Below are 56,423 nucleotides of genomic sequence, written 5' to 3'. Positions count from 1 at the left end.
CGCATTCGCCCACGCCGTCGTCATGCTGCCGCCGACTCGCCAGTGCCCGGTGTACGCGTCGGCGGTGGTCACCGTCGGCTTCGATCCGATCTGCACGCCGTCGACGTACAGTGTCTGCCCGGCGGAGCTCACGGAGGCGACGACGTGGTGCCACGTGTCGTCGTTGAACCCGGGAGTGCTCGTGATCGTCTGCTGCGATCCCTTCCACACCCCGAACGTGACCCGTCCGGTGTTGTCGAGGTAGACGTCCCGATCATGGGTGCCCGCCTTGCCGTTCTGGGCGGCGTTGAAGCCGACGATCGCGCCTCCGGTCTTGCTCGCGGTCTTGAACCACGCCTCGATCGTGAAGACCTGCGGCGCCGAGAGGGAGTTCTTGCTGCCGCCGCCCGAGGTGTCGGCACCGGTGAACGCTGTCGACTTCGACGTCGGAGTCGACAGAAGCGGGCCGGTGGTCCCCAGAGACGCGTTGCTCAACGCGAGGTCGTTGGCGCTCACCCAGTTGAGTCCGGCTGCGGCGCCGCCCTCGTTGAGCGGCCAGTACGCGGTCGGGTTGCCTGCGAGCACGGCCTTGTCATAGGAGTTCGACGCCGCGACGTTCGCGGTCGTGACGACGGGCGTCCAGTCCGTCTGCGTGGAGTTGCCGAACCCGTCGATGGCCTTGATGCGGTAGTTGTGGGTCGCGCCCGGGGTCGCGGTCGTGTCGATGAACGACATCGCCGGGCGGGTCCAGAAGTTGGAGATCGCGGTCGTCTCGGTGAGGGGAGTCGTCATCCCCTTGTCCTGACGGAACACCTGATAGATCAGCTTCTGGCTGTCGCGGTCGTAGTTCGCGCTCCACGTCAGCTTGTTCCCCGCGCGCACAGCGGAGGCGTTGAGCTTCCATGCGCTGCCCTGCTCCTGCGGTCCCTGCTTGTTCGGCGCGACGTTCTTCGAGGCGAAGCGCACGATGCCCTGCTGGGCCACGCCGTTCACCTTGAGGAACTCCCCGCCGATCAGCACGTAGTCGCCGGCGGCGGTCACCTGCCACGGGCCCTGGGACTGGCCGGTGTACGTGCCGGGGGTCCAACTCGGGTACCACTGCAGCAGCGTCGGTGCCTGATTGCCCTCGAAGTTCCCGTAGGGTCCTCCGACCTTGTCCTTCGTGATGACCGGGCCGGTCGGCGCCTGCGAGAAGGCCAGCGAGTTCTTGAACCGCAGTTCGGACGACTCCGGGAAGCCGCCGATGTTCGAGCAGTTGTGCGGGTGTCCGACGACGTAGACGGTCGACGGCGTGGGAGCGATGTCGTAGCTGTCGCCGTGGCAGTCCTCCATCCAGACCAGACTGCCGTCGCTCCAGTTCGCACGGAACGCACCCTCGAAGGCGCCGCCGTCGGCCTGGAAGTTGTGCGCGGCGCCGGTCCCGTAGACGCTCTCGCCGTCCGATGAGAGCGAGTACATGATGCCGTAGCCGCTCGCGCTCGCGCCGCCGTTGCGGAGCACGCTGTTCATGGCCCACGGCATGATCGCACCCGTGCTCGCGTTCAGGGCGGTGATGCCTCGGCCCGGGTTCGTCGATCCGTTCACCGAGGTGAACGATCCCGAGACGACGACCTTGGAGCGGTCGGGGGACACCACGACGGCCTTGGCTCCGTAGCCTCCCTGCACGTTCGCGGTGAAACCCGTCACCGCACCCGTCGTCGTCGACACGGCGGCGACCTTGGTGCGCTGCGTGCCGTTGATCGTGGTGAACTCGCCCGCCAGATACACGGCGGACTCGGTGACGGCGAGGCCGTCGATGCGTCCGTTGGCCTCGGGGGCCCAGCCCGTGACGAGCGCTCCGGTCACGGTGTCGAAGGCTGCGACCCGGTACCGCCACGCTCCGCCGGCCTTCGAGAACATGCCGGCGACGTAGATGCGCGTCCCGTCGGCGGACTTCTTGATGTCGAGCACGGTGTTGTTCGCGCCCGGGTCCCACGACGAGATGAGCTCGCCGGTCGTGAGGTCGTACGCCAGCAGGTTCGCGCGAGGCGTCTCGTTCGTGCCGGGGGCGGCGCCGGCCGGTCGGGCCTTCGTGAAGCTGCCGCCGACGTACACGGTGTTGCCGACGACCTCCTGTGCGTAGACGACCCCGTCGATCTGCACGGTCGGCAGCCCGTCGGCGGCGACCGTCTCCGGCGTGCCCGGCGCCGGAGAGGTGTCGGCCGTCGACGCGGCGGGAACGGACAGGCCCCCGAACGTGAGCCCCAGTGTCAGGGCGACGGCTCCCCAGAGCGTCGTCCTTCGCGCGCGGCGAGCGCCGCCGTTCCCGGCCGCGCCGAAGCGGCCATCCCCAGTGGTGTGCACGTCGTTCTCCCCAGAATTCAGCACAGAGCACGCCCCAGCGTGCGGATCGATGTGTGGTCGCCGCCGCCCACGGGTGGACGGCGGCGGGTATGGGAACGAGGGTAGAGGAGGGGTGTTCACACTATGCCGTCGGTGCTGTGTACACGCGGCGGCGCCGCGCAGGCGAGGGGTGGGACCGCGTCGAGACGCGGCCCCACCCCTCGGGATGGTCGTGATCGGTCAGGGGATCGCCCGGCGGAACGCGAGGAACGATACCCCCGCGAGGACCGCGACCACGACGAGTCCCCACAGCGCCAGGCCGAGGGCTCCGAGATCACCGATTCCGCGTCCGACGTGACCCCACAGCTCGAGGCGCGTCACGAGGAACACGAGCCCGACGAGCACGAGCGCCAGCGCGATGCTCACGATCGTGAGCACGAGCGGACCCCAGCTCTTGTAGATCGTCGCGCCTGTGAATCCCACGACGAAGAAGAACAGTGCGAGCGTGAAGTAGACGATGAACGCCCCGACCGGACCGGCCTCCCACAGCCACGGCAGGTAGAAGACCCACCCGTTCACGCCGTATCCGTTCGTGAGGGTCTCGACGGCTCCTCCGAGGAGGAACAGCACGCCCATGAACGCGCTGCCCAGCACGGCCGTCAGCACGGTGCCGAGGAAGAAGTCGCGTCGAGTGATGCTCATCGCCTGGGAGAACGGGAAGGTGAGCGTCATGGCAGACATCCCGATCGCGAAGAAGTACCAGAGGGGCGCCTGCCCGCCGCCGCCGTACTTGGGCTCGTCGCCCGGGATCATGGCGTAGATCAGCACCGAGATCAGGGTCGCGGCGCCGAGCACGATCAACGGGACCCAGACGAAGGTCTGCCGGTTGATCAGCTGCAGGCGGACGACGTTGAGCGTGCGTCGCATCAGCGGACTCCTTCCTTCGTGGGGTCGCCCGTCGGGGTCGACTCCGCCTTCTGCGTGAGCCGGACGATCAGCTGCTGCAGCGAGACCGGCGCGAGGTCCAGGCCGGATGCCGTGATATCGGCGCGCTCCTCGGCGCTGAGCCGCCCCAGCACGGTGACGGACGCCACCCGGCCGAGCGCCTCGCGGTGCAGGACCTCGCGGCCGGAGGCCCAGGCATCCACCTTCGCGGCATCGCCGACGACGGTCACAGCGCGGTCACGCACGGCATCCGTGTCCTCGTTCAGCAGGATCCGCCCGTTGTCGATCACGATCACCTTCTCGATGAGGTTCGAGACCTCGTCGATCAGGTGCGACGAGAGGATGATCGTGCGCGGGTGCTCGGCGTAGTCCTCGATCAGCCGGTCGTAGAAGATCTGCCGCGCCACGGCATCCAGGCCCAGGTATGGCTCGTCGAAGAACGTGAGGTCGGCCCGCGAGGCGAGCCCGATGATCACCCCGACCGCCGACAGCTGGCCGCGGGAGAGCTTCTTGATGGTCTGCTTCATGGGCAGCTGGAACTGCTCGATCAGCTCGTCCGCGAGCGCCTGGTCCCAGTTCTCGAAGAACAGGCTCGCGGCCTTGAAGGCGTGGCGTGGATAGGCGTCGTCCGGGTACTTCTGGCTCTCGCGCACGAAGCAGACCCGGTTGAGCACGTGCGTGTTCTCGTAGGGGTGCTCTCCGAAGACCTTCACGGTGCCGGACGACTCGAAGTTCTGCGCGGTGAGGATCGACATGAGTGTCGTCTTGCCGGCGCCGTTGCGTCCGAGGAGGCCGTAGATCGAGCCCCCCTCGAGGCTGAGCGACACGTTGTCGAGTGCGCGCTTGTCCTTGTAGCGCTTCGTGAGGTTCTGCACCTCGATGACGGCGGTCATGCGGGGTTCTTCCCTTCTGTCTGTGCTGCGTCGGTTTGTGCGGCCCGCTCGGTGAGCAGGGTCGCGAGGTCGGTGGCGCTGAGTCCGAGCGTGCGGGCTTCGGCGAGGAGCGGGTCGATGTAGCGGTCGGCGAACGCCGAGCGACGCTCTCCGAGCACGATGTCGCGGGCGCCGGCGGCGACGAACATGCCGATGCCGCGGCGCTTGTACAGCACTCCCTTGTCGGTGAGCATGGCGACTCCCTTCGCTGCCGTCGCAGGGTTGATCCGGTAGAAGCCGGCGAGCTCGTTCGTCGAAGGCGCCTGCGTCTCCTCCTCGAGCGAGCCGTCGATGATCGAATCCTCGATCTGCTCGGCGATCTGGAGGAAGAGGGGCTTTCCTTCTTCGATCACGAGTCCTCCGCGTTGGTTGGTGGGTTAGTTACTCGACTAGGTAACCACCTAACCGCACGCGTGTCAACAGCGCGTCGGGCACGGTTTCGGAGCGGATGGCGTGACGCGCCGTCTCGGTAGGTCTCGGCGCGGCGTGTCGGACGCCACTTCCGAATCTGCGCCCGGGGGCGAGGGCGGTCTCGACACCGGGACCGTCGGTGCGCCTCAGGCGCGCGGGCGGCCCACGTACATCGACCCGTGCAGCTCGGCGACGTGGTCGAAGGCGAGACGGCTCGCAGCACCGGCATCCCCGGCGCGCAGCGCGTCGACGAGGCGGGCGTGCTCCTCGTTCGACTCCCGCAGATACTCGATGCGGTAGGGGATGAAGTACGCGTAGAGCTCGTGCGAGACCCGGTGGTGCAGGTCGACGGCTCCCGCAGCACCGCCCATCGCGGCGAGCTCCTCGTGGAACGCCGCGTCAGCGGTGCGGAACCCCGTCCAGTCCGGCACCGTGCGCATCTCCTCGACCAGGGCGTCGAGCCGCGCGAGCCGGGCAGCGTCGGGCGCGGCGCCCGCCACCGCGGCGAGGCCTGCCTCCAGGACGGCTCGCTGGTCGATCAGGGCGTGCACGTGCGCGGCGTCCGCCCGGTACGCGTCGATCTCGCCGACGGTCCCGACGGCCGGCGAGTCGGCGATGAACGTGCCGCCCGCGTGGCCCTTGCGTCGCACGACCACGCCCTCCTCGCTCAGCGCGCGGTAGGCGCGGCGCACGGTCATCTCGCTGACCTCGAACGCGCGGGCCGTGTCGTCCGTGCCGGGCAGGCGCTGGCCGGGCACCAGCATCCCGAGCTCGAGGGCCAGCGAGATGCGGGCCCGCACGGTGTCGACGGCCGTGGTGCGGCGGATCGCGCCGAGCGCCGGGGAGGCCAGGTCCATCGTGCGTCCTCGTCTCGGGTAGGCACCGGCCGGGCCTGCTCGGCCTAGCTCGTCGCGCGTTCCTCCGCGCGACCCGGTGCGGCGTCGTCCTCGGCGGGTTCGGCGTCGAGGCGGAAGCGCCTGCCCCACACGATACCGACCACCATGGCCGCGACGGGGATGAGCGCGAGCACGGTGCTCACCACGACGCTGCCGCCGGTGACGAGCGTGAAGTTCGACAGCACGAGCCACAGCGCGAGCACGAGGCCGATCACCGCGAGCACCGGGAAGACCCGGGCCTTCACGGAGCGCCCGGAGGCCAGCTCGGGGCGTCGTGCGAAGAACACGAGCACCGCGATCGAGGTCGTCAGCATCAGCAGCACCATGCCGACCGTCGCCACGCCGGCCATCGAGCCGAAGACCCCGACGAGCGGGTCGAGGCCCAGCACGGCCAGCACCGCGAGCACGATGGCCGCCGTGATCGTCTGCACGACGGAGGAGAACGCCGGGGAGTGGTGCGAGGCGTGCCGACGGCCGAGGCGCGCGGGCAGCACGGACTTCTGCGCGAGCGTGAACTGGTAGCGGGCGATCACGTTGTGGAACGACAGCACGCACGCGAACAGGCTCGTGATGAGCAGGACCTGCACGACATCGCGCACGATCGGCCCGAGGTACTTCGTCGTCGTGTCGAGCAGCAGGTTGCCCTCGCCCGCGAGCGTCTGCTGCGCGACAGCGACCGCGTTCGCCGCACCGACGCCGGTGACGAGAGCCCAGCACGAGATCGCATAGAACACCCCGATGATGATCACCGCGAGGTAGGTCGCCCGCGGGATCGTGCGCTCGGGGGTGCGCGCCTCGTCGCGGAACACCGCCGTCGCCTCGAAGCCGATGAAGCCGGTCAGGGCGAACAGCACGGCGACGCCGATTCCTCCGGTGAACACGTTCGCGGGGTCGAAGGTCTCCATCGCGATGCCGTCGGCGCCGCCCGTCGCGAAGATCACGACGTCGAGCACGACCACCACGAGGATCTCGAGAGCCAGGGCGATGCCGAGCACCTTGGCGCTCAGGTCGATGTGTCGATAGCCGAGAACCGCGACGATCGCCATGGTCGCGAACGAGTAGAGCCACCAGGGGAGACTCGGCCCGCCGAAGAACGTCACGAGGTCGTCGACCGCCCAGCCCATGTAGCCGTACACGCCGACCTGGATGGCGGTGTAGGCGACCAGCGCCGTGAAGGCGGTGCCGAGACCGAGGCGTGAGCCGAGGCCTGCCGTGACGTAGGAGAAGAAGGCTCCGGCCTCCTTCACGAACGGGGTCATGGTCACGAAGCCGACCGAGAACACCAGGAGGATCACGGCGGCGAGCGCGAAGCCGATCGGCGCACCGGGGCCGTTGCCCGAGCCGATCGCGATGGGCACGTTGCCGCCGATCACGGTGAGGGGTGCGGCGGCGGCGATCACCATGAAGACGATCGCGCCGGTGCCGAGCTGGCCGTCGAGGCGCTGGCGCGGCTCGGCGAGGGGGGAGACGGTCATGAGGGTCACTTTCGGCTGAGCATCCACGGGCGGATGCGGGAGGAGGGGGTCGGACAGCGAGAGTGGTGCGGGTCGTGCGGGTGGTGCCGTCGGCGCGGTCGTGCCGGATCAGTACAGGTCGGTGCGGCGGTCGTGGAGGTACGGGTTCTCCTGGCGAGCGCTGCGGGTGGTCTCGGGATCGATCGTGGCGATCAGGAGACCGGTGTCGTGCGGGCCGAGGGCGGCGAGCGTCGTGCCGTCCGGGGCGGCGATGCTGCTGCGGCCGACATAGGCGAGGTCGCCCTCGACGCCCACGCGGTTCACGTAGACGACGTGGATCTGGCTCTCCCAGGCGCGCACCGGGATGAGCCGTTCGGCGATGTGCGCGTAGGGCTCCATCTGCGCGGTCGGCACGATCACGGCATCCGCTCCGTCGAGGGCTGCGGCGCGCACGGTCTCGGGGAACTCGACGTCGTAGCAGATGAGCACCGAGAGCCGGACGCCGTGCAGCTCGACCGTGCCGGGGAGGGCGTCGCCCGGCTCGAACAGGCTGCGGTCGAGGTCGCCGAACAGGTGGGTCTTGCGGTAGCGGAGCAGTTCGCGCCCGTCGCGGTCGATCAGGACGAGAGAGTTCGCGATCCCGCCTCCGGGCATCGGTTCGGGGAGTCCGGCGACGATCGCGATGCCCTCGGCGGAGGCGATCGTCGCGACGCGGTCGCCGAGGTCGGGGGTCGCGAGCGGGGCGAGGCGCTCGCCGATGTTGTACCCCGTCACGAACATCTCGGGGGTCACGAGCATCTGCGCGCCCTGCGCGACGGCATCCCGCGCGGCGGCGGCGACGATCGCCAGGTTGGCGTCGACGTCTCCCGGGACGCCCTCATGCTGCAGGCCGGCGATGGTCAAGGTCATCGGATGCTCCTCGTGGTGCGACGATGCACCCATCAAACAGATCATTGTGATCTATTAGATGACCATTGTGTTCCGATCGTGTTACCTGCGCAAGAGGAAGACCCTCAGCCGCGGAGATCGCGGGAGCGCAGTGCGAGAGCCGACGCGGCCGCGAACACGACCGCGAGACCCCACGTGAGCGCCAAGCCCCCGGCATCCACTCCTTCGGCCAGAGGCGACTGCCGGTACACCCAGGCGTACGGCGACAGCGCGTTCATCCACTCCAGATCGCTCGACTGCTTCGCGAGCGCCTGCAGGATGTACCCGAGCACCGCGATGCCTGCGCCGACGCCGGTCGCCCAGATCCGGCGACCCGTCGCGGCCCCCGCGAGCAGTGCGGCGGATGCCGTGAGGAACGCGAGCCCCGTGAGGGCGGCGCTCGCACCCACGATGCGCCAGCCGTCGAGCCCGAGGTCGGACGGGCCGTTCAGCGCCGCCACCATCAGGCCCGAGAACCCGCCGAGCCACAGCAGCCGCACGAGCACACCCAGCGCGGACTCGAGCGCGTACTGCCCGCGGCCGATGCCGTGCGCGAGGTCGAGCTCGGCGCGGCCGCTCTCCTCCGCACCGGCCAGCGCGGCAGACCCCCACACGACCGCGGCGATCGTCAACAGGAGGAAGCCCATCAGCCCGTAGAACGTGCTCTGCGTGTAACCGGCGCCGCTCGAGATCTGGTCGTAGCCGATGGTCTCGACGAGCTGCTTCGGGAGGGCGGCGATGAGGTCCTGCAGCTGTGCGCTGCCGCCGAGGCTCGGGTACAGGGGCAGGTAGAGGCCCAGGACCGCCGCGAGGCCGAGGGTCCACCCCAGCAGGCTGCGCCACGACTCGCGCAGACCGCGCCGGAACACGGGCAGGATGCCGTTCATCGCCGCTCCTCCCGCCGTGCGCGCCGTGTTCGTGGGGCGGTGCCCGCTCCCTCGACGCCCCTGCCCGGCGCCGAGGCCCCTGCGGAATCGCGTGATGCGGAGGGGGTGTCGGCGACGGAGCGGGGCGTCGGCGTCACCGCGGCCGGAGAACCGGATTCGCCGTAGAGCCGCAGCACAGACTCCTCCAGGTCGGGCTCCTCGACCGTGAGATCCCGCACCTCCCACGCCGCGAGCGTCTTCACGAACGGATCGATCGCGCCCTCGACGGTGACGGCGACGTGCAGGATGCCGTCAGCATCGCGCACCTCCAAGCCGGAGATTCCGGGCAGGGCCTGGAAGGCGGATCGTACGGCCACGGCATCCGTCGCTCTGACCGCGGCGCGGATGCGGCGGACCGACCCCAGACGCAGCGAGGCGACGTCGCCGTCGGCCACGACCCGCCCGTCGGCGAGCACCGCCACCTCGTCGGCGGTCTGCTGGATCTCACTGAGCACGTGCGAGCTGAGCAGGACGGTCTGCCCGGCATCCCGCGCCTCGCGCACCATCTGCAGGAACTCGCGCTGCACGAGCGGATCGAGGCCGCTGGTCGGCTCGTCGAGGATCAGCAGCTCCGGGCGGTGCATGAACGCCTGGATCAGGCCGACCTTCTGCTTGTTGCCCTTCGACAGCGTGCGCACGGGGCGGTTCAGGTCGACGCCGAGACGGTCGGCGAGCTCTCGCGCGGTGCGCAGTGTCGCGGCGGTGTCGTGGGCACCGGACACCTGCGCGTAGAACGACAGCATCCGGTGCCCGCTCGATCGTCCGTCGAGACGCAGCTCGCCCGGCACATAGCCGAGCCGGCGACGCAGCGCCGCCCCACCGTGCCGGGGGTCCTCGCCGAGCACGCGCACGCTCCCCGAGGAGGGGCGGATCACGTCGACCAGCGTGCGCAGGGTCGTGGTCTTGCCCGCGCCGTTCGGGCCGATCAGCCCGAACACGGTGCCGGGGCGCACGTGCAGGTCGAGCTCGTGCAGGGCGACCCGGTGGCCGTATCGCTTGTGCAGCCTCTGGATCTCGATCGCGTCGGTCATGACGTCTCTCCTTCCGTCGCAGCCTCGTCGTCGGCGAGGGCCTGCCGCGTGCCGTCGAGCAGCGCGGTCGTCGAGTACACCCCGTGGGTCAGCAGCTCCATGGTGGGGAGAGTCAGACGCCGGAGGCCGGCCGGGCTGAGCTGGTCGGAGCCGAGCACCCGGCTGAGCTGCGCCCGCATGACGAGCGGTCCGAGCCCGATCAGCGTCACGAGCAGCGTCGTCATCTCGGGGTCGCTCATCGGCTCGAGCATTCCGGCGTCGCGCTGTCCGTCGAGCACGGCGCGGGTTCCATCGAGGATGCTGTCGAACAGCCGGTCGGCCGCGGGCGAGCCGTCGACGAGCATGCGCGCGAGGTAGTCGATGTAGGGCCCGTAGCGTTCGATGTCGTGCATGGCGGCGCGGATGCGGTCCTGCGTCGGGGCGTCGATCACCCCGTGGTCCTCGTCGATGAAGACGCTCACGACGTAGGCGTCGCACTCGTCGCGCAGCGTGTTCTTGTCGCCGAAGTGGTGCACGATGAGCGCCGCGCTGACGCCGGCCTCCCGGGCGATGCTGCGCAGGCTGGCGGCGTCGAAGCCGTCACGGGCGAAGGCGACGATCGCCGCGTCGCGAATCCGCGCGCGGGCGGTGAGGTCATCGGGTGCTGAACGCATGTACAGAATGATAAACACACGTTCAGTCGGTGTCAACAGGTCGCGCTCGTACGCTGGTGGAGTGGACTTCCCTTACTCGCGCCTGCGCCGTCGCCCCGACGTGGAGGCGGAGAACCTGCAGGCGCACGACGCGACCGACCTGCTGCTCGTCGACCGCGCACTCTCCCTCGGCGTGGAGGGACCCGAGATCGTCGTGATCGGCGACGAGTACGGCGCGATCACGTTGCCACTGACGGCATCCGGGCTCCGCGGCATCCGCGTCCACCAGGACCTCGCGACCGGGCGCCGTGCGCTCGCGCTCAACGCCGCAGACCTCGGCCTCGAGGGATTCGAGCCGCACGACCTCGGGGCGGCGCTGCTGTCCGGGGCGAGGGTCGTGCTGCTGCAGCTGCCCAAGGCGCTCGCCGAGCTCGAGGAGATCGCGGATGCCGTCGCGCGGTGGTCCCCTCCCGACGTCGTGCTCGTCGCGGGAGGCCGGGTCAAGCACATGACTCTCGCGCAGAACGAGGTGCTCGCGCGAAGCTTCGGCCGTGTGCAGGCCGAGCGCGCCGAGCGCAAATCCCGCCTCGTCGTCGCCGCCGAACCGCGGCAGGTCCCGGTCGAGCCGCCGTTCCCGGTGGAGCAGCGGCATGGCGACCTCGTCCTCGCGGCCCACGGTGGGGCGTTCGCCGGCGCGAAGCTCGACATCGGCACGCGGGTTCTCCTCGACGTGCTCGGGCTCGCCGATCCGCAACTCCGGAGAAGCGCGCCCGAATCCGGGGAGACCGAGGTCCAGCGGCCATCAGCCGGCCGATTCTCCGGAGTTGTGAACGAGGAATCACCGGCAGCCGCGCCGGTCGTGGTCGACCTCGGCTGCGGCACGGGCGCGCTCGCCGTCTCGTACGCCCTGGCCCACCCGGATGCCCGGGTCATCGCGACCGACCGCTCCGCCGCGGCAGTCGCCTCCGCCCGCGCCACCGCGGCGGGCAACGGCGTCGCCGACCGGGTCGCCGTCATGCACGACGACGCGGCCTCGGAGCTGGCCGATGCGAGTGTCGACCTGGTGCTGCTCAACCCTCCGTTCCACCTCGGCACGAGCGTGCACACGGGGGCCGCGACGCGGCTGTTCGGGGCCGCCGCACGCATCCTCCGCCCGGGCGGGGAGCTCGTCACGGTGTTCAACTCCTCGCTCGGCTACCGCGCTGAGCTGGGCCGCATCGTCGGTCCGACCGAGCAGCTGCACCGAACCCCGAAGTTCACCGTCACGCGCAGCATCCGGCGCTGACGAAACGCCCGGGCGACACCTGGGCAATCCCCCGGTCAGGCGGAGAAAGTCAGACAGGCTAGCAAATGCGGATTTGCCCCTGACCGGCCATTTCGTTACGTTGGAAGTCGGGCCTGACGGTCCGTAGACCAGTCCGCGGTCACGTCCTTCTTTCGATGAGCTGTGCTGCGAAGAGGCGTGGGCGTACGGTCGATGCTCTATCGCGGTGGATCCGAAATCCGCCGTCCGCGCCGCCACAGCAGCATGTCGAAACGGCCGGGAGCGTCACCCGGGCGTAACCGAAGCAGGCTCAGCCACCCGAAGGCGAGCCGCAGGGGAAACGTGTCCGAAATCGCTCTTGAAGCGCGCAATCTGTACAAGGTGTTCGGGAAGAACCCGAACCAGGCGGTCCGCCGCCTGAAGTCGGGGGAGAGCCGCACCGACGTCGCCGAGAACGGAACGGCTGCCGTCATCGACGCCAGCTTCACCGTGAACCGCGGCGAGATCTTCGTCATCATGGGGCTCTCGGGCTCCGGCAAGTCCACCATCATCCGCATGCTCAACGGCCTGCACGAGGCGACCGACGGCTCCGTCCTCGTGGAGGGCGACGCCATCACCGGCATCCCCGGTGCGCGTCTGCGCGAGATCCGCCGCGACCGCGTCTCCATGGTGTTCCAGCACTTCGCCCTGCTGCCGCACCGCACGGTCGCTGCGAACGTCGCCTACCCGCTCGAGCTCAAGGGCGTCGGCAAGGCCGAGCGCCTCGCGAAGGCCGAGGAGATCCTCTCGCTCGTGGGCCTCGAAGGCCAGGCCGACAAGCTGCCCTCCGAACTGTCCGGCGGGATGCAGCAGCGGGTGGGCATCGCCCGCGCGCTCGCCGCCGACTCCGACATCCTGCTCATGGACGAGGCGTTCAGCGCCCTCGACCCGCTCATCCGACGGGAGATGCAGGAGCAGCTGCTCGAACTGCAGGAGAAGCTGCAGAAGACCATCGTGTTCATCACGCACGATCTCAATGAGGCCATGTTCCTCGGCGACCGCATCGCCGTGATGCGCGACGGCCGCATCGTGCAGATCGGCACGCCCGAGGACATCCTCACCGACCCGGCCAACGACTACGTCGAGCAGTTCGTGCAGGACGTCGATCGTGCTCGCGTGCTCACCGCCGCGAACGTCATGGAGCGTCCGCGTCCGGTCGTCGCCGACACCGCCGGCCCCCGTACGGCCCTGCGCCACATGCGCGATGCCTTCATGTCGGCCACGTACGTCACGGGACGCGACCGCAAGCTGCTCGGCATCGTCACCGACCGCGACGCCGTCAAGCTCGTGCGCCAGGGCGTCACCACGCTCGACTCGATCCTCAAGCCCGCGCCGCAGAGCGTGAGTCAGGACGAGGTGCTGATGAACCTCTTCATCCCCTCGGTCGAGTCGCCGCTGCCGCTCGCGGTCGTCGACGCCCAGGGTCGCCTGGTCGGCGTCATCCCCCGCATCACCCTCCTCGCCGCTCTCGGCCCCGGGCCCGGCGCGACCGGCGAGCTCACGCTTCCGCTCCTGCCCATGCCGCAGGCGGAGATCGATGCCGTGCTCGACGACGGCTGGACCGCTGATCCTTCCGCCGCGCCGCCGCGAGACGAGACCCCGACCCCGGAGGAGGTGCGCTGATGGACTTCCGCATTCCCCTCGGTTCGTGGGTCGCCGCCGGTGTCGACTGGATCAAGACCAACCTCGACGGCCTGCTCGACGTGATCTCCTTCGTCGTGAGCTTCCTCGTCGACGGGCTCACTCGCGCGCTGCTCAGCCCGCACTTCGTCGTGATCATCGTGGTCGCGGCGCTGCTCGCCTGGTTGGTGCGCTCGTGGCAGCTCGCGATCGGCACCGTCGTGTCGTTCACGCTCATCGTCGCGATGAACCTGTGGGTTCCTGCGATGCAGACGCTCGCGCTCGTGCTCGTCGCGGCCGTGATCGCGGTCATCATCGCGGTCCCGTTGGGCATCTGGTCGGCCCGCAACGCGACGGTGCGCACGATCCTGAAGCCGGTCCTCGACTTCATGCAGACGATGCCCGCGTTCGTCTACCTGATCCCCGCGATCGTGTTCTTCAGCATCGGCGTGGTCCCCGGACTCGTCGCGACCGTGATCTTCGCGCTGCCCCCGGGCGTGCGACTCACCGAGCTCGGCATCCGCGGCGTCGACTCCGAGACCGTCGAGGCCGGACAGGCGTTCGGCGCCAAGCCCGGTCAGATCCTCCGCGGCATCCAGCTCCCGCTCGCGATGCCGACGATCCTCGCCGGCGTCAACCAGGTCATCATGCTCGCCCTGTCGATGGCCGTGATCGCCGGTATGGCGGGTGCCGACGGACTCGGCAAGATCGTCGTCGAGGCGATCTCGACGATCAACATCGCCAAGGGCGTCGAGGCGGGACTCGGCGTCGTGCTCATCGCGGTCTTCCTCGACCGCGTGACCGCCGCGCTCGGATCGCCGTCGGAGAACCGCTCCTCGCTGCTCGGCATCCTGTCGCGTCGTCGTGACCGCCGCCGTCTCGACGACACCGCTCGGGACATGGCCCGCGAGAACGCGGCATCCGACACGAAGGATGCGGCGGACGAGGCCGAGCGCATCAAGGCGTCGCCGCGTCGCGCACCCGGCGGCGGCATCGGCTGACTCGACTCATCCCTTCCCATCACACAGCACCCATACGTAACGAGAGTGAGACACACATGAAGAAGAAGCTCCTGACCATCACCGCACTCGGCGCCGCCGCGACCCTGGCCCTCGCGGGCTGCAGCGGCGACGGCATGGGCGGAACCGGAGGCGGTTCCGGCAGCGGCAGCGAAGGCGGCGGCGACAAGGGCACCATCACGCTGGGGTTCCTGCCCTCGTGGACCGACGGCCTGAGCACCGCCTACCTGCTGCAGGACCAGCTCGAGAAGATCGGCTACACGGTCGAGATGAAGACGCTCACCGAGGCGGGCCCGCTGTACACGGGTCTGGCCCAGGGCGACGTCGACATCTACCCCTCGGCATGGCCCGAGCTGACCCACAAGTCCTACATGGACGAGTACGGCGACGACATCGAGGATCTCGGCGCGTACTACGACAACGCCAAGCTCACGATCGCGGTGCCCGAGTACTCCGAGCTGAACTCGATCGAGGACCTCGCAGGCAAGGGCGCGGAGTTCGACGGCAAGATCATCGGCATCGAGCCGGGCGCAGGCCTCACGGCGCAGACGCAGAAGATGATGCCCGAGTACGGTCTCGACGGCGAGTACGAGCTCGTCACCTCGTCGACCGCCGCGATGCTCACCGAGCTGAAGTCGGCCACCGACGCCGAGCAGGACATCGTCGTGACGCTGTGGCGTCCGTTCTGGGCCAACGACGCCTTCCCGCTGAAGGACCTCGAGGATCCCAAGGGCGCCATGGGCGAGGCCGAGGCCCTGCACTTCCTCGGCACGAAGGGCTTCGCGGAGGAGTTCCCTGAGGCCGCAGAGCTGATCGAGAAGATCAAGCTCGACGACGAGCAGTACGGCTCGCTCGAGGATCTCGTCGTCAACGAGTTCGGCGAGGGCAAGGAAGCGGATGCCGTCGACGCGTGGCTCGAGGAGCACGGCTCGGACTTCGACTGGGTGGTCAGCTGACCTGACGCCGGGGCACGCCCCCGGTCGTTGAGCGAGCGCGGCGAGACGAAACGCGGTGAGGTTCAGATCGCCTCACCGCGTTTCGTCTCGTCGCTTCGGGCGGAGTTCTCACCGCTGGGCGGAGGATCCACGCCGGATTCTCCGCCCATCGCGGTGTCCGCCGCCGGAGAGAGTCAGCGGGAATCCTGCGCCTTCCTCAGCGGCCCCTTCTCGATGTCGTCGATGAGCCATTCGCCGTCGATCTTCGTCAGCCGGTACTGACGTGGCTGGACTACCTCGACGCCGGCCTCCGCCTCCAGCTCGTGGAGGAACCCCTCGGAGGCGCTCACTATCCGGAAGATCGACTCGAAGCCGACCGTCGCATGCGTGCGGTCCTCGTCCACCGTCGATGGCGTCCATGCCACCCCGGTCTGCTCGATGGTCAGATCGTTGTCGACGTACATCGCGACGACAGCATCAGCGTACCCCTCGGTCGCGAGCCTTTCGCGGAACAACGGGGCGAACGACTCCGCCTCTGTCGCCACCGACGCGCGGACCGAGTCGGGAGACCGGTTGTCGGACACCCCGGAGTGCAATGCCACGGCCTTCTGCAGCTCCTGCACATCGTGGTCGTCGAGAGGCAGTTCTTCGTGGGTTGACCTGATGCTCCACAAGGTGTCGGTGGGGTCGAACCCGGGCGTCGGAGTCGTGCTCGTGCTCTCCGAGCGTGGGTTTTCGGTGGTCACCGTGCATGCGGTCAGTGCGATGACCGAGATCACTGCGACAGCGGATGCCGCGACGAGGCGGTGAAAGCGAGACGTCATGGTGCTCCTCTCGGAGGGGAGGATGCGGTGGAGCACCCTCCCCTCCGACGGGTCGGTCAGTTGGCAGGGGCCGGGTTCAGCTTCCAGTGCGAGGACCACCATGTGGTCGGCGTGACCCCGAACTCGACTTTCCCTGTGCCGTTCTCGACGTGCAGGGATCCGGACCCGTTCTGAATGCGGATGAATCCACTGCCGGCCGACGGGGTGGACCACTCGGCAGCGGTCCCTGCGGTTGCTGCACTCCCGTGCTTCACGGCGCTGCCGCTCACATAGAGGTACTGGTTCGTCCATCGATTGCGATACTTCGTGGCCCCTGACGAGGTGGTCTCCGGCACCCACTGGGCGCTCCAGTACGTGCTGGGAACGTCGCCGAAACGCACGAAGCCGTCGTTCGGCTCCACGTTCATCGCCCCGGTGCGGTGGCGGTTGTTGATGAGCTTCCAGGTGGGAGAGACGGCTTCGCTGTATCCCGCGTTGTCCTTGTAGACGCGCAGGTAGTCGACCTCCCACTGCTTCGGCCACACGCTGTTGGGTTGTCCGGAGCCTGCACCCGTGTAGATGTTCATGATGATGCCCATCGCCGTGTTCGGGGCGTCGTTGATGGTCTTCACGAGCTGGCCGTCGTAGTAGAACTTCAGCTCGGTCGGCGTCCAGTTCATCGCGTACACGTGGAACTCGGTCGTCGGCGATCCCGACACCGGCACCGTGTCGAGGGTCCAGGAGGAGAGGAAGTTGGGGTCTCCCCAGCCGTAGGCGGCGATGCGCCAACTGTTCGGCGTGGAGAAGAAGGTCTCGATCATGTCGATCTCGGACTGTCCGCCGGTCGTATTGGTGCCCACGAGCCAGAGCGCCTGGTGGCCGCCGCCTCCGGCGTTGGAGTTCTTCGCTCGGACTTCGACGTACCCGTACTTGGTGGAGTAGCCGTTGAATGTGGGGAGGCTGTTGCGGTTGACGGCGCTGCTGTTGAACGGGTGCCAGTTGTTCTGATTGAAGGTCTGGATCGCCGACGATACGACGGTTCCGTCCTGGTCCGGGTTCCACGGCGGCTGATCCTGCTCCACGCGGAGTTTGATCGTTCCGTTCGAGACGGTGTATCGCGCGGCCGTGTCGCTGATGTCCTCAGCGGGCACCCAGTGCGGGAGGTAGTTCGGGAGCCACTTCGAGGTGTCGAGCGCGGTGCCGTTGAACTCTTCGCTGAAGTCCAGGGTGTACCCGGGCTTGTCGAGCGGGTTGGGTGGTGTATCTGCGGCATGAGCAGCGGATGTGCTCAGCGCCACAGCGGTGACAGCGAGAGCCGTGGCTGTGATGGCGGCGAGACCGCGGGGCAGTTGTCTGCGTGACATGGGGTTCTCCTCGAGATCGACAGTGATCGAATCCGGGTCGACGCAGTGCGATCATCCCGGCGAGGCAATTAACCCGAACTCTTTCGTAATTGTCAATACTCGCGAGAGAAGAGGTGCTCGCGGGCCGCGGAGGAGCTCACGGCGAGCGCTCCGATGCACGGTGCCGTCGGGCCTAAGGGAGAGGTGCGCACGTCAGGCAGGAACAGCGCGCGACGGGAGAGCTCGACGTGGAGCGCTTCCGCCAACCGCAGGGATGTGTCAGGGTGGCTAGTGCTCACGACGACGACGTGCGGGTCCACTGCGAGCACGAGGGCTCCGAGCCCGTCGGCGATGTCGCCCGCGAATGCCGCGACGGCTGCTCCGTCGGCGTCGCCGCCCCGGAAGGATTCCGCGAAGCGCTGCCGCGCCTCGGGCCAGGCCACCCGGCCGAGAGCCCCGATCTCGCCCGCCGCCCCGTGTGCGCCCCGCGCGACACGTCCGTCGATGATCGAGGCGGCCGAGATGCGGTTCCCGACGCGCAGCAGGACGGCAGTCTCATCGTCGCCCACCGTGCCGCGCTGCGTCTCGGCGAGCGCGGCGAGCTTCGTGTCGTTGTCGAACGTGATTCGGGAGCCGGGGAAGGCCTGACGCAGGTGAGCGTCGATGTCGGTCGTGAGCCAGTCGGGCACCACCGTCGTCTTCGCGGGCTTCCCGTCCGCGTCGACGATGCCGGGGATGCCGACAGAGAGGGCTGCGAGGTCGTCGGAGGGGGTCGCCGATTCTGTCAGCAGATCCTTCACCATGTCGACGACCGCAGTGGCGGCCTGCTCCCCTCCGGACAGGTCGCCCTCGACCCGGCGGTATGGAGCGCTCGTCGCACCGCGCAAGTCGCCGGCGATGCCCGAGATGCCGTGGGGTCCCACATCGACGCCGATCGTGACGCCGCGGTCTGCGGCGAAGCTGTACCCGCGAGCAGGTCGGCCGGCCTTCGTGGGTCGCAGCAGCTCGGCGTCGACGAGGTCGACCTCGACGAGTCCGGTGAGCACTGTCTCGACGGTCGTGCGAGACAGGCCTGTGGCTGCGGCGAGTTGCGCGGCGGTCACCGGGGAGTCGGCGTCCCAGAGCGTGGTGAGCACGGCGTTGTCATTCAGTCGTCGCATGGCTGCGAGATCGGTTCCGAGCGCCTGTGTGGTCACCAGTCCTGACTACCACAATCGCGCGGCACATCGCTCCTCGCGGGAGATCGGCTTGACAGGGTGGGGGTGCTCACCTATCTTGATCAATTACACCAGAGAGTTGCAAAATACCTTAAGCCCAGAAAGAGACCACCATGCACCGTCGCACTCGACTCCTCCTGCCGCTCGCGGCGACCACCCTCCTCGGACTGACTCTCGTCGCGTGCGCTCCCGGCGCAGCGAACACCGGCACCGGCGCCGGCGTCGAGGCCAGCACCGACCTCACTGACGAGGCCGTCACGCTCACCCTCATGTCCACGCCGGAGTCCGGCGCCGCCACCGAGGCGACGATCGCGGCCTTCGAGAAGAAGCATCCGAACATCACCGTCGAGTACTCGCAGACGAACTACGACGACTACAACCAGAGCGTGAACCTGAACCTGTCCGGCGACAGGTCGCCCGACATCGTGCTGTTGAACGCCGTCGCCAACACCGTCAAGAACAAGCTCGTGCTCCCGCTGGACGACTACGCGGATCTGTACGGATGGACCGACTTCTTCCCGTCGAACCAGCTGGATCAGTGGCGTGTCGCCGCGGACGGCGCAACGCTCGGTGCGGGTGGGGAGCTCTACGCCGCCCCCGCTGGCTTCTCGCTCGTCGGCGCGTACTACAACAAAGCCATCGCCGCAGAGCTCGGGATCGAGGCTCCGACCACAGCCGACGAGTTCGTCACCGCGCTGAAGACCGCATCGGAGGCCGGTACGTTGCCGATCCAACTCGGCAACGCCGAAGGGCATGCGGCGTTCATCGTGCAGCTGCTCGGCCAGGGGGCCGGCGGGGCGGATGCTGCGAACGCCTGGGCTTTCGGGCACAAGGGGGAGAGCTTCGACACCGACGCGAACCGCATGGCAGCACAGACTCTCGTGGAGTGGCAGAAGGCCGGGTATCTCGGCGACGCCACGACCGTCAACGGCACCGACCTGCAGGGCGCGGTCGACAACTTCACCGAAGGCAAGGGGCTCTTCCTCGTCGACGGGATCTGGGACGCCGGCAAGATCGGCGACGCCCTCGGCGAGGATGCGGGCTTCGTCTCGTTCCCCGGCGACGACGTGACTGGCATCGGCACGTCAGTGGCGTACGCGATCTCCACGCAGAGCAAGCACCCGAACGAGGCTGCCGCGTTCCTCGACTTCCTGCGCTCGCCGGAGGCCAGCGAGCAGCAGTTCGCTCAGGGATTCATGCCCGACGACCCCACGGTGGCTGTGGCGGAGGACGGCACGCTCCAGGGGGACATCGTCGCCGCCTGGGCAGAGGTCGCCGCGGCGAACGGCCTCGTGGCCTTCAACAACAACGCCACAGCGACGATGAACGACACTCTCAAGGCCGGCACACAGCAGCTGATCGCGGGGCAGACCACGGTCGACGCCTTCATCGCCTCCGTCCAGGACGACTGGGTCGCCGCCCACGGCGACTGATCGACGATCGTGACGTCATCTGCTTCCCGGGAGGGGTCCGGTCGCCGCACCGGCCCCTCTCGTCGCCTCCACCGTCGTGCGTGGGGATCGCTGCTCTACCTCCTGCCTGCGTTGGTGTTCTACGGCACCTTCACCATCGCGCCGTGGGTGCAGAGCATCTGGCTCTCGTTCTGGAACTGGGACGGGATCGGTGCGGCCACGTGGGCAGGGCTCGAGAACTACGCGAAGGTCTTCACGGACGAGCGCCTTCTCGTCGCACTCCGCAACGGGTTGGGCTTCATCGTCTTCTACACCGCCTTCCCGGTCGCGCTCGGCCTGATCATCGCCGCCGTGATCGCCGCGCGACCGCGCCGAGGCTCGGGGTTCGTGCGCACGGTGCTGTTCCTCCCACAGATCCTTCCGCTCGTCGCGGTGGGCGTGGTGTGGCGCTATCTCTATGCTGCCGATGGACCGGTCAACCAGCTCCTCACGGCGGTCGGACTCGGAGGGATCGCCCGTGCCTGGCTCGGAGACTTCACCTGGGCCTACCCCTCCGTGGGCGTCATCGGCACGTGGGTCACGACGGGGCTCTGCATGATGCTGCTGCTCGCCGGTATCCAGAAGATCGATCCATCGCTGTACGAGGCCGCCCGGCTCGACCGGTGCGGACCCGTCCGGCAGTTCTGGCATGTCACGGTGCCGGGCGTGCGGGCGGAGATCGTCGTGGCGGTCACGGTGACGCTGATCAGCGCGCTGGCGAGCTTCGACATCGTCTACGTCACGACCGGCGGCGGCCCTGGTTACCAGACCATCGTTCCCGGTGTGCTCATCTACAAGCTCGTCTTCACGTCGAACGAGGTGGGGCTGGCGTGCGCGCTGGCGACCGTGCTGAGCGCGATCATCCTCGTCTTCGTCACCATGATCGGCCGCATCGGAAGGGCCCGCGCATGAAAGCCACGGCATCCAGAGTCCTGTCGACGGTGTTCCTGCTCGTCGCCGTCCTCAGCGTCATCGTCCCGTTCCTCGCCCTGCTCTCCGCGGCTCTGCAGCCCGCCGACACCCTTGCTCCGCGGCTCACATGGCCGACGGATCCGCAGTGGGGGAACTTCCTCACTGCGTGGACCATGGCGGGATTCGGCTCGCTGCTCGCGTCGAGCGCGGTCATCGCTCTGGTGGTGGTGCCCGTGGCCGTTGTCTGCGCCACTCTCGCGGGGTATGCGATGGGATCGATGCGGGTGCCGGCGAAGGGTGTGCTGTTCGCCTTCTTCCTCGCGGGCCTCACCCTCCCGTACGAGGCCATCGTGGTACCTCTGTACTTCTCCATGCGGTCGACAGGTCTGATCGACACCTACTGGGCTGTCATCCTCCCGCTCGTGGGAGCGTTCATGCCGTTCGGGATCTTCTGGATGCGCACGCACTTCGAGTCCGTGCCCGCGGAGATCATCGAAGCGGCTCAGCTCGACGGCGCCGGGCGTCTTCGCATCCTCGTGCAGATCCTCCTCCCCGGCGCTCGTCCGGCGGTCGTCACCTACGCGCTCCTCACCTTCATGTGGGCGTGGAATCAGTTCCTGCTCGCGCTCATCCTCATCCGCGATCCGTCCCGGCGCACCGCTCCGTCGGGGCTCGGAACGTTCGTGCAGCAGTACGGGGAGAACATCCCGCTGCTCGCCGCCGGCACCATCATCGTGATCGCACCGGTCGTGACCCTCTACTTCATCTTCCAGCGCAAGTTCGTCGCCGGCCTCGTCCAAGGAGCACTCAAATGACGGTCCCCGATCCACTCCGACTCGCGATCATCGGGGCGGGTTCGCGCGGCTCGGGGTACGCGAGGCGGGCACGCGTCGAGGGCGCACGGATCACGGCCGTGGTGGAGCCCGACGAGGGCCGCCTGCGCGCCTTCCTCGAGGAGTTCGCCGATCAGTCGATCCGCGTGCTTCCGGACTGGGAGGCGCTGGCGGCGCTGCCGGACCGGATCGCCGACGCCGCAGTCGTGGCCACACCGGATCGACTGCACGTCGAGCCCGCGATCGGCTTGGCGGAAGCGGGCTATCACCTGCTGCTGGAGAAGCCGATCGCGCCGACCGAGGCCGAGTCCGCCCGTGTCGTGGCCGCTGCGAAGGACGCGGGGGTCATGCTCGCCGTCTGCCATGTCATGCGGTACTCCGGCTATTCGCGCGCGCTGAAGCGTCTGCTCGACGAGGGAGCCATCGGTCGCCTCGTCTCCGTCGAGCACCTCGAACCGATCGGCTGGTGGCACTTCGCGCACTCGTACGTGCGAGGCAACTGGGCACGCGAGGAGGACTCCGGTCCTCTGCTCCTCACGAAGAGCAGCCACGACATCGACTGGCTGTCGTACATCGTCGGTCTTCCGGCGCGGCGGGTGTCGTCGTTCGGCAGCCTCCTGCACTTCCGACCGGAGAACAAACCGGCGGATGCGGCACCTCGCTGCGTCGACTGCCCCCTGCAGAACTCCTGTGCGTACTCGGCCACGACCATCTACCGGGGCTTCCTCGGCGATGAGACATTCGAACGATGGCCGCTGTCGGTGCTCACCGTGGATGTCACGGCGGGCGGAGTCGACCGAGCACTCCGTGAGGGGCCGTACGGGCGCTGCGTTTTCGATGGCCAGAACGATGTCGTCGACCACCAAGTGGTGAACATCGAGTATGAGGGTGGCGTGACGGCATCCTTCACTCTCACGGCCTTCACCGAACTCGACTTCCGCAAGACGCGACTCTTCGGCACGACGGGATGCATCGAGGGTGACGGTCGCACATTGCGCGTGCACGATTTCGTCCGCGACGAGAAATACGAGATCACACCAGGGAGTTCGGGGAACGCGAGTGCGGCTGACGGGCACGGCGGCGCGGATGATGCTCTCGTGCGTGCCTTCCTGGACGCCGTGCGCACGGGGGATCACTCGAACCTCTTGTCCGGTCCGGATGAGAGCCTCGACACGCATCGCATCGTCTGGTTGGCGGAGGAGTCGCGGGCGCGCGGGTCGGTGGTCGAGGTGCCTCCGATGCCTCGCGCAACCCCCTCCGGACAGAGGGTCCCCGCGTCGTAACCTGACCACGTGGACGGGTTCGCGGCGGTCGACTTCGGGTTCGCCCGCGAGGTCCTGCAGCGGGGCATCGCGGCGCTGTACCTCGTGGCGTTCGTGTCGAGCCTGAACCAATTCCGGCCGCTGCTGGGTGAACGGGGTCTGCTCCCGGCACCCGTGCTGCTCGCGTGGGTCGGCGACAAGCCCTCGCGGCGACGGATGCTGCATCCCACGCTGTTCCTGCGGATCCGTTACACGGACCGGCGTCTGGTCGCGCTGTGCCTGGGCGGTATGGCGGTCGCGGCGCTGCTCGTGGTCGGCGTCCCGCAGCTCGGTCCGCCGTGGGTGCCGATGATCGCGTTCCTCGCTCTGTGGCTCGGGTACATGTCGATCGTCAGCATCGGGCAGACGTTCTACTCGTTCGGGTGGGAGATGCTGTTGCTCGAGGCGGGGTTCCTCGCGGCGTTCCTCGGCTCGCACCACCAGCCGCCGCCGACCGTCGTGATCGTGCTGTTCTGGTGGCTGCTGTTCCGGGTCGAGTTCGGCGCGGGGATGATCAAGATCCGCGGCGGGCGCGAGTGGCGCGATCTCACCGCGCTCATGTACCACCACGAGACGCAGCCGATGCCCGGGCCGCTCAGCAGGTGGGCGCATCTGCTGCCGCGCTGGTTCCACCGCGGGGAGGTCGTGGGCAACCACATCGCCCAGCTCGTCGTGCCGTTCTTCGTGTTCGCGCCGCTGCTGTCGGTGTGGGTGTCGGGCCCGGTGCCGCAGATCGTCGGCGCCGTCGCGGCGCTCATCATGATCGCGACGCAACTGTGGCTCGTCCTGACCGGCAACTTCGCGTGGCTGAACTGGGTGACGATCGTGGTCGCCTTCTCGGCGGTGGCTCTCCCAGGACTCGGGGCGCGCGCGGGCGACGGGTCCGGGGCGCCGTGGCCCGGCATCCCGCTGTACTGGTTCGTGATCACAGCCGCCGTCGGCCTGCTTGTGATCGCTCTGAGCTGGCCGGCGCTGCGCAACCTCTTCGCGCGACGCCAGCTCATGAACGCGAGCTTCAATCGCTGGCAGATCGGCAACGCCTACGGAGCGTTCGGCACCGTGACGAAGGAGCGCGTCGAGATCGTCGTCGAGGGAGCAGCGGATGCCGAGGGCGAGGACTGGCGGGAGTACGGGTTCCGCGGCAAGCCGGGGGACGTGCGCCAGGTGCCGGGGCAGTTCGCGCCGTACCATCTGCGCCTCGACTGGTTGATGTGGTTCCTGCCGCTGGGGCGTTCGCTCGACGACTGGTTCACGGTGTTGCTGCTGCGACTGCTCGAGGCGGACGCCCCGACCCTGGCGCTGCTGCACACGGATCCGTTCGACGGGGAACCTCCGCGATGGGTGCGCGCGGTGTCGTATCGCTACCGTTTCGCGACCAGGGCGGAGCGTCGTGCCGACGGGGCGGTGTGGGTGCGAACGCGTCAGCGGGTCGTGCTCGGACCGCTGTCGTTGCGCTGACGTCCCGGCATCCGCTCCGTCCCGTCGCCCGCAGCGCAGGAGATCTCACGATCCGAAGGGCCCCTCGGCCGAATCCTTCCTTCGCATCGCGCGATCTCCTTCGAATCGGGGGTGGGCTCGCGTCTCGAACCACCGCCGAGCGCGGCGAAACGCCCCGGCCGGACGCAGGGTCCGGTCGGAGCGTTCCGCCTCGCTGGGCGAGGTCAAGAGATCTTCTTCCTGTAGACGACGGTCGCGAGCACGTAGGCGACGACCAGGATGCCGATGCACCAGGCGAGCGCGACCCAGATGTCGTTCCCGACGGGCTGCTCGGCGAACAGCGCCTGGATCGTGTTCACGATCGACGTGACCGGCTGGTTCTCGGCGAACCAGCGCACCGGTCCCGGCATGGTGTCGGTCGGCACGAACGCCGAGCTGATGAACGGGAGGAAGATCAGCGGATACGAGAACGCGCTCGCTCCGTCGACCGTCTTGGCGCTGAGTCCCGCGATGATCGCCAGCCACGTGAGCGCCAGCGTGAACAGGAGCAGGATGCCGATCGCGCCGAGCCAGGCGAGCACACCGGCCCCGGTGCGGAACCCCATCGCGAATCCGACGCCGAAGATGATCGCGAGGGTGATGGCGTTCGCCGTGAGCGACGTGAGGACGTGCGCCCACAGGACGCTCGACCGCGCGATCGGCATGGAGTGGAAGCGCTCGAAGATGCCGCTCTGCATGTCGGTGAACAGCCGGAACGCCGTGTAGGCGATGCCGGACGCGATCGCGATCAGCAGGATGCCGGGGAGCAGGTAGTTCACGTAGTTCTCGGAGCCGGTGCTGGTGCGCAGCGCCCCTCCGAAGACGTACACGAACAGGAGCATCAGCGCGATCGGGGTGACCGCCGTGGTGATGATCGTGTCGGGACTGCGGAAGATGTGCCGCATGGAGCGGCCGGTGAGCGTCGCAGTGTCCGCGGCGAAGTGCGTGCTCATGCTGCGTGTCCTTTCGTTTCGTCTCGCTCCGCTCGCTCAACGACCGAGTCGGACGGGCCGATGAGGGTGAGGAAGATCTCCTCGAGGGTGGGCTGCTTCTCGACGTACTCGACCGTCGCGGGAGGCAGCAGAGCCTTGAGGTCGGCGAGCGTGCCGTTCGCGATGATGCGGCCCTGGTGCAGGATCGCGATGCGGTCGGCGAGCTGTTCGGCCTCGTCGAGGTACTGCGTCGTGAGCAGTACGGTGGTGCCGGAGTCGGCGAGCCGCTTCACGACCTCCCACACCTCGAGGCGCGCCTCGGGGTCGAGTCCGGTGGTGGGCTCGTCGAGATAGATGACCTCCGGATGCCCGACGAGGCTCATCGCGATGTCGAGGCGACGCCGCATGCCGCCGGAGTAGGTGCCGGCCTTGCGGCCTCCGGCGTCCGTCAGGCGGAACGTCGCGAGCAGTTCGTCGGCGACCTTCCCCGGTTCGGGCAGGTGGCGCAGCTTCGCGACGAGCACGAGGTTCTCGCGTCCGGTGAGGATCTCGTCGACCGCGGCGAACTGCCCGGTGAGGCTGATGGATTCGCGCACTCGCAGGGGGTCGACGGAGACGTCGTGTCCCTGCACGGCCGCCGTGCCGGCATCCGCTCGCAGCAGTGTGGAGAGGATGCGGACCATGGTGGTCTTGCCGGCGCCGTTCGAGCCGAGCAGGGCGAAGATCGATCCCTTCTCGACCTCGAAGTCGACTCCGCGCAGCACGGCGACGTCCTTGTACGACTTCTGGATGCCGCGGACGCTGATGGCGGGTGCGGTCATGATCGGTTCTCCTTCTTCTTCGCGTCGTCGACGGCCTCGATGAGGCGCGCGCGCTCCTTGTCGACCCACTGCGTGCCGCCGTAGGCCTCGGCGTAGCTCTCCGCGTACTCGACGGGGTCGTCTCCGACGATGTCGGCGATGGGGGTTTCGTCGACGGCCGCGCGCTCCCAGAGGTCGGCCAGGTCGAGGAAGATCTGCACGAGCGTGTCGCCGTCGGTGATCCCGCCGTAGTACATCGTGTAGCGGTGCTGGGCGTTCGCGACCGTGCGGTACGGCTCGGGGAGGGCGTCGATGCGCTTCTTCGCATCGCGGTACTGCTTCTTCTGCTCGAGCGGTCCGGTGATGAGTTCGATCCACTTGGCGGCCATGTCAGTTCTCCTTGTTCGTGGTGTTCGTGGTGTTCGTGGTGTTGTTCAGCTGTTCGATGTGCTGCGCGAGGAAGGTCCAGGTGGTCCAGAACTCCTCGAGCTCCTTCGTCCCCGCGGGGTTGAGGGAGTACACCTTGCGGGGCGGCCCCTTCTCGCTCGGGACCTTCTCGACGTCGACGAGCTTCTTCTGCTCGATGCGCACGAGGAGCGCGTAGATCGTGCCCTCGGCGATGTCGGTGAAGCCGCGTTCGCGCAGGCGGGCCGTGATCTCGTAGCCGTAGGCCGGCTGCTCGGCGAGGAGCGCGAGGACGATGCCCTCGAGAGTCCCCTTGAGCATCTCGGTCATCTGCTTGCCCATGAGCTGCTCCCTTCTGTCGGTTGAGTACTCAGTGTTGCTGGGTACCGGTACAAAGTAACACTGAGTACCGGTACTTAGCAACACCGAATACTGGATTCTTTCGCGGGCCATCCACCGACGCCCCACCTGCGCGCCGACGCCCCTCCTGGTCGGCGTCGATCAGGTGGGGCGCGGACGCGCTCAGATGGGGCGTCGGGATGGAGTGGGGGAGGCGCGGTCCGCGTCAGACCAGACGCGCCGCGAGCACCTGCGCCTCGAGCAGCGGGAACGTGCGCGACACGGCAGGACGGATGCCGAGAACCCCGGCGAGTTCGAGGGCCAGAGCCGCGTGCCCGGCGGCGTTCGGGTGGAACGGGTCGTTCATCAGACCCCACGGCACTCCGCCGCCGCCGAGCTCCGCGAAGCGGGCGTTCTGGTCGACGAGGACGACGTCCTCGTATGCGGCCGCCGCGCGGACGGCATCCGCGAACTCGTCGATCCGCTCGCGACCGGGAGCGTTCGGCACGTCGATCGATGGCGGTGTCTGCAGCACGGGGATCGCGCCGTGCGCGCGGACGCGCACCACGAACTCCCGCAGCGACGCGGTGAAACCCTCGGGCTCGACGAACGGGTCGCCGGGGTTGGTCGACAGGTCGTTCGTGCCGATCATGAGCGTGACGACCGCCGGGCTCCACGAGGTCACGCGGCGGCCGAAGTCGCCCAGGATGTCGGTGATCCGGTGCCCGCTGATCGCCGAGTTCACGACGATGTCGCGCGTGCGCCCGAGCTCCCCGCGGATCAACTCGTGCAAGTGCTCGGCGTAGGTGCGCCCGCCTTGCGTGTGCACTAGGCCATGCGTGATCGAGTCACCCGTGATGACCCAGTTCAGCGGCGCGGTACCGGCGAGCAGGTCGGCGAGATAGGCGAGGTCGGAGGCGGCGGAGGGCGATGCTTCGGCGGACACGCTCCGACCCTACTCGCGCTCGTCGCGTTCACTGTCCGCCGACGCCCCTGCTGGGCGCCCACGCCCCGCCTCAGTTACGTGATTCAAGCGGGGCGTCGACGACGGACAGGGGCGTCGGCGCAGAGCGCGGGAAGAGGATGCCGTCACAGCCAGCGCTTGTACTTGAACACCCCGTACAGACCGACCGCGAACGCGGCCATCGCGCCGATCGCGAGCGGGTACCCGAACTGCCAGTGCAGTTCGGGCATGGCGTCGAAGTTCATTCCGTAGACCGTGCCGACGAGCGTCGGGGCGAAGATGATCGCCGCCCACGAGGAGATCTTCTTGATCTCGTCGTTCTGCGCGAGTCCGGCCTCGGACTGCCGCCGCGCGACGAGCGCCGACTGCACGGTGAGGGCGTTCTCGAGGATCGCCCGGAACGAGTCGACCTTCTCCTGCACACGGATCACGTGGTCGAGCACGTCGCGGAGCGACCGCTGCAGTTCCTCGTCGATGCGGTACTTGTCGGATCCGCGGCGCAGCCACTGCAGCATCCCGGCGAGCGGATGCACGGCACGCTGGAACCCGATGACCTCGCGCGACAGCTGGTAGATGCGCCGGGAGAGCGCGTCGTCGTCGCTGTCGCCGAACAGCTGGTCCTCGATCTCGTCGATGTCGTTCTCGAGTCCTGCGACGATCGGCTCGTACTCGTCGACGACCTCGTCGAGGATCGCGTACAGCACCGCCTCCGGTCCCATCGCGAGCAGCTCGGGGTTCGACTCCATGCGGCGGCGCACGGCGGCGAGGTTCGGCGACTCGGCGTGCCGGATCGTCACGACGAAGTCGGGTCCGATGAACAGGTGCAGCTCGCCGAACTCGATCGACTCCTCCTTGTCGCGGTACCGCGCGGGGCGCAGCACCGCGAAGAGCGTGTCGCCGTAGCGCTCCACCTTCGACCGCTGGTGCCCCGAGAGCGCGTCCTCGACGGCGAGCGGATGCAGGTCGAACTCGCGCGCGACGGACTCGACCTCCTGCGGGCTCGGCCGGTACAGCCCGATCCAGGCGATGCCGCCGAGGGCGCCGAGCGTGCGCGCGGTCTGGTCGAGGTTCTGCAGGGTCTCCACGCGGCGTCCGTGGACGTACACGCCGTTGTCGATGAGGGCCATGATGAGGCTCCGTTCTCGCAGGCGCGCGCCGCAAGGGGTCGGCGGTGCGCGCAGGATTCGTCAGGGGGCGGAAGACGCCGCCGACGGCTGCGGAGCAGAACGGGTCGGTGCGGAGCCGGAGCTCAACGCACGGAGGCCGTCAGGTGCGACGCAACGAAGGCGGCGTCGCTACTATCACCGGACATCGCCATCACCGCCTCTCGCATCTGGGGATTCGGGCCACTCGACCCGACGAGCCAGTGTACTCCTGCATCCTGGGTGTGTGACGAGCGGGTGTCGGAAGCCGTCCGGCGTCGATTCAGGATGCCGGGATGCCGACGAGCTCGGCGCTTCTCTGCCAGAGGGACTCGGCGAGCGCAGCATCCTCGATCATGGGGTTCACGCGGCGGGTGTGCACGCGCTCGTCGTAGTACTCGCCCGACTGCCAGGTCTCACCCGGGGTGCCGTCGATGAACCAGGTGAGGTTCGCGCCGCCCTTCTCGGTGCTGATCGTGAGCAGACGCTTCAGGGGCGTGCGGTAGATCACGCGCATGACGCTCGACGAGCCGGCGGCGAAGTTCGAGCGCACGACGCCGGGGTGGAACGCGACGCCGCTGATCCCCTGGCCGTGGAACTTTGCGTGCAGGCTCTTCGTGAACAGCACGTTCGCGAGCTTCGCGTCGCCGTAGGCCTTGTTGGGGCTGAAGCGCCGCCGGTTGTCGAGGTCGTCGACGTCGATGCGTCCGAACAGCCGGTGCGCGACGCTGGAGGTGTTGACGACCGATGCCCGCCCGCGGAGCAGGTGCGGCAGCAGCAGGTTCGTGAGAAGGAACGGCGCGAGGTGATTGATCTGGATCGTCTTCTCGTGGCCGTCGACGGTCGGGGCGCGGTCGCCGAAGATGCCGCCCGCGTTGTTCGCCAGCACGTGGATGCCGTCGTCGCCCACGGCATCCGAGATCGAGGTCGCGAGGGCGCGGACGTCGTCGAGCACGGCGAAGTCGGCCGTGAACCATTCGGCGCCGATGTCCTCCGCGACCGCGCGCGTCTTCTCGGGTGAACGCCCGACCAGGATCAGGCGGTGCCCTCCCGCGGCGGCGAGTTCGCGCGCCGATGCCGCGCCGATGCCGTCGGAGGCGCCCGTGATGACGACGGTCCGCAGCGTCATGCGTCGGTGCCGGGGAACGTCCGCGGCTGCGCGGTCGGCCGCGGCTGCGCAGTCGGCTTCGGCTCTGCGACCGGGATCCGCTGCGGCTCGGGTGCCGGGTCGCTGTCGGATGCCGGCGCCGTGGCCGTCGGCTCCGCGGGGAGCTCCCGGGCGACCTGCTTCTCGAGCACCTGCACGGCCTCGTCGCTCAGCAGGATCAGCCCGTCGAGTTCGTCGCGCACGCGCTTGTAGGCCACGTTGCGCTCGGCCTGCGTGGCCGATTCGTCGACCGCGACCTTGAGCAGCTGCTGCGCGCGGTCGAGGCGCTTGCGCTCGGGTTCGCTGAACGTCGTGGTGCGCAGCCGGCGAGCATCCTTCTCGGCGATCTCGAAGGCGACCGCGTAGGCGCCGACGGCGTCCAGGTACTCCGTGACCCGCTGCTCGCTCACCCCGGACTCGGCGGATGCCGGGCGCAGGGCGTCGGCGGTCTTCTTGGCCCGCAGGAACGCGGCGACGAGCGGCTGGCGGCCGTCGCTCATGGCGGGGAAGGCGATGAGCTTGGCGACGTCGAGCTCGTAGTCGAGCCAGCGCGCGGTGATCTCGTCGTGCTCGGCGAACAGCCGCTCGAGCAGCGCGTTGGGGGCGACCGGGGCCGCCGTGGTGTCGACGACGGAGGGGCCGATGCGCCTGCCGCCGCCGCGTGCTTCGAGCTGGGCGGTCTTGATCTCGGCCTTGAGCTTCATGGTCTCGAGGCGACGCTCGTGGCGGCGCTTCGCGCCACGCTCCCACGCCTTCGCGGCCCCTCCTGCCATCCCCATGATCGGGAAGATGAGCCACCAGAAGTTGCCCGCCCACTGCAGAAACTCTTGCATGATGCGTTCAGCCTACTTCGCGGCTCTCCCCGGGGCACAGCCTCGGAGCCGGCATCCGACACGCCGCGGCACCGAGCGCGATCAGGGCGCGTCGTCCCCCTGCGGTCCGAAGCCGTGCTCAACCTTGGGCGGTTCGCGGCGGATCGGGGGTGGCGAAATCGCTGGTCATTGCTATAGTCAACGCTATTGACTTGCAGTTCCGACGGTTGGACGATGATGACCAGACCCCGCACCGCGACACCCGTGACGATCGACTGCGACGGCATCCGGATCGCGGCTGAGACCCGCGGTTCCGGCCCGGCCGTGCTGCTGCTGCACGGTTACCCCGAGACCAAGGCGATGTGGGATGCCGTCGCCGAGGCGCTCGCCGCAGACCACACGGTCGTCGCCGCCGACCTCCGCGGGTACGGCGACTCCGGCAAACCGCGCGACGCCTCGTACGCCAAGCGCGACATGGCCCGCGACCAGCTCCTGCTCATGCGGGAGCTGGGACACGACAGCTTCGCCGTGATCGGCCACGATCGCGGCGGACGCGTCGGTCACCGCCTGGCCCTCGACCATCCCGAGGCGGTGACCGCGCTCGCGGTGCTCGACATCGTGCCCACGCTGCACATGTTCGAGAACGTCGACCGGGCGATGGCGACCGCGTACTTCCACTGGTTCTTCCTGGCGCGTGACGACGGGATGCCGGAGGCGCTGATCGGCGCCGACCGCGAGACCTGGTTGCGCAGCCGCTTCACGGGGCGCCGCCATGACGGCGATGCGCTGCCCGACGCGTTCGACGAGTACCTGCGCTGCTTCGACCTCGACACGGTGCACGCCTCGGGAGCCGACTACCGTGCAGCCGCGACCGTCGACCTCGAGCACGACCGGGCCGATCGCTCAGCCGGCCACGTCGTCACGACCCCGACGCTCGCGCTCTGGGGCGCGCACAGCTACGTGGGGCGGAGCTTCGATGTGCTCGCGACCTGGGAGGCGTACGCCCCGGGAGTCGTCGGGCAGGCGATCGAGGCCGACCACTATCTCGCGGAGGAGGCGCCGGACGCCACAGCCTGGGCCCTCCGGGGATTCCTCGCGGAGGTGGGGGCATGAGCGCGCGCGACGTCGACCGTCTCGACCAGCTGGTGTCGATCGAGACTCCGACCGGTGACACCGCCGGCCTCGCCGCTGCGCAGGCTCTCGTGCGCTCCTGGCTCGCACCGCTCATGGGCGGGGGCGAACTGGAGACCGTCGCCGGCGTCACGCACCTGCGCTGGACGGGCGGCGAGGATCCGAGCGTCCTGCTGATCGGACACCTCGACACGGTGTTCCCCGCGGGCACCCTCGCGGAGCGTCCGTTCCGCGTCGACGGCGACCGCGCCACCGGGCCTGGGGTCTTCGACATGAAGGCGGGCGTCGTCATCCTCGCCGCGGCCCTCGAGCGGGTCGCGCATCCGGAGCGGGTGGCCGTACTGCTCACGAGCGACGAGGAGGTCGGGTCGATCACCTCGCGCGCCCTGATCGAGAGGGAGGCCGCGCGGGTCGGCACGGTGCTCGTGCTCGAGCCCAGCCTCGACGGTGCGCTCAAGATCGCCCGCCGTGGCGGCAGCATCTACCGGATCGGGTTCTCGGGACGGGCGGCGCACGCCGGCCTCGAACCCTGGAAGGGTCGCAGCGCGCTCGCCGAGCTCGCGCACCACGTGCTCGCGCTGCCCGATCTCGCCGACGACGACCGCGGCACGACCGTGAGTCCCACGGTCGCGCAGGCCGGCACGGCGACGAACGTGATCCCCGAGCACGCGGAGCTGCGGGTGGACGTGCGCGCGTGGACCCTCGACGAACTCGAACGCGTCGACGGTCGGATGCAGTCGCTCGGCGCCCACACGCCCGATGTGCGCGTCGACGTGGACGGCGGCATCAATCGGCCTCCCATGGAGGAGACCGTATCGGCGGAACTGCTGGCGTGCGCGCGCCGGGTCGCCGGACGGCTCGGGCATCCGAAGGTCGAGGCGGTGTCGGCGGGCGGTGCCTCCGACGGCAACTTCACGGCCGCGGTCGGCGCTCGCACGCTCGATGGGCTCGGTCCGCGCGGGGCCGGGGCGCACGCCGATCACGAGTGGGTGTCGCTCTCGTCCATGCACGAGCGCGTCGAGCTGCTCGCCGGAATGCTGGACGAGCTCGACGCGGGCTCGCGCTCGTAGTCGCTCCCGCGCGCCTGGTTCGTCGACGCCCCGCCTGAGCGCCGACGCCCCGCCTGAGATACGTCGCTCAGCAGGGGCGTCGGTGCTCAGCAGGGGCGTCGGCGAGGGGGAGGGGAGGCCGGGGGAGTCAGGCCCCGGGCGCGTGGCGCTCGATGCTCTCCAGCAGAAGGTCGAGCGCAGTCTCCCAGGCGCGGGGATCGCGGATGCCGGGCAGCGCGTCGCCCGCCCAGGCGATCTCCGGGTATTCGGCGGGGTCGAGCCGGCGGTGATCCATCTGCCAGCTCAGCTCGTCGGCGTCCTGCACGTCGGCCGGCAGCACGCTCAACGCGGCCTCGATGCTGGACGCGGAGCGGATGAGCTGCCCGAGGGCCCGCGCGTAGAGGGCGGCCTGGTCGCGGTCGAAGCCGCCGCGCCGCAGCGCTCCGATCGAGTACTCCATGGAGGAGAAGTCCGTCGGGCGCCGCAGCGCCCTCTGCAGGGCGAGCTCGGGGTAGCGCATGTAGTGGTCATGGATGAGGTGCGCCTGTGACCGCAGATCGGCGAGCCAGTCATCCGTGGCGACCATGGCGCCGCTGTACGAGCGCGTGCGGAGCATGTCGATGAGCGCGAGGAGTAGCTCGTCCTTATCGCGGAAGTGACGGTAGATCGAGGTCGGGTGGGCGCCGAGCTCCTCGCCGATCGCCTGGAACGTGAGGCGGTCGAGGCCGTCGCGTTCGACGACGCGGTCGGCGGCGGCGACGATGATCTCGCGGCTGAGGGAGTCGCGGGCGCGGCGCGGGCGTGTGCTCTTGGCGGAGGCGGTCGCCTTCTTCGTGCCAGCGGGGCTCGCATCCTTGCTTGTCGCCATCGGGGACTCCGTTCGCAGATCGGCCGGGTCCCGGCCGCAGACATCACGGTACCCCACGTCTGTCAGCGTGTCTGTCAGGGGCGTGGACAATGCCGAAACGCTGGCCGATCGCGATAGCCACTGTTATAGTCAACGACGTTGGCGAGGTGCGCGCGGCGTACCGTGAGAACGACGAGAAGGAGCAAGGATGCTCGAGGTCCCCGCAGTCCCGTCCGATGAGGCGCTCGAGGCGCGCTTCGCGGTGCCGTACCTCCTGACGGTGCGCCCCGTGCCCGGCCCGGCCGACCTCGCCCTGCTCGTCGAGAACCACCCCGACGGCTCCCGGGCCCGCATCTGGCGCGCTCGCGAGGCCCCCGGCGACCTCCTCCCCTTCCCCGTGGGAGTCGGCGCGATCCTCACCTCCGATGCGCAGTGGGTCGTCGATCTCGACGACGGCGGCGGCTCCGAGGTCGGCGGACTCGTCGCGATCGCGGTCGACGGGGCCGAGCGTGTGGCCCTCACGCCCGGCCGCGCCCCCTACGTCCTCCGCGGTCTGGAGTCGTCGTGCGACGGCCGTTCGATCGTCGCGACGGTCGTCGACGAGGAGGGCTTCCACGTGCTCGTGATCCCCGCCGCGCCCTGGGGTGAGCCACGGGTCGTCTACTCGAACCCGGTCGAGGCCTGGTACGGCCAGATCTCGCCCGACGGATCCCTGGTCTCGGTCGACACGACGGCGCACAACCCCGGCATCCGCCGCCCTCTGCTCACGGTGGTCGACGGCGCGACGGGAGAGGAGGTCGCGACGCTCGACGACCTCCCGGCAGGGCCCGTGCGAGGCGTGCGCTTCGCCTCGGATGCCGGTGACGACCGACTCCTGCTGAACACCGAGCGCAGCGGCTACTCGCGTCCCGCGATCTGGAACGTTCGCACGGGCGAGCGCGTCGACTTCGACCTGACCGAGCTGTCGGGCGAGGTGATCCCGGTCGACTGGCATGCGCCGAGCGGCCGGATCCTCGCGGTGCACGTCGCCGACGGCATCCACCGCCTGATCGAGGTGGATGAGGCGTCGGGCGTCGTGCGCGTCGTCGTCGAGGGCGGCAGCGTCTTCGACCCCGACGTCGCCGACCTGCATCCGTTCCAGTGGTCGTCGTACTACGCGCCGGATGGCGAGATCCGTGCCGTGCGCTCGACGTGGGACGTACCCCTGCACGTCGAGGAGATCACGGCGGATGACGGCGCGATCACGCTCATCGAGCCGGCCCCCGTGCCGGCGGGAACGCCGCTCGCCTCGGCCATGGTCGCCAGCGCGGACGGCACGCGCATGCAGCTGTGGTGGGCGCGGCCCGCGCAGGGCGAGCCGCTCGGCACCGTGCTGACGATCCACGGCGGCCCGAACCTCGTGACGGTCGACAGCTACGACCCCTCGGCGCAGGCCTGGCTGGATGCCGGCTTCGCGGTCGCCTCGCTCAACTACCGGGGCTCGGTGACGTTCGGACGGGACTTCCGCGAGGGCTTCTGGGGCGTCGGCGGAGATCGCGAGATCGAAGACGTCGCCGCCGCGATCGGCTTCCTGCGCGAGCAGGGCCTCGCCGACCCGGCCACGACGTTCATCACGGGCGCCTCCTACGGCGGCCACATGACGCTGTTGAGCGTGGGTCGGCTCCCCGACTTGTTCGCCGGCGGGCTCGCGCACGTCGCGGTGGCCGAGTGGTCGGCGGCGATCGAGGCCATGAACCCCGCCGTGCGCAGTGTGTGGAGCTCGTGGGTGCCGCCGGAGCTCGTGAAGCCGTTCTCGGCCATCACCTACCTCGACGACGTCACGGCATCCGTCTGGATCAACCAGGGCGACGTCGACACCCGCACGCCGATCGTCGGGGTGCAGCGCTACGTCGACGAGCTGAGCGCGCGCGGCGGCGATGTCGTGCTCGACGTCTTCGAGGGAGGGCACGAGCCCACCGGCCTCGAGGCCGCCGCCGTCGACCAGCGCCGCATGCACGAGCTCGCCCGCCGCACCCTCGAAGGGGGGCGCTGGGACGCCTGATCCGCGGTGCACCAGTCAGAGAGAGGCGCACGCGGCACCCTGACGACGTGCTCGCTATCCGCTCGGACGCCAGTGCTGTGCGAGCGCGTCGGACAGTTCGCGACGGAGTGCGATGACGTCGTCAGAGGCCGTGTGGTGCAGCGCCTCGCTGACGATGATGGCGCGGTGCGTGTCGGGGCGGACTGCCGAGAGCGCACTCTGCCGGTTCGTCCACCTGCGGCAATGGGCGTTGCCGGCCTCGTCCAGGAAGATCACCTCGCGCGCCTCGGGAGCTTCTGTCTCGCCGGCGAAGCTCAGATACTTCTCCGAGCCTGTCGCACGGGTGACGGTCAGGTCGCCGGTCACCTGTGAGCGGTCGAAGACGGCGATCGGAATCGCGTACGAGATCGAGACCGCGTTGCAGAGGTCGACGAGCGGATGGATCGCCGGGAGCCGGCCGTCCTTCTTGAAGCGTCGGAGGAGGGCTTCCGACGCGCACCGGTACTGGGTGGGCTTCAATCCCATCTGACTGAATGCGCGTCGCCACGCCGCGATCTCGGGGAACTCGCTTTCGGGTCGGTCGGCGAGACGCGCAGAGGCGCGCTCCAGGAACGGTGCTGCTGTCCTGGTCACGTCGACGCTGGAGGTCACGTCGTCCAGGGTGAGTGTGGCGACGGCGAGCTGAGGGAAGTCGGCGAGCAGGGCCGGGTCGTGGGTGACGCGCATCGGCGACTATCGCGACTCGAAGGCGAGGCGGCCGGCCAGGAGCACGTAGGTGGCGGCGAACGTGCGACGCAACCACGCCATGACCTTGGGTCGGGTGATCACCTGGTTGCGCATCACGGCGGCGAACACCCCGTAGAGCGCGAAGACGACGAACGTCAGACCCATGAACACCAGGCTGAGTCCGACCATGTGCCAGGTGCCGTTGGCCTCGCCAGCAGGGACGAACTGGGGCAGGAAGGCGAAGAAGAAGATCGTCAGCTTCGGGTTGAGCAGGTTGATGAGTATCGCGGTGCGGATCACGCGCCAGAACGACGCCGGCGCCGCGCTCTCGTCGACGTCCATCATCGACTTGTCGCGGAGCGTCTGCCAGGCGAGATAGATCAGGTAGGCGACCCCGAGCCACTTGATGGTCTGGAATGCGATCGCGGAGGCGTTCAAGATCGCGGCGAGACCGGTGATCGCAGCGATCATGTGCGGAAGGACTCCGAGTGTGCAACCGAACGCGGCAACGATGCCTGCTTTGGCACCCCGGGAGAGTCCCGCAGCGATGGAGTACACGGCGCCGGTGCCGGGGGTGGCGACCACGACGAGCGTGGTCAGCAGGAATGCAATGCTCATTTCGTCCCCTTGAGAGTCGTTGCCTCCGTACAGTACAGCGTCCCCGAGTCCGTCGGTGTCTGGGTGTTGGTGGATTTCAGCGCACCCCGGAAACGATCGGTGTCGACGGTGTGTCGAATGCCGATGCCCGACGATCCAGAACCTCGCGACACCGGCAGGCAGAGCATCTGCCCGTCTCATAGTCACGAACATTGACTAAAGTGCTTGCTATCTCGTCTCGACCGTCCTAGAGTCAGACCACCACCCGCACCACAGCACGGTCGTACCCGCCCGATTCGCATCGATCACTGGAGATCCGGCTCATGTCGCAATCACGTCTTCGCACTGCTGTACCCGCTTCCCGCCGCATCGTCATCGCGGCCCTCACCGCCGCCGCCCTGGTCGGATCCCTCGCCGCGTGCAGCTCCTCCGGCACGACCCCCGAGCCGAGTGACGTCGCGGTCGTCGACGGCGGCGAGCTCGTGATCGGCGCCGAGCAGGAGCCCGACTGCGCCGACTGGATCGCCACATGCGGCGGCTCGATCTGGGGCACCTACGTCATGCAGATCCCGACCATGCCGAGCGTCTTCCAGACACGTCTCGACGGCGACGACTGGAAGCCGGTCCCCTCCGACCTCGTGACCGGCGAGCCCGAGACCGTGGTCGCCGACGACGGCACCCAGACCATCACCTACTCGATCAACCCCGACGCCGTGTGGTCGGACGGCGAGCCGATCACCTCGGCCGACTTCGCGTACACCGCGCTGCAGATCCGCGACGGCGACGACATCTTCGACAAGACCGGCTACGACCGCATCACAGCCGTCGATTCGAGCGACCCCGCCACCGCGGTCGTCACGCTGGACTCGGCCTACGCGGGCTGGCGCACCCTCTTCAGCGTGTACGGCATCATGCCCGCGCACCTCCTCGAGGGCAAGGACCGGGCGGCGATCATGGCCGACGGCTACGACTTCAGCGGCGGTCCGTGGAAGATCGAGAAGTGGACCCGAGGCACCTCGGTCACGCTCGTCCCGAACGAGAACTACTGGGGCGAGAAGCCGCACCTCGACAAGGTCACCTTCCTGTTCCTGCCCGACACGACCGCGGCGTTCCAGGCGCTCAAGAGCGGCCAGGTGAGCGTGCTCGCCCCGACGCCGCAGCTCGACGCGCTGACGCAGATCGACGCGGGCCTCCCCGGCATCCGCTCGCAGGTCGACGCCCGCAGCGGCAACCTCGAGGCGATCTGGCTCAACAACTCCGTGGCCCCCTTCGACTCGGTCGCCGTGCGACAGGCCCTCGCCTACTCGATCGACCGCGATGCCATCGTGAAGCGCCTGTTCGGCAGCCTCGGCATCGACAAGGCCCAGCAGAGCTTCAACTCCCCGATGGTCGCGCCCTTCGCCGCCGACGACTTCTCCCAGTACACGCTCGACCTCGACAAGGTCGACGAGCTGATGACAGGCGACGGCTGGAAGAAAGACGGCGACGGCGTGTGGGCGAAGGGTGGCGACACCGCGAGCTTCTCGATCAAGACCCTCGCCGGCAACAAGCGCCGCGACCTCACGGTGCAGGTGCTGCAGTCGCAGCTGGCGGATGCCGGGTTCGACATGACCATCGACCAGGTGACGCCCGCCGACCTGTTCGGCACGATCGCCCCGCAGGGCGACTTCCAGGCAGGGATCTGGGCGCTCGTCGACACGTTCCCGGACCCCACGCTCTCGTCGACGTTCTCCTCGGTGAACATCCCCAGCGAGGCGAACGGGTTCTCCGGCATCAACTTCTACCGTGCGGACATCGCCGGGCTCGACGACCTGCTCGCCCAGGTCGACACCGAGGTCGATCAGGACGCCCGCATCGAGGTCTCGAAGCAGGCCGATGCGCTGATCGCCGAGAACGTCCCCTCCCTGCCGCTCGACGTCGTGCCCAACGTGCTCCTCTGGAGCGAGAAGGTCGGCGGCCCGCTGCAGATCAACCCCATCGAGGGTCCCTTCTGGAACCTCGCCGAGTGGGGCCTGGCCGGCTGAGCCCGCGCTTCGGCACAGCAGGACAGGAGACGAGGCGACGATGCTCACGTTCATCACGAGACGGGTGCTGTATTCGATCCCGGTGATCGTCGTCGCCTCGTTCATCCTGTTCTGGGCCGTGCGGTCGACGTTCGATCCCCTGGCGAAGCTGCGGCAGGCGCACGACCCCGCCGTGATCGCGCGGGAGATCGAGCGACTCGGCCTCGACCGCAGCATCCCCGAGCAGTACTTCCTCTGGCTGCGATCGCTCGTGACGGGCGATTGGGGCCTCAGCACCCGCACGGGCACCCCGGTGCTCCCGCTCATCGGCGACGCCCTGTGGCCCACGCTGCAGCTCGCCTTCTGGGGACTGCTCGTCGCGGTGCTGATCGCCGGCGGCGTGAGCGTGTACTCCGCCGTGCGGCAGTACTCCCTCGGCGACAACATCCTCACCGGCGCCTCGTACCTCGGCATCGCCATGCCGGCGTTCTGGTTCGGCCTGATCCTCATCCAGACGTTCGCGGTGCGGCCCAAGGAGACGTTCGGTCTGAGCGAGCCGCCGCTGTTCTTCATCGGCCTGAACTCGCCAGGGCAGAGCGATCCGCTCGACTACATCCGGCACCTGATCCTCCCGGTCGCCGCGCTCATGATCGCGCTCGTCGCCTCGTGGAGCCGCTTCGGCAGAGCGGCCATGCTCGACGCGCTCTCGAGCGACTACGTCCGCACCGCCCGCGCCAAGGGCGTGCCGCGTCGCGAGGTGATCTGGCGTCACGCGGTGCGCAACTCGCTCGCCCCGTTCGTCACGGTCGTGGCGCTCGACGCGGCGATCCTCATCGGCGGACTCGTCGTCACCGAGCAGATCTTCGCGATCCCCGGGATGGGGCGGCTGTTCCTGCAGTCTCTCGTCGCGGGCGACGTGTACGTGCTGCTGCCGTGGATGATCGTGGTCGCCGTGGCTGTGGTCATCTGCAACCTGATCGCCGACATCGCCTACGCGGTGCTCGATCCGAGAGTGAGGCTGTCATGAGCGGTGCAGGCATCGCCGGCCAGGAGGGTCTGCTCACCGAGCAGGACCCGCAGAAGGCCCCGACGCGTCAGCTGCTGAAGGGGTTCCTGAAGCACCGGCTCGGGGTCGTGAGCCTGGTCGTGCTCGTGATCCTGCTGGTCGCGTGCTTCGGCGCAGGCTGGATCGCACCCTACCCGCAGGGGCAGCAGGACCTCCTGACCGGACCCACCCCGCCCTCGGGCTCGCACTGGCTGGGCACCGACGAGCTGGGCCGCGACTACCTCAGCGAGATCCTGTTCGCGGGGCAGATCTCGCTCGCGATCGGCCTCGCCGTCGCCCTCCTCGCGACCGTCGTCGGCACCGCGCTCGGCGCGATCGCCGGATACGTGGGCGGGTGGATCGGCGAACTCATCATGCGCATCACCGACCTGTTCCTCATCGTGCCGGCGATTGCGCTGCTCGCGGTGATCCTGCAGGGGCTCGGGGCCTCGCCCACCACGATCGTGTTCGCGCTCACTGCGCTGGGGTGGACGTACATCGCCCGCGTCGTGCGCGCCCAGGTCCTGTCACTGCGCGAGAAGGACTTCATCGACGCGGCACGCGGCATCGGAGCATCCGGGTTCCGCATCGTCGTCTCGCACCTGCTGCCCAACCTCGCGGGCGTCATCGCCGTCGCGATGAGCCTGGCCGTCGCCTCGTCGATCATCGCCGAGTCGACCCTGAGCTTCCTCGGGTTCGGCGTGCAGCCGCCGCAGACGAGCTGGGGGTCGATGCTCAGCCAGGCCGCGGGCTACGTCGGCACGCCTCAGGTGTACCTGCTGTACTTCCCCGGCCTGTTCATCCTCGTGACCGTGCTGTGCGTCAACTTCATCGGCGACGGACTGCGCGACGCGCTCGACCCCCAGGGGAAGAACCTATGAGCACTCACCCCGATGCCACCGAGATGCTCCTCGAGGTCGAGGACGTGTCGATCGCCTTCCGCACGGATGCGGGGCTGGCGCGCGCGGTCGAGGGCGTGTCCTTCGTGCTCCGCACCGGCGAGACCGTCGGGATCGTGGGCGAGTCCGGCTCGGGCAAGTCCATGACCGCCATGGCGATCATGGGGCTGCTGCCGAAGAAAGCGGTCGTCACGGGATCGATCAAGCTACGCGGCCGTGAGCTCGTCGGGCTCTCCGACGACGAACTGCGCGAGGTGCGCGGCAAGGACATCGCGATCGTGTTCCAGGACGCCCTCACCGCGCTCAACCCGGTCATGACCGTGGGTGAGCAGCTGGTCGAGGCCGTGCGCGTGCATGACCCACGGAGCACGCCCGCAGACCGCAAGGCCAGGGCCGTCGAACTGCTCGACGTCGTCGGCATCCCCTCTCCCGAACTGCGCGTCGACCGCTATCCGCATGAGTTCTCGGGCGGCATGCGGCAGCGCGTCATGATCGCCATGAGCATCGCGAACGAGCCCGACCTGCTGATCGCCGACGAGCCGACCACCGCGCTCGACGTCACGGTGCAGGCGCAGGTGCTCGAGGTGCTGCGCGAGGTGCAGCGGCGCACGGGCACGACCGTGCTGCTCATCACGCACGACCTCGGCGTGGTCGCCGGCACCGCCGATCGGGTCATGGTCATGTACGCGGGCGGACTCGTCGAGACCGCCGACGTGGATCCGCTGTTCTACGAGACGGCGCACCCGTACACCGCGGGGCTGCTCGCGTCGCTGCCGCGGCTCGACCGTCGCTCCTCGCGTGACGAGCGGCTGTACCAGATCGCCGGACACCCGCCCGTGGCGACGGAATGGCCCGAGGGATGCCGGTTCGCCCCGCGCTGCGCGCACGCCGTCGCGGGGCTGTGCGATGTGAGCGTGCCCGAGCCGGTGCCGGTCGGGGCAGGGCATACCGCCGCGTGCGTGCGGGTCGACGAATGGCAGAAGGAGGCGTCATGAGCGGAACTCCGGTCGTGGAGCGCACAGGGAGCACCGGGCTCATCGTCGACGGACTCGTCAAGGAGTACCGCGTCGGCGGCGGGCTGTTCGGTCGAGGCCGTGACGTCGTGCGGGCCGTGTCGGACGTAAGCCTCGCGATCCCCGGCGGTCAGACGTTCGGGCTCGTCGGGGAATCCGGATGCGGCAAGTCGTCGCTCGGCCGCAGCGTCGCCCGCCTCCAGTCCAGCGACGGAGGGTCTATCCGGCTGGGCGACGACGATGTCACGACGGTCTCGGGGGAGCGGCTGCGACGGCTGCGCCGCCGCGTGCAGTTCGTGTTCCAGGATCCGTACGCCTCGCTCAACCCACGCAAGTCCGTGCGGGCGACGCTCACCGAGCCGCTCGTGATCCACGGTCTGCACCGCGGATCGCGGGATCGTCGGGTCGAGGAACTGCTCGACCAGGTGGGGCTGAACCCGGCGCACGCCGACCGCTTCCCGCACGAGTTCTCAGGCGGACAGCGGCAGCGCCTCGGCATCGCGCGGGCGCTCGCGGTCGAACCCGAGGTGATCGTGCTCGACGAGCCGGTCAGCGCGCTCGACGTCAGCGTGCAGGCCGGGGTGCTGAACCTCCTCGACGACCTGCAGCGAGACCTCGGCCTCACATACCTGTTCATCGCGCACGACCTCTCCGTGGTGCGGCACCTCAGCGACCGCGTCGGCGTCATGTACCTGGGAAAGCTCGTCGAGGAAGCGCCGGTCGACGAGCTGTACGAGCGTCCGCTGCATCCCTACACGCAGGCGCTGCTATCGGCGATCCCCGTTCCCGACCCGCGTGCCGAGCGGGCGCGCGAGCGCATCGTGCTGACGGGAGACGTGCCGAGCCCGGTGTCGCCGCCGAGCGGATGCCGGTTCCGCACGCGCTGCTGGAAGGCGACCGAGATCTGCGCCGAGGTCGTGCCCGAGCTCGCCGAGCCCGACCTTCTCGACCTTGCTCCCACGCATCGCGTCGCCTGCCATCACCCCGCCGAGCGCGACGTGCTGTGAGCGCGCGATCCGCCACACTTCCGGAAGGACCCTCATGACCACCACGCACCGCATCGCCGTGATCGCCGGCGACGGCATCGGCACCGAGGTGATGCCCGAGGGACTGCGTGTGCTGCGCGCCGCCGCGGCCCGCTTCGACATCGCCCTCGAGTTCGAGGAGTTCGGCTTCGCGAGCGCCGCCTACTGGCAGGAGCATGGACGGATGCTGCCGGACGACTGGTTCGAGACGCTCCGCGGATTCGACGCGATCTATTTCGGGGCGGTCGGTTGGCCCGAGGTCGTGCCCGACCACGTGAGCCTGTGGGGGAGCCTCATCCAATTCCGCCGGGCGTTCGACCAGTACGTCAACCTGCGCCCGTGCCGCCTGATGCCGGGAGTCGTCTCGCCGCTGGCCGGCCGCGAACCGGGTGACATCGACTTCTATGTCGTGCGCGAGAACACCGAGGGCGAGTACTCGTCGATCGGCGGTCGCATGTTCGAGGGCACCGACCGGGAGTTCGTGCTGCAGGAGACGGTCATGACCCGCACCGGCGTCGACCGGGTGCTGCGCTATGCCTACGATCTCGCGGCCCGCCGATCGGGACACCTGACCTCGGCGACCAAGAGCAACGGCATCTCGATCTCGATGCCGTACTGGGACGAGCGGGTCGCCGCGGTCGGCGCCGACTACCCCGACGTGACGCGCGACCAGTTCCACATCGACATCCTCACCGCGAACTTCGTGCTGCACCCGGACTGGTTCGACGTGGTCGTCGCGAGCAATCTGTTCGGCGACATCCTGTCGGACCTCGGACCCGCGTGCACCGGCACGATCGGCATCGCCCCCAGCGCGAACATCAATCCCGAGGGGGTGTTCCCGAGCCTGTTCGAGCCCGTGCACGGCTCGGCTCCCGACATCGCCGGACGCGGGATCGCCAATCCGATCGGACAGATCTGGTGCGGTGCCATGATGCTCGAACACCTCGGATACCGGGATGCCGGTGCAGCGGTGCTCGCGGCGATCGAAGAGGTCCTCGCCCGCGGCGCGGAGGACGCGCCCTTCACGCCCGACCTGGGCGGTACCGCCTCGACGGTCGAGCTCGGCGCCGCGATCGCGGAGGTCGTCGCGGGCTGAGACTCGTCCGTTCTGCCGGTCTCGTCTCATCGCTGCGCTCCCCGCTCGACGACCGGCTGCTCAGAGACCGAGCCGCGCGGCGCATGAGACGCAGTGCGTGGCGAAGGGACGCACCTCGAGGCGTGCGGCCGGGATCTCACGACCGCACGCGGCGCAGACGCCGTAGGTTCCTGCATCCACTCTCGCGATCGCGTCGTCGACCTGCCGGAGTTCGGATGCCGCGGCTCGCGCGAGCCCGGTCAGTCGCGACCACTCGGACGACAGTGTCACACCCTCGGGGTCGTGCTCGTCGTCGTCGTTCGACCCCTCGCGGTCGTGCGTGAGCTCGTCGAGCGTGGCGGACGCCGCGGCGATGCGAGCTTCGGCGTCGGCTCGCAGCCGCACGAGCACGGAGCGGGGGTCGGGGTCCATCCGCTCACCCTAGACCGAGCCTCCGACAAAGGCTTTCTCGGAGACCGGAGAACGTCGCCATTTCGTGCAATTGCGCGGTCAAATCGCGGTTCGAATAGACGGATTCCACCACCACGATACCAGTGTTGCGTTTACCAAAATGTGCCACGACAGTGAACGCGCAGAATGTTGGAATTGTTGCTCGAAGACCGTCATCATCGGTGGGGACAAATGCGCGGGAGATGGCTATCTGCGCGCTCTCGACGACACGGAATGAGAACGATAATGCTCAAGGGCTTCAAGGAATTCATCTCGCAGGGCAACGTGATCGACCTCGCGGTCGCCGTCGTCATCGGCGGCGCTTTCACCGCGATCGTGAACGCGGTGGTCGCGAGCATCATCACGCCGCTCGTGAGCCTGTTCTTCCGCGCCGACGACAGCGGCAAATTCGGACCTTCGGTCACGAACCTCTACGGCGACACCGTGGTGTTCCCTCTGGGTGACCTGATCTCGGCCGTGATCAGCTTCTTCGCCGTGGCGCTCGTGGTCTACTTCGTCTTCGTCCTGCCCATGAACCACCTCAAGGCGCGCCAGGCGGCCCGTCAGCCCGTGGTCGTCGAGGAGGCGCCCGTGACCGAGACCGACCTGCTGGTCGAGATCCGCGATCTGCTGCGCGCATCTCGCGGAACCGCGGACTGAACGTCGTCTTCTGACTCCGGGGACGGAGTTCGTACTCGTCCCTGATCATCGTCGAGCCCGGCTAGCTGTGGCGGGCTCGGCCGTCGCTCCGCCTTCCTCACGGGCTGGACGACGCGGGCTCGGGCCGCACCGAGTCCGACATGGTGCCGCAGGACTCTCCCCCTGCGCACCGCGAGGGGTGGTCGTTCGGGCGACCACCCCTCGTTTCCGTGCACAGTTCTTCGGCGCACAGCGAGGATGCTCGAGTCCGCGCTCGTCACCCGAGCTCGGGTGCCGCCGCGATGGGCACGTGCTCCTCGATTCCGAGTTCGATCACGACCCCGCCCGACGGCAGGTCCGCTTCGATGCGATGGACGGCGCCGCGGTCGTCGACCCAGTACCGGACCGTCCCGGCTCCCTCGCCGGTGTCGGCATCCGAGGGACCCGCGAACACGTCGACCGGCACGCCGTCGACCTCGTCCGCGCGCAGCCACGCGGCATCCGACTGCTGCAGCAACTGGGCGTTCTCGGGACGATCGCCTCCGAGCGAGAGCAGCAGCGCGAGCACCGTGTCGACGCGAGACGCGGAGGGGTCGAGGCGACGAGCACCACCCGGCTCGCTCGGGGCGGCCACAGGGATGCCGTCGACCACGCTCGCTTCGGCCCAGCCGACGAACGTCGCGCCGTTCCAGGTGATGACGGCGCTCTCGTCGCCGGCCCTCGCGCTCGCGAGGCCGATCCCCGCGCGGTAGTCGACGCGTCCCTCGAGCTGCACGACGACACCGTCCGCAGAGACCTCGGTGCGGAACGTGCGGCTGCCGTCCTGGTACGCGAGGAATCGCCCCACAGCCAGGCGTTCCGACTCCTCCGTGGTGAGCGCTCGGGGTCCCGCGGAGGCCGAGGCGGACGCCGTCGGCAGCGGACCGGATGCCGGGTTCGCGAGCACCACCGCGGTGATCCCGCCCGCCAGCACGACCGCACAGGCCGCCGCGACCAGCACCCCGCGCCGCCGCTTCACGATGCTCCGAACAGCGTGGAGCCGAGCGGTCGCGACCGATCGAAGCCGGGGAGCACGAGGAACGTGCCGGAGGCGGTCGTCGTCGTGAAGGCGAGTAGCGCGTCGGACTCGCTCATCCGCTCCAGCGTCCGCACGAAGGTGCGGAGCTCGGTCTGCATGCTGACGAAGAGCAGCCCCATCGGATCCTCCATCGAGTACGAACGGCGCAGCATCAGCGGGGCGCCGATCGGCCGCGGATGCGCTCTGCGGGCGTGCGCGTCCGCCGGCAGCCGGTAGCGACCGTCGGACGTCTTGGCCTGCAGGTCGACGTCGTCGGCGATGCGCCCGCCCGAGAGCGGAGCCCCACTCGAACGCCGACGGCCGATCGCGGCTTCCTGCTCGCCGACCGACAGCGCCTGAAACGCCGGGATGTCGATGACCATGCGCCGCACGACCATGATCGTGCCGCCCGCTACGGGGCCCTCATCGATCCAGACCGAGTCGGCGAGATCGGTCTTCGAGGTCGGCACCGCGATCCCGTCGATGAACCCCAGGACGTTCCGTGCGGCGGTATGCCCCCGACGCACGGGCACGGCAGGACCACGGATGCCGCGCTGCCGCCAGCGTTCCCGCAGTCCGGGCGCGACCCGCATCAGGTGGGCGACGGTGAGCGGCAGCAGCAGCGGGTCCGAGGCGCAGACCTGGAGCACCACGTCGCCGCCGCGGTGGCGGTCGTCGATGGCCTCACGGGGGAAGGGAGGGAGGTCGGCGCCGCCGGGGGCAGAGGGCCGCGCGGCCGCGACCAGGCGCGGGCCGACGCCGACCGTGACGGTCAGGTCGCCGACCGGGATGCCGGCCAGCGCGGAGTGATCGTCGTCGACGAGATCGACGATGGCCCGACCGAGGTCGGCGAGCACGGGACCGGGCGATTCGTCGAGGTCGAACACCGCGAGGAGCAGATGCGGCTGCACCCGCACGGGGCGCGCGACTCCCGCCTGATGACGCCCCTCCGGCGGCACCCGCGCAGTGGCGCGGGTACCGGTCTCGACCGCATCCTGCCGCGGTTCGCGGCCACCCAGCACGGTGCCGAGGGCAGCAGCGCCACCCGCGCCGAGCAGGGCCCGGCGCGTCAGATCCCCGGGTCCGTCCGCGTGCACGAGTTGATGATAGCCATGACCGCGGCCGTGTCCAGCGCCGTCGGACGGATGCCTATGATGGGGCGATGTTCGCCCGAGAGCTCTCCGCCGCCGCCCTCCTCGCGGCCCTCGTCCTGGTCGGATGCGCGCCGACGCCGTCCGCCGAGAAGCCGGCGGAGACAGCATCCGACGCACCGCGGATGCTGTCTGTTCCCGCCGACTTCCCGACGATCTCGGCGGCCGTCGACGCGGCGTCCGAGGGTGACACGGTGGTCGTCGAGTCCGGTGTCTACCGCGAGACCGTCGCGATCGACACGGCGGGCGTGACCCTGCGCGGGCAGTCCCGAGACGGGGTGGTGATCGACGGCGAGGTGCTGCGCGGCAACGGGATCGTCGTGTCCGCTCCGCGGGTCACGGTGCAGAACCTCACCGTGCGCAACGCGACCCAGAATGGCGTGCTCGTCACTGGGATGCGCGACGACGACGGCGCGCCGGTGGGCGGCCACGATGGGTACCGGGCGATCGACCCGGAGGACTTCCCCCTGCTCGACGGATTCCGCGTCGACCATGTGACGGCGTCGAACAACGGGCTCTACGGCATCTACGCGTTCAACGCGTCGAACGGCGTGATCACCGACTCGTATGCGTCCGGCGGCGCGGACTCCGGCATCTACGTGGGGCAGTGCGACCGCTGCAACATCGTCGTCTCGGGCAACGTGGCCGAGAGGAACGCGGTGGGATTCGAGATCGCGAACGCGGGCGGCGATCTGTTCGTGGTGGGCAACCGGTTCGCGGGCAACCGTGTCGGCGCGACGATCGCCTCGGACTACCAGGAGGCCTACGTGCCCCAGACCGCGGCGACGTTCGCGGGCAACGTCGTGGCGGCGAACGGGCAGACCGACACCCCGGAGCAGGCGGAGGGGGCCTTCGGCATCGGGGTGGGCATCGCCGGCGGCGTCGACAACGTCGTCGCCGCGAATCTCGTCGAGGCGAATCCCGCGGCGGGGGTCGTGCTCGCCTCGGCCGAGGACATCGGGCCCGAGGGAAATCGGCTCACCGACAACGTCTTCGCCGGGAACGGGACGGATGCCGTGTTCGCGGCGTCTTCGCGAGCACCGGGTGCGGGAAACTGCTGGGAGGGGAACGTGCTCGCGACGACCGAGCCTGCCGGGTTGCAGGAGCTGTCGCCGTGCGGGTCTCCCGGTGCTGTGACGCCCGGGGTCTTCGCCCCGCAGGTCGCGCCGTCCGGCATCCCGTTCACCGATGTGGTCGCCCCGCCCGCGCAGCCGGAACTCGGTGCGCTGGATGCGGCGCCGAAGCCATGGGCGGGAGCGAGCGACGTTCCCGCCGTGGACCTCGCGGCGATCACCGTGCCGGATGCGTCGCTGTTGGCAGATAGGGCCGCGATCCGCTGGTGAGTCGCGGTCGGCGGTGCCGGTCGAGCCGGTATCGCCGACCGGCTGTACACAGTCGACTCGATTTCGTGTGAACACGAGATTGCTAGCTTCTCCCCGTCAGTAGAGGGAGCAGCATGGGGGTTGTCTGGGGTGGCGCGAGCACGCGCGCGGAATCGGTGACCCGCAGGGTGGTCGCTGCCGCGATCGTGGCCGTCATCGTGATCGCCGGTCTGATCGGGGGAGCCGAGGCGGCTCATGCCGTGAACGGCACGGTCGCCGGTGCCGTGTATCAGGATTTCGACGACGACGGCACGCGCGATCCTGCTGCTGGGGACTTCGGTGGCGACACGGGTCTGGCCGGTGTCGCGGTGACGGTCACCGATTCGACCGGTGCCGTGGTGGGCACGGCGACGACGGCCGCGAACGGCTCGTACTCGGTCAATGCGGTGAATGCCGCGACCGCGGCCGTGCGGGTGGAGTTCGCCCTCCCGAACAACTTCCGCTCGGCGCGCATCGGCGCCGGCAACGGCAGCACCGTGCAGTTCGTGAACCTCGGCGCGACGAACGTGAACGTCGGCATGACGCAGGACGGCATGGTCATGACCGAGCAGCAGCCGCTCGTCGTCGTCCCGAATCAGCGCTCGCGCATCACGGCGAACACCTCGCCGCAACCTCCGACCAGGCCGACCCCGAACTACGGCTCGCTGTCCGCATTGCTCCGGGTTCCCTACTCCACGGTCGGCAATCCGGGCTCCGGGCGCACGACGATCGCCCTGCAACGTCAGATCGGTACGACCTGGGGAACGGCGAACTACGGCACGACCTTCGTGATGAGCGGCGCGTTCTTCCGGCGAGGCACGGAAGTGGGCCCCGCCGGACTGGGCGCGATCTACCTGACGGATGCGACGTCGGCCACCCCGAACGCGACGCCGTTCGTGCAGATCCCCAACGCCGGAATCGATCCTCGCGGATCGATCAACCCTGAGAACTACGACTGGTTCCATGACTCCGCCGCGTTCGATGCGGTGGGCAGGGTCGGCCTCGGAGACCTCGAGATCTCCTCCGACCAGCGCACGCTCTACGCCGTCAACCTCAACGATCGCCAGCTGTATGCGGTCCCCCTGATCCCCGGCATCAACCCAGGAGCGGCGCCGACGGCCGGCACGCCTGAGGCCATCCCGATCCCCCTCTCCGCGGCGAGCGGCTGTGCCCCCGAGAACGTGCACCCGCACGGCCTGGGGACGTTCCGCGGAGCGCTCTACGTCACACTGACGTGCGTCGGTCCGGCGACATCGGACCTGCGTGCTTACGTCATCCCCATGGATCAGAGCACGCGGCAGTTCGGGGCCCCGGTTCTGAATGTGCCCCTGAACTTCTCGCGCCCGGTCCACTACTCGGACGAACCGCCGACCACCGCGACGTCGCCCTACGGGGCTTGGCGGACCACTTTTCAGTCGAGCCCGACGAGTCCGACGGCACGCGATACGCCGACACCGCTCGCGTCGAGCGTCACGTTCGACGAGGCAGGCAACCTGGCGCTCTCCATCAAGGACAGGACAGCCGACCAGAACGGCGTTGCGATGGGCAGCCTCAACCCGAACGACAACGCGGTGTACAACTACATCGGCGTCGGAGATCTGTTGCGCGCCTGTGTATCCGCGGCCGGAGATTACGTTCTGGAGAGCGACGGTCGATGCGGTGCCTTCACCGCCACTCAGCCCAACAACAACTTCGGGCCGGGGGGAGGCAAGTTCTACGAGACGGTCTTCGCTCTCAGCGACAACCGTGGGTACCACGGCAACACGGGTCTCGGGTCTGCGCTTCAGCTTCCGGGGTATCCAAACATCTTGGGAACAGTGATCGATCCGACCACGTTCGGCAGCGATGGCGTTCGCCTCTTCAACAATCTCAACGGCCGCACGATCCGCAGCGCACTGCTTGGAGGCGGCCCCGACGAACAGGGACGTGGCAACTTCGGGAAGGCCGGTGGTTTGGGTGATTTGTCGGCGTTGGTGGCGGTGGCGCCTGTGGAGATCGGTAATCGGGTGTGGTTCGATGCGGATGGTGACGGTGTCCAGGATGCGGGTGAGCGGCCGCTTGCCGGGGTGACGGTGCGTCTGTTCGATGCGAATGGGATTGTCGTGGCGACCGCGGTGACGGACGCGCAGGGCAATTACCTGTTCTCGTCGTCTGCGGGGACGTCGTCGGGGTCGGCGATCTATGGTCTGGGGTTGCTGCCGGACACGGAGTACGAGATCCGTCTCGACAACGCGAACGATTATGGTCCGGGCGGGCCGCTGGACAACCTCATCCCGACGCGAACGACGGCGGGGTCTGATCCTGCGGTGGATTCGAACGGGGTGGTCGAGGGGCCGACTCTGATCACCGCGACCGTGCGGACCCCGGGTCCGGGCGCCGCGGACCACACCTTCGATTTCGGGTTCGCGCCTGAGCTGTCTTTGGGCAACAGGCTCTGGTTCGACACCGGGGCGGGTGCGGCGACGAACAATGGCCGGTTCGATCCTGGTGAGGATCCGATCGTGGGCGCGGTGGTGGAGTTGTTGGACGGGGCCGGGCTGCCGGTGCTGGACGCGGATGGTGATCCGGTGACGACGCGGACGGACGCGAACGGTTTCTATCGGTTCGATGGTCTGCTGCCGGGCGACTACCGGGTGCGGGTCGCGGCGGAGAACTTCGCCGCGGGCGAGGTCCTCGACGGGTGGTTGTCGTCGACGGGTGCGTCGGCGGCGTTCGGTGCGGCGAGCAACAACACCGACAAGGGCGTGGATTCGGCGGATCCTGCGACGACGGGGATCACGTCGGGGACGGTCACGTTGGCGTTGAACGCGGTCACGGGCGAGGTGGATGCCGGTGCGACCGGTGCGGGCGCGAACAGCCCCGGCGGGGATGCTGCCGACAACCTCACGGTCGATTTCGGGTTCATCCAGCCGTATGACCTGACCCTGGTCAAGCAGCTCACCTCAGGGGCGGGGCCCTATCAGCTCGGCGACGAGGTGACGTTCTCCTTGACACCGACGAACAACGGCCCCGGTGATGCGGTCACCGGGTTCACGGTCACCGACCGGCTCCCGGCGGGTCTGGAGTTCGTCGAGGCGGAGGGTGAGGACTGGTCCGCTGCGGTGGTTGCGGGGCAGGAGATCACGCTGACCTGGAACGGCCCGGCACTGGGTGGCGGGGAGGCGGCGGAGCCGATCACGGTGACGGCACGGGTGAGCGCGATCGATGCGGGCCGGTTGCGGAACGTCGCGGTCGTGGAGCCCTCGCCGGACCAGCGCACCCCGGAGACGATCCCGGTGGGTTCGACCCCGGACCGGTTCGAGAACGGGGATCCGACCCCGGATCCGGCGAGCCCGTCGAACAACGACGACGGGGTCGAGGTGCCGATCGCACCGCCGACGCTGTCGCTCGGCAACCGGCTGTGGTTCGACACCGGCACCGGCCCGGATTACGACAACGGCGCGTTCGATGCGGGTGAGCAGCCCGTCGTGGGGGCGGTGGTCGAGCTCCTCGACGCGAACGGCGCACCCGTGCTCGACGCCGACGGCGACCCGATCACCACGACCACCGACGCGAACGGCTTCTACCGCTTCGACGGCCTCACCCCGGGCGACTACGTGGTGAGCATCCCCGCCCGGAACTTCGCGGCCGACGGCCCGCTGCGCGACTTCCTGTCGAGCACGGGGTCTTCTCCGACGTTCGACGGGGCGTCGAACAATGTCGACAAGGGTGTGGATGCGCCGTTCCCTGCGATCACGGGCATCCGGTCCGGTCTGATCGCTCTGGCTCCCGGTGTGACCGGCGAGGTCGACCCCAGCGCGAACGGTCCCGGCGCGAACGGCCCGTTCGGTGACCAGTTCGACAACCTGACGGCGGACTTCGGGTTCGTGCCCGGGCTGTCGCTGGGCAACCGACTGTGGTTCGACAGTGGCACCGGCGACGGAGAGGCCAACAACGGCCGCTATGACGCGGGCGAGGCCCCGGTGGTCGGCGCCGTCGTCGAGCTGCTCGACGATGCCGGTGAGCCGGTGCTCGACGCCGACGGCGAACCGATCACCACGACCACCGATGCGAACGGCTTCTACCGCTTCGACGGACTCGCCGCCGGCGACTACACAGTGCGCGTCGCGGGGTCGAATTTCGCACCCGGCGAACCCCTCGACGGTTGGTTCTCGTCGACACCGACCTCGACGAATGCGCAGGAGAACAACGCCGACAAGGGGGTGAATGCTCCGAACCCCGCGGCAACCGGAATAGTGTCCAACGTCGTCACGCTGTCGCACGTCACCGCTCCGCTCGGCGACGTCGATGCGGGAGCGGACGGCGCAGGCGGACACGGTCCCAACGGCGATGCTGCTGACCTCCTGACTGTCGACTTCGCGTTCACCCAGGCTTTCGCCGTCGGCGACTTCGTCTGGCTCGACAACGATGGGGATGGACAGCAGGATCCCGGCGAGCCTCCCGTGCCCGGAGTCCTCGTGACGCTGCTCGACGAGGATGGGAACCCGGTCGTCGATCTCAACGGAGATCCCGTCGCTCCCGTGCGCACGGATGACAACGGACACTACGTGTTCGACAACCTCCCTCCCGGGATATATCGGGTCGGCTTCAGCGACCTGCCCGCGCAGTATCGACACACTCGTCATCACGAGGGCGACGTCACGACCGACTCCGACCTCGAACCCGACGGCATGTCGCCCCCGTTCGTGCTCGGCCCGGCGGGTGAGAACACCACGGATGTGGTGCCGGGTGATGGTGTGACGGTCGCGCAGCGGATCGATCGGACGATCGATGCGGGTATCGTGCCGGTGCTCGCGGTGGGTGATTTCGTGTGGATCGACGCGAATCGGGATGGTCGTCAGGATCCGGGTGAGGTCCCGGTGGCCGGGGTGACGGTCGAGTTGCTCGACGCGAACGGCGACCCGGTGCTCGACGCCGACGGCAACCCGGTCCCGGCGACGACGACCGACGCGGCGGGGCACTATGTATTCGACAACCTGTTCCCGGGTGATTACCGGATCCGGTTCTCGGGGTGGCCGGAGGGGTATGTGCCCACGATGCAGTCCGCGCCGGGGACATCGACCGCGGAGGACTCCAACCCTGACGTGACGGGTCTCACACCGGTGTTCTCGTTGACGGGTGGGGGCACGAACATGCGGCCGGTCGAGGCGGGGGACGGGACCACGCAGGCGTTGCAGATCAATCCCACGATCGATCTCGGTATCGTGGCGCCGTTGTTCGCGGTCGGTGACTATGTCTGGTTCGACAAGGATCGCGACGGGGTCCAGGATGCGGGCGAGAAGCCCGTGCCGGGGATGACGGTGACGTTGTTCGCTGCCGATGGGACGCCGGCGCTCGACTGGTGCGGACAGCCCGTCCCGCCGGTGAAGACCGACGGCAACGGCCACTACCTGTTCGACGGGCTTCCCGCGGGTGACTACTACGTGGAGTTCTCCGGGGTTCCCGCGGGTTACCGGTTCACGGGCCAGGGTTCGGGGGGAGCATCCGATTCGAATGCGAACACGCTCGGACGCACCCCGGTGTTCACCCTCGGCATCGGCGCTCGCGATATGCGCACCGTGGTCGCGGTGGACGGGACGATCCTCGCGTCGTTCCTGAATCCGACCATCGATGCCGGTCTCGTCGAGATCGAGAAGCCGCTGCCGCCCACCGGCGCGGTGATCCCCTGGATCCTGATCGTCCTCAGCCTCGTGCTGGTCGGCGGGGGAGCGACTCTGCTGACGCTCCGACGCCGTCGAGGCTGACGCCGACACAGGAAAAGAGGAGGGCCCCCACGAGCGCGGAGGCCCTCCTCGACCTGCATCCGTGACCGTGGCGGTCACATGCCAACGGCCAATGGCGACGATTACTCGAGCCACTCCGTCACGAAGCGGTCGTTCGCATGGATGTGCGTCGCGTTGTAGGTTCCGCCGTCGAGCACCTCGAAGCGATGCGACACGAGGCCCGGCACCACGAGCACCTGTCCGCCCGAGCCCACGACCTGTTCGTCGCCGACCGTGAACAGCGCGCGGCCCGAGTGGATCAGAAAGGTCTCCGCGTAGGGATGCCGATGCAGACGCGGACCCGACCCGGCGACCGCCGTGAACTCTCGGATCAGGCTCACGGGAGAGCCGATCAGGTATCCCTCGATGTTCTCGTCGGGTCCGATGGGGGTGGGCTGGATGGTCATGGCGCCTCCTTGCTCGCCGAGGCTACCGTGGCCGCGGCCCTCCCGCACGCAGCGCAGGAGATCTCTCGATTCGCAGGAGCGTCCGGTGAACGGCATCCTTCGAATCGAGAGATCTCCTGTACAACGGGTGACACGGTTTGTTCCGCGCGACGCGGTCCTTCCGCCGGGGAGGCGGGGTCAGTCCGCGTGCACCGCCGGGTGGTCGCGCTCGAGCGCCGCGCCCTCCATGTCGACGTTCGGCAGGATGCGGTCGAGCCAGCGCGGCAGCCACCAGGCCGAACGGCCCAGGAGGTGCATGAGCGCCGGCATCAGCAGCATCCGCACGACGAACGCGTCGAGCAGCACGCCGAAAGCGAGGCCGAAGCCGAGCGAGCGGACGATCGTCGACTCCGAGAAGATGAAGCCGCCGAACACCGACACCATGATGAGCGCTGCAGCGACCACGACCGAACGCCCGGCGCGGAAGCCTTGGGCCACCGCATCCCGCGCACTCGCCCCGTGCACGTAGGCCTCGCGCATACCGGAGGCGAGGAACAGCTGATAGTCCATCGCGAGCCCGAACAGGATCCCGACGAGGATGACCGGCAGGAAGCTGAGGATCGGACCCGTGCTGTGCAGGCCGATGAGCTCCGCACCCCACCCGAACTGGAACACCGCCACGATGAGCCCGTACGTCGCGAACAGCGAGAGCACGAATCCACCGGTTGCGATGATCGGCACGAGCAGCGAGCGGAACACGACGATCATGATGAGCAGCGACAGCCCCACCACGACGACGAGGTACAGCGGCAGGACCCCAGCCAGTGCTTCGGAGATGTCGATGTTGATCGCCGCCTGACCCGCGACGCCGAGCGTGACGCCGTCGGTCGACGGCAGCGAGCGGATGTCCTGCACGAGTCGCTCGGTCGAGGAGCTGTTCGGCCCCTCGGCGGGAAGGACCTGGAAGGCGAGCAGGGT

50 protein-coding genes (2 of these 50 running past the window's edge) are annotated in these 56,423 nt (G+C 68.9%); 21 read left to right on the top strand and 29 right to left on the bottom strand.

All coding sequences use genetic code 11. The annotated features are described in order from the left end of the window. The 10 genes from MRBLMX7_RS09220 to MRBLMX7_RS09175 all read right to left on the bottom strand — a co-directional run. Positions 1-2,322 carry the 5' portion of a LamG-like jellyroll fold domain-containing protein gene (locus MRBLMX7_RS09220; protein ID WP_363367818.1) on the bottom strand. 1,695 nt of this gene lie to the left of the window's left edge, so 2,322 of the gene's 4,017 nt are visible here — the first part of the coding sequence; it begins with the start codon at positions 2,320-2,322; its stop codon lies beyond the left edge, outside the window. A 219-nt stretch (positions 2,323-2,541) separates the two neighbouring features. After that, complete coding sequence (locus tag MRBLMX7_RS09215; protein ID WP_363367816.1) at positions 2,542-3,228, bottom strand: hypothetical protein; 687 nt, start codon at positions 3,226-3,228, stop codon at positions 2,542-2,544. Then, a complete protein-coding gene (locus MRBLMX7_RS09210) occupies positions 3,228-4,139 on the bottom strand; it encodes an ABC transporter ATP-binding protein (protein ID WP_363367814.1) in 912 nt (303 codons plus the stop codon). The genes MRBLMX7_RS09215 and MRBLMX7_RS09210 overlap by 1 nt, the downstream gene beginning before the upstream one ends. Next, a complete protein-coding gene (locus MRBLMX7_RS09205; RefSeq protein ID WP_363367812.1) occupies positions 4,136-4,531 on the bottom strand; it encodes a GntR family transcriptional regulator in 396 nt (131 codons plus the stop codon). The genes MRBLMX7_RS09210 and MRBLMX7_RS09205 overlap by 4 nt, the downstream gene beginning before the upstream one ends. A 204-nt stretch (positions 4,532-4,735) precedes the next feature. Next, the gene (locus tag MRBLMX7_RS09200) at positions 4,736-5,446 is read right to left on the bottom strand and encodes a FadR/GntR family transcriptional regulator (RefSeq protein WP_363367810.1); all 711 of its coding nucleotides are present in this window, start codon (positions 5,444-5,446) and stop codon (positions 4,736-4,738) included. Between the two features lie 44 nt (positions 5,447-5,490). Next, positions 5,491-6,960: an APC family permease gene (locus tag MRBLMX7_RS09195; RefSeq protein ID WP_363367808.1), complete on the bottom strand. Its 1,470-nt coding sequence runs from the start codon at positions 6,958-6,960 to the stop codon at positions 5,491-5,493. A gap of 108 nt (positions 6,961-7,068) precedes the next feature. Continuing rightward, positions 7,069-7,848 (bottom strand): carbon-nitrogen hydrolase family protein, encoded by a 780-nt coding sequence (locus MRBLMX7_RS09190; protein WP_363367806.1) that lies wholly within the window; start codon positions 7,846-7,848, stop codon positions 7,069-7,071. A 104-nt stretch (positions 7,849-7,952) separates the two neighbouring features. After that, a complete protein-coding gene (locus MRBLMX7_RS09185; RefSeq protein ID WP_363367804.1) occupies positions 7,953-8,753 on the bottom strand; it encodes an ABC transporter permease subunit in 801 nt (266 codons plus the stop codon). Next, positions 8,750-9,823 (bottom strand): ABC transporter ATP-binding protein, encoded by a 1,074-nt coding sequence (locus MRBLMX7_RS09180; RefSeq protein ID WP_363367802.1) that lies wholly within the window; start codon positions 9,821-9,823, stop codon positions 8,750-8,752. Before MRBLMX7_RS09180 ends, MRBLMX7_RS09185 begins: the two co-directional genes overlap by 4 nt. Next, a complete protein-coding gene (locus MRBLMX7_RS09175; protein WP_363367800.1) occupies positions 9,820-10,476 on the bottom strand; it encodes a TetR family transcriptional regulator in 657 nt (218 codons plus the stop codon). Before MRBLMX7_RS09175 ends, MRBLMX7_RS09180 begins: the two co-directional genes overlap by 4 nt. 61 nt (positions 10,477-10,537) lie before the next feature. On the opposite strand from MRBLMX7_RS09175, the gene MRBLMX7_RS09170 reads away from it, so the two are divergent. The 4 genes from MRBLMX7_RS09170 to MRBLMX7_RS09155 all read left to right on the top strand — a co-directional run bounded on the left by MRBLMX7_RS09170 (position 10,538) and on the right by MRBLMX7_RS09155 (position 15,353). Next, a complete protein-coding gene (locus MRBLMX7_RS09170; RefSeq protein ID WP_363367798.1) occupies positions 10,538-11,740 on the top strand; it encodes a class I SAM-dependent methyltransferase in 1,203 nt (400 codons plus the stop codon). 321 nt (positions 11,741-12,061) lie between these two features. Beyond that, the gene (locus tag MRBLMX7_RS09165; RefSeq protein ID WP_363367796.1) at positions 12,062-13,381 is read left to right on the top strand and encodes a quaternary amine ABC transporter ATP-binding protein; all 1,320 of its coding nucleotides are present in this window, start codon (positions 12,062-12,064) and stop codon (positions 13,379-13,381) included. Continuing rightward, positions 13,381-14,379, top strand: coding sequence for an ABC transporter permease (locus tag MRBLMX7_RS09160; RefSeq protein WP_414685091.1), 999 nt, complete (start codon positions 13,381-13,383; stop codon positions 14,377-14,379). The genes MRBLMX7_RS09165 and MRBLMX7_RS09160 overlap by 1 nt, the downstream gene beginning before the upstream one ends. A gap of 56 nt (positions 14,380-14,435) precedes the next feature. Then, entirely contained in the window at positions 14,436-15,353 is a 918-nt protein-coding gene (locus MRBLMX7_RS09155) for a glycine betaine ABC transporter substrate-binding protein (protein WP_363367794.1), read from the top strand. Between the two features lie 173 nt (positions 15,354-15,526). Here the strand turns inward: MRBLMX7_RS09155 and MRBLMX7_RS09150 are convergent, their stop codons facing one another. The 3 genes from MRBLMX7_RS09150 to MRBLMX7_RS09140 form a co-directional block, all read right to left on the bottom strand. Further along, positions 15,527-16,156, bottom strand: coding sequence for a hypothetical protein (locus MRBLMX7_RS09150; protein WP_363367792.1), 630 nt, complete (start codon positions 16,154-16,156; stop codon positions 15,527-15,529). Positions 16,157-16,212: 56 nt separating this feature from the next. Further along, on the bottom strand, positions 16,213-17,499 hold the full coding sequence (locus MRBLMX7_RS09145; protein WP_363367790.1) for a glycoside hydrolase family 16 protein: 1,287 nt from the start codon (positions 17,497-17,499) through the stop codon (positions 16,213-16,215). Between the two features lie 92 nt (positions 17,500-17,591). Beyond that, complete coding sequence (locus MRBLMX7_RS09140; protein WP_363367788.1) at positions 17,592-18,674, bottom strand: ROK family transcriptional regulator; 1,083 nt, start codon at positions 18,672-18,674, stop codon at positions 17,592-17,594. 134 nt (positions 18,675-18,808) lie between these two features. On the opposite strand from MRBLMX7_RS09140, the gene MRBLMX7_RS09135 reads away from it, so the two are divergent. From MRBLMX7_RS09135 to MRBLMX7_RS09115, 5 genes are read left to right on the top strand one after another with little or no spacing between them, the layout of a single operon-like run. Further along, the gene (locus MRBLMX7_RS09135; RefSeq protein WP_363367786.1) at positions 18,809-20,128 is read left to right on the top strand and encodes an ABC transporter substrate-binding protein; all 1,320 of its coding nucleotides are present in this window, start codon (positions 18,809-18,811) and stop codon (positions 20,126-20,128) included. A gap of 9 nt (positions 20,129-20,137) precedes the next feature. Further along, a complete protein-coding gene (locus MRBLMX7_RS09130; RefSeq protein WP_363367784.1) occupies positions 20,138-21,058 on the top strand; it encodes a carbohydrate ABC transporter permease in 921 nt (306 codons plus the stop codon). After that, entirely contained in the window at positions 21,055-21,873 is an 819-nt protein-coding gene (locus MRBLMX7_RS09125; RefSeq protein ID WP_363367782.1) for a carbohydrate ABC transporter permease, read from the top strand. The genes MRBLMX7_RS09130 and MRBLMX7_RS09125 overlap by 4 nt, the downstream gene beginning before the upstream one ends. Beyond that, positions 21,870-23,174, top strand: coding sequence for a Gfo/Idh/MocA family protein (locus tag MRBLMX7_RS09120; protein WP_363367780.1), 1,305 nt, complete (start codon positions 21,870-21,872; stop codon positions 23,172-23,174). The genes MRBLMX7_RS09125 and MRBLMX7_RS09120 overlap by 4 nt, the downstream gene beginning before the upstream one ends. 9 nt (positions 23,175-23,183) lie before the next feature. Beyond that, the gene (locus tag MRBLMX7_RS09115; RefSeq protein ID WP_363367778.1) at positions 23,184-24,650 is read left to right on the top strand and encodes a lipase maturation factor family protein; all 1,467 of its coding nucleotides are present in this window, start codon (positions 23,184-23,186) and stop codon (positions 24,648-24,650) included. Positions 24,651-24,853: 203 nt separating this feature from the next. Here the strand turns inward: MRBLMX7_RS09115 and MRBLMX7_RS09110 are convergent, their stop codons facing one another. From MRBLMX7_RS09110 to MRBLMX7_RS09075, 8 genes are all read right to left on the bottom strand, one after another. Next, a complete protein-coding gene (locus tag MRBLMX7_RS09110; RefSeq protein WP_363367776.1) occupies positions 24,854-25,621 on the bottom strand; it encodes an ABC transporter permease in 768 nt (255 codons plus the stop codon). Beyond that, the gene (locus tag MRBLMX7_RS09105) at positions 25,618-26,421 is read right to left on the bottom strand and encodes an ABC transporter ATP-binding protein (RefSeq protein ID WP_363367774.1); all 804 of its coding nucleotides are present in this window, start codon (positions 26,419-26,421) and stop codon (positions 25,618-25,620) included. The genes MRBLMX7_RS09110 and MRBLMX7_RS09105 overlap by 4 nt, the downstream gene beginning before the upstream one ends. Further along, positions 26,418-26,789 carry a DUF1048 domain-containing protein gene (locus MRBLMX7_RS09100; protein ID WP_363367772.1) on the bottom strand — a complete coding sequence of 124 codons (372 nt, stop codon included), beginning with the start codon at positions 26,787-26,789 and terminating at the stop codon, positions 26,418-26,420. Before MRBLMX7_RS09100 ends, MRBLMX7_RS09105 begins: the two co-directional genes overlap by 4 nt. Position 26,790: 1 nt before the next feature. After that, a complete protein-coding gene (locus tag MRBLMX7_RS09095) occupies positions 26,791-27,147 on the bottom strand; it encodes a PadR family transcriptional regulator (protein ID WP_363367770.1) in 357 nt (118 codons plus the stop codon). A gap of 223 nt (positions 27,148-27,370) precedes the next feature. After that, a complete protein-coding gene (locus MRBLMX7_RS09090) occupies positions 27,371-28,090 on the bottom strand; it encodes an SGNH/GDSL hydrolase family protein (RefSeq protein ID WP_363367768.1) in 720 nt (239 codons plus the stop codon). A 143-nt stretch (positions 28,091-28,233) separates the two neighbouring features. Further along, the gene (gene corA / locus MRBLMX7_RS09085; RefSeq protein WP_363367766.1) at positions 28,234-29,235 is read right to left on the bottom strand and encodes a magnesium/cobalt transporter CorA; all 1,002 of its coding nucleotides are present in this window, start codon (positions 29,233-29,235) and stop codon (positions 28,234-28,236) included. 298 nt (positions 29,236-29,533) lie between these two features. Then, on the bottom strand, positions 29,534-30,379 hold the full coding sequence (locus MRBLMX7_RS09080) for an SDR family NAD(P)-dependent oxidoreductase (protein ID WP_363367764.1): 846 nt from the start codon (positions 30,377-30,379) through the stop codon (positions 29,534-29,536). Continuing rightward, positions 30,376-31,230, bottom strand: a complete 855-nt coding sequence (locus MRBLMX7_RS09075; protein ID WP_363367762.1) for a hypothetical protein — start codon at positions 31,228-31,230, stop codon at positions 30,376-30,378. Before MRBLMX7_RS09075 ends, MRBLMX7_RS09080 begins: the two co-directional genes overlap by 4 nt. A gap of 213 nt (positions 31,231-31,443) precedes the next feature. Here MRBLMX7_RS09075 and MRBLMX7_RS09070 point away from each other — a divergent pair, with 213 nt between their 5' ends. Together MRBLMX7_RS09070 and MRBLMX7_RS09065 are read left to right on the top strand one after the other, a co-directional pair. After that, positions 31,444-32,322 carry an alpha/beta fold hydrolase gene (locus MRBLMX7_RS09070; RefSeq protein ID WP_363367760.1) on the top strand — a complete coding sequence of 293 codons (879 nt, stop codon included), beginning with the start codon at positions 31,444-31,446 and terminating at the stop codon, positions 32,320-32,322. Then, positions 32,319-33,410, top strand: coding sequence for a M20 family metallopeptidase (locus tag MRBLMX7_RS09065; RefSeq protein WP_363367758.1), 1,092 nt, complete (start codon positions 32,319-32,321; stop codon positions 33,408-33,410). Before MRBLMX7_RS09070 ends, MRBLMX7_RS09065 begins: the two co-directional genes overlap by 4 nt. A 127-nt stretch (positions 33,411-33,537) precedes the next feature. On the opposite strand, the gene MRBLMX7_RS09060 is transcribed toward MRBLMX7_RS09065, so the two are convergent. Continuing rightward, positions 33,538-34,257 (bottom strand): TetR/AcrR family transcriptional regulator, encoded by a 720-nt coding sequence (locus tag MRBLMX7_RS09060; RefSeq protein ID WP_363367756.1) that lies wholly within the window; start codon positions 34,255-34,257, stop codon positions 33,538-33,540. 187 nt (positions 34,258-34,444) lie between these two features. On the opposite strand from MRBLMX7_RS09060, the gene MRBLMX7_RS09055 reads away from it, so the two are divergent. After that, positions 34,445-36,277: a prolyl oligopeptidase family serine peptidase gene (locus tag MRBLMX7_RS09055; protein WP_363367754.1), complete on the top strand. Its 1,833-nt coding sequence runs from the start codon at positions 34,445-34,447 to the stop codon at positions 36,275-36,277. Positions 36,278-36,331: 54 nt separating this feature from the next. Here the strand turns inward: MRBLMX7_RS09055 and MRBLMX7_RS09050 are convergent, their stop codons facing one another. Further along, entirely contained in the window at positions 36,332-36,982 is a 651-nt protein-coding gene (locus MRBLMX7_RS09050; RefSeq protein WP_363367752.1) for a B3/B4 domain-containing protein, read from the bottom strand. Positions 36,983-36,988: 6 nt separating this feature from the next. Next, positions 36,989-37,600, bottom strand: a complete 612-nt coding sequence (locus MRBLMX7_RS09045; RefSeq protein WP_363367750.1) for a LysE family translocator — start codon at positions 37,598-37,600, stop codon at positions 36,989-36,991. A gap of 302 nt (positions 37,601-37,902) precedes the next feature. Between MRBLMX7_RS09045 and MRBLMX7_RS09040 the strand changes: the two genes are divergently transcribed. Genes MRBLMX7_RS09040 through MRBLMX7_RS09015 form a run of 6 tightly spaced genes read left to right on the top strand, consistent with a single transcriptional unit; the run spans position 37,903 to position 44,660 of the window. Next, positions 37,903-39,603, top strand: coding sequence for a peptide ABC transporter substrate-binding protein (locus MRBLMX7_RS09040; RefSeq protein ID WP_363367748.1), 1,701 nt, complete (start codon positions 37,903-37,905; stop codon positions 39,601-39,603). Positions 39,604-39,643: 40 nt separating this feature from the next. Then, on the top strand, positions 39,644-40,609 hold the full coding sequence (locus tag MRBLMX7_RS09035; RefSeq protein WP_363367746.1) for an ABC transporter permease: 966 nt from the start codon (positions 39,644-39,646) through the stop codon (positions 40,607-40,609). Beyond that, positions 40,606-41,508: an ABC transporter permease gene (locus MRBLMX7_RS09030; protein ID WP_363367744.1), complete on the top strand. Its 903-nt coding sequence runs from the start codon at positions 40,606-40,608 to the stop codon at positions 41,506-41,508. The genes MRBLMX7_RS09035 and MRBLMX7_RS09030 overlap by 4 nt, the downstream gene beginning before the upstream one ends. Further along, positions 41,505-42,521: an ABC transporter ATP-binding protein gene (locus tag MRBLMX7_RS09025; protein WP_363367742.1), complete on the top strand. Its 1,017-nt coding sequence runs from the start codon at positions 41,505-41,507 to the stop codon at positions 42,519-42,521. The genes MRBLMX7_RS09030 and MRBLMX7_RS09025 overlap by 4 nt, the downstream gene beginning before the upstream one ends. Next, positions 42,518-43,546 carry an ABC transporter ATP-binding protein gene (locus MRBLMX7_RS09020; protein WP_363367740.1) on the top strand — a complete coding sequence of 343 codons (1,029 nt, stop codon included), beginning with the start codon at positions 42,518-42,520 and terminating at the stop codon, positions 43,544-43,546. The genes MRBLMX7_RS09025 and MRBLMX7_RS09020 overlap by 4 nt, the downstream gene beginning before the upstream one ends. 34 nt (positions 43,547-43,580) lie before the next feature. Beyond that, entirely contained in the window at positions 43,581-44,660 is a 1,080-nt protein-coding gene (locus tag MRBLMX7_RS09015; protein WP_363367738.1) for a tartrate dehydrogenase, read from the top strand. A 60-nt stretch (positions 44,661-44,720) separates the two neighbouring features. Here the strand turns inward: MRBLMX7_RS09015 and MRBLMX7_RS09010 are convergent, their stop codons facing one another. Next, entirely contained in the window at positions 44,721-45,071 is a 351-nt protein-coding gene (locus MRBLMX7_RS09010) for a TraR/DksA family transcriptional regulator (RefSeq protein ID WP_363367736.1), read from the bottom strand. A 264-nt stretch (positions 45,072-45,335) separates the two neighbouring features. Here MRBLMX7_RS09010 and mscL point away from each other — a divergent pair, with 264 nt between their 5' ends. After that, positions 45,336-45,749, top strand: a complete 414-nt coding sequence (gene mscL, locus MRBLMX7_RS09005) for a large conductance mechanosensitive channel protein MscL (RefSeq protein ID WP_363370870.1) — start codon at positions 45,336-45,338, stop codon at positions 45,747-45,749. Between the two features lie 256 nt (positions 45,750-46,005). Here mscL and MRBLMX7_RS09000 read toward each other — a convergent pair whose 3' ends face one another. After that, a complete protein-coding gene (locus MRBLMX7_RS09000) occupies positions 46,006-46,746 on the bottom strand; it encodes a hypothetical protein (RefSeq protein ID WP_363367734.1) in 741 nt (246 codons plus the stop codon). Continuing rightward, the gene (locus tag MRBLMX7_RS08995) at positions 46,743-47,882 is read right to left on the bottom strand and encodes a Dyp-type peroxidase (protein WP_363367732.1); all 1,140 of its coding nucleotides are present in this window, start codon (positions 47,880-47,882) and stop codon (positions 46,743-46,745) included. The genes MRBLMX7_RS09000 and MRBLMX7_RS08995 overlap by 4 nt, the downstream gene beginning before the upstream one ends. 65 nt (positions 47,883-47,947) lie before the next feature. Between MRBLMX7_RS08995 and MRBLMX7_RS08990 the strand changes: the two genes are divergently transcribed. Both MRBLMX7_RS08990 and MRBLMX7_RS08985 read left to right on the top strand, forming a co-directional pair. Further along, positions 47,948-49,279, top strand: coding sequence for a right-handed parallel beta-helix repeat-containing protein (locus MRBLMX7_RS08990; protein WP_363367730.1), 1,332 nt, complete (start codon positions 47,948-47,950; stop codon positions 49,277-49,279). A gap of 113 nt (positions 49,280-49,392) precedes the next feature. Beyond that, complete coding sequence (locus MRBLMX7_RS08985) at positions 49,393-55,041, top strand: SdrD B-like domain-containing protein (protein ID WP_363367728.1); 5,649 nt, start codon at positions 49,393-49,395, stop codon at positions 55,039-55,041. Positions 55,042-55,142: 101 nt separating this feature from the next. On the opposite strand, the gene MRBLMX7_RS08980 is transcribed toward MRBLMX7_RS08985, so the two are convergent. Together MRBLMX7_RS08980 and MRBLMX7_RS08975 are read right to left on the bottom strand one after the other, a co-directional pair. Further along, entirely contained in the window at positions 55,143-55,466 is a 324-nt protein-coding gene (locus MRBLMX7_RS08980; protein ID WP_050723006.1) for a cupin domain-containing protein, read from the bottom strand. A gap of 177 nt (positions 55,467-55,643) precedes the next feature. Then, positions 55,644-56,423, bottom strand: partial view of an MMPL family transporter gene (locus tag MRBLMX7_RS08975; protein WP_363367725.1) — the 3' portion only. It continues 1,716 nt past the right edge of the window; only the last 780 of its 2,496 coding nucleotides appear in the window; its start codon lies beyond the right edge, outside the window; it ends in the stop codon at positions 55,644-55,646.

Source organism: Microbacterium sp. LMX7-1.2, from assembly GCF_040675935.1.
Lineage (GTDB): Bacteria > Actinomycetota > Actinomycetes > Actinomycetales > Microbacteriaceae > Microbacterium.
Note: the sequence above shows the minus strand (reverse complement) of the source record. Positions and strands in the feature narration are given on the sequence as shown.

What these genes read in the sequence shown, in the direction of transcription:
- MRBLMX7_RS09215 (WP_363367816.1), bottom strand. Translation starts at nt 3,228, where the DNA reads ATGCGACGCACGCTCAACGTCGTCCGCCTGCAGCTGATCAACCGGCAG.
- MRBLMX7_RS09210 (WP_363367814.1), bottom strand. Translation starts at nt 4,139, where the DNA reads ATGACCGCCGTCATCGAGGTGCAGAACCTCACGAAGCGCTACAAGGAC.
- MRBLMX7_RS09200 (WP_363367810.1), bottom strand. Translation starts at nt 5,446, where the DNA reads ATGGACCTGGCCTCCCCGGCGCTCGGCGCGATCCGCCGCACCACGGCC.
- MRBLMX7_RS09195 (WP_363367808.1), bottom strand. Translation starts at nt 6,960, where the DNA reads ATGACCGTCTCCCCCCTCGCCGAGCCGCGCCAGCGCCTCGACGGCCAG.
- MRBLMX7_RS09190 (WP_363367806.1), bottom strand. Translation starts at nt 7,848, where the DNA reads ATGACCTTGACCATCGCCGGCCTGCAGCATGAGGGCGTCCCGGGAGAC.
- MRBLMX7_RS09185 (WP_363367804.1), bottom strand. Translation starts at nt 8,753, where the DNA reads ATGAACGGCATCCTGCCCGTGTTCCGGCGCGGTCTGCGCGAGTCGTGG.
- MRBLMX7_RS09180 (WP_363367802.1), bottom strand. Translation starts at nt 9,823, where the DNA reads ATGACCGACGCGATCGAGATCCAGAGGCTGCACAAGCGATACGGCCAC.
- MRBLMX7_RS09175 (WP_363367800.1), bottom strand. Translation starts at nt 10,476, where the DNA reads ATGCGTTCAGCACCCGATGACCTCACCGCCCGCGCGCGGATTCGCGAC.
- MRBLMX7_RS09160 (WP_414685091.1), top strand. Translation starts at nt 13,381, where the DNA reads ATGGACTTCCGCATTCCCCTCGGTTCGTGGGTCGCCGCCGGTGTCGAC.
- MRBLMX7_RS09155 (WP_363367794.1), top strand. Translation starts at nt 14,436, where the DNA reads ATGAAGAAGAAGCTCCTGACCATCACCGCACTCGGCGCCGCCGCGACC.
- MRBLMX7_RS09150 (WP_363367792.1), bottom strand. Translation starts at nt 16,156, where the DNA reads ATGACGTCTCGCTTTCACCGCCTCGTCGCGGCATCCGCTGTCGCAGTG.
- MRBLMX7_RS09145 (WP_363367790.1), bottom strand. Translation starts at nt 17,499, where the DNA reads ATGTCACGCAGACAACTGCCCCGCGGTCTCGCCGCCATCACAGCCACG.
- MRBLMX7_RS09135 (WP_363367786.1), top strand. Translation starts at nt 18,809, where the DNA reads ATGCACCGTCGCACTCGACTCCTCCTGCCGCTCGCGGCGACCACCCTC.
- MRBLMX7_RS09125 (WP_363367782.1), top strand. Translation starts at nt 21,055, where the DNA reads ATGAAAGCCACGGCATCCAGAGTCCTGTCGACGGTGTTCCTGCTCGTC.
- MRBLMX7_RS09120 (WP_363367780.1), top strand. Translation starts at nt 21,870, where the DNA reads ATGACGGTCCCCGATCCACTCCGACTCGCGATCATCGGGGCGGGTTCG.
- MRBLMX7_RS09110 (WP_363367776.1), bottom strand. Translation starts at nt 25,621, where the DNA reads ATGAGCACGCACTTCGCCGCGGACACTGCGACGCTCACCGGCCGCTCC.
- MRBLMX7_RS09105 (WP_363367774.1), bottom strand. Translation starts at nt 26,421, where the DNA reads ATGACCGCACCCGCCATCAGCGTCCGCGGCATCCAGAAGTCGTACAAG.
- MRBLMX7_RS09100 (WP_363367772.1), bottom strand. Translation starts at nt 26,789, where the DNA reads ATGGCCGCCAAGTGGATCGAACTCATCACCGGACCGCTCGAGCAGAAG.
- MRBLMX7_RS09095 (WP_363367770.1), bottom strand. Translation starts at nt 27,147, where the DNA reads ATGGGCAAGCAGATGACCGAGATGCTCAAGGGGACTCTCGAGGGCATC.
- corA (WP_363367766.1), bottom strand. Translation starts at nt 29,235, where the DNA reads ATGGCCCTCATCGACAACGGCGTGTACGTCCACGGACGCCGCGTGGAG.
- MRBLMX7_RS09080 (WP_363367764.1), bottom strand. Translation starts at nt 30,379, where the DNA reads ATGACGCTGCGGACCGTCGTCATCACGGGCGCCTCCGACGGCATCGGC.
- MRBLMX7_RS09075 (WP_363367762.1), bottom strand. Translation starts at nt 31,230, where the DNA reads ATGCAAGAGTTTCTGCAGTGGGCGGGCAACTTCTGGTGGCTCATCTTC.
- MRBLMX7_RS09070 (WP_363367760.1), top strand. Translation starts at nt 31,444, where the DNA reads ATGATGACCAGACCCCGCACCGCGACACCCGTGACGATCGACTGCGAC.
- MRBLMX7_RS09065 (WP_363367758.1), top strand. Translation starts at nt 32,319, where the DNA reads ATGAGCGCGCGCGACGTCGACCGTCTCGACCAGCTGGTGTCGATCGAG.
- MRBLMX7_RS09060 (WP_363367756.1), bottom strand. Translation starts at nt 34,257, where the DNA reads ATGGCGACAAGCAAGGATGCGAGCCCCGCTGGCACGAAGAAGGCGACC.
- MRBLMX7_RS09055 (WP_363367754.1), top strand. Translation starts at nt 34,445, where the DNA reads ATGCTCGAGGTCCCCGCAGTCCCGTCCGATGAGGCGCTCGAGGCGCGC.
- MRBLMX7_RS09050 (WP_363367752.1), bottom strand. Translation starts at nt 36,982, where the DNA reads ATGCGCGTCACCCACGACCCGGCCCTGCTCGCCGACTTCCCTCAGCTC.
- MRBLMX7_RS09045 (WP_363367750.1), bottom strand. Translation starts at nt 37,600, where the DNA reads ATGAGCATTGCATTCCTGCTGACCACGCTCGTCGTGGTCGCCACCCCC.
- MRBLMX7_RS09040 (WP_363367748.1), top strand. Translation starts at nt 37,903, where the DNA reads ATGTCGCAATCACGTCTTCGCACTGCTGTACCCGCTTCCCGCCGCATC.
- MRBLMX7_RS09035 (WP_363367746.1), top strand. Translation starts at nt 39,644, where the DNA reads ATGCTCACGTTCATCACGAGACGGGTGCTGTATTCGATCCCGGTGATC.
- MRBLMX7_RS09030 (WP_363367744.1), top strand. Translation starts at nt 40,606, where the DNA reads ATGAGCGGTGCAGGCATCGCCGGCCAGGAGGGTCTGCTCACCGAGCAG.
- MRBLMX7_RS09025 (WP_363367742.1), top strand. Translation starts at nt 41,505, where the DNA reads ATGAGCACTCACCCCGATGCCACCGAGATGCTCCTCGAGGTCGAGGAC.
- MRBLMX7_RS09020 (WP_363367740.1), top strand. Translation starts at nt 42,518, where the DNA reads ATGAGCGGAACTCCGGTCGTGGAGCGCACAGGGAGCACCGGGCTCATC.
- MRBLMX7_RS09015 (WP_363367738.1), top strand. Translation starts at nt 43,581, where the DNA reads ATGACCACCACGCACCGCATCGCCGTGATCGCCGGCGACGGCATCGGC.
- MRBLMX7_RS09010 (WP_363367736.1), bottom strand. Translation starts at nt 45,071, where the DNA reads ATGGACCCCGACCCCCGCTCCGTGCTCGTGCGGCTGCGAGCCGACGCC.
- mscL (WP_363370870.1), top strand. Translation starts at nt 45,336, where the DNA reads ATGCTCAAGGGCTTCAAGGAATTCATCTCGCAGGGCAACGTGATCGAC.
- MRBLMX7_RS08990 (WP_363367730.1), top strand. Translation starts at nt 47,948, where the DNA reads ATGTTCGCCCGAGAGCTCTCCGCCGCCGCCCTCCTCGCGGCCCTCGTC.
- MRBLMX7_RS08985 (WP_363367728.1), top strand. Translation starts at nt 49,393, where the DNA reads ATGGGGGTTGTCTGGGGTGGCGCGAGCACGCGCGCGGAATCGGTGACC.
- MRBLMX7_RS08980 (WP_050723006.1), bottom strand. Translation starts at nt 55,466, where the DNA reads ATGACCATCCAGCCCACCCCCATCGGACCCGACGAGAACATCGAGGGA.